The following is a 57,453-nucleotide window of genomic DNA, read 5'->3' on the forward strand; positions in this document are numbered from 1 at the left end:
TCACCCGCAAGGTAGACCCCTTTGCCGGCGCGCCCCATCTGGTCCGCCCTCGGCAGCCATTGCCGCCACTGCTCGTCATAGGTGAAGGTGCACCCGACCAAGTCGGCCAGATGCGTCTCGGCGCGCAGATGCCAGCCCATGCCGATCATGTCGCATGGCGTGAGGCGCTGCCTTCCGCCGGCGTCGCGCCAGCGCATCGCCGTGACACCTTGCCCGTCGGCCTCGATCCGCTCGAGCGTCACGCCCGCATGATAGCGGCCGCCAAGCCTCGCCCGCATAGCCAGGCCGCGCAGTGCGACGATCGGCCGGGCGGCAAGTCTCCGGAAGCTGCGCATCTGCTGGTGCCATGGCGAGGTGTCGAGCACCGCCGCAACGCCGGCTCCAGCCTTGACGAGTTGCGCACCAACCAGAGTAAGCAAAGGCCCGGATCCCATCAGCACGATCCGTGGCCCGAGCGCCACGGCCTGCGCCTTGAGCGCGATCTGCGCTGCGCCGAGGCTGTAGACGCCGGCGTTCTGCCAACCGGGGACCGGAGCGACGCGGTCTGACGCGCCGGTGGCAAGGATCACGCGGTCGTAGCCGATCACCTCGATACCGACCTCCCCCAGCACGTGCAGTCGCCCCTCATGGGCGGCGACGACCGAGCTCGCCGCGCAATGAGTAAGCCGTCCCTCCGCAGCCAGCCGGTCGAAGAGCGCATGCAGCGCGCGCGCTTTGGCCGCGTCCGACCCATAGAGCTGTTCCGGCGTGCGGATGAAGCCAGCAGGCGGGCGGCGGTAGATCTGTCCGCCCGCGCGATTGCCTTCGTCGATCACAACCGGATGGAGCCCGGCATCGACCAGCGTCGCCGCCGCCCTTATGCCGGCGGGGCCGGCGCCGACGATCACGATCCGAGGCGGCGCCGTCTCGCTCATGGCCAGCTCTCCGGCGGCGCCGTCCGCAACCGCAGGCCGTCCACGATAAGGGTAGAGCACGCCCGCAGGCGCGGTCCCTCGTCCTGCCACACCCAGCAATCCTGGCAGGCTCCCATCAGGCAGAACCCGGCGCGCCACTCGGGTCCGAACTCGGATTTTCGCAGCGCGTGGCCTGACGCCAGCATCGCGGTCAGCACGGTGTCGCCCGCCAATGCAGCGCACATCTGCCCGTCGAGATAGAAATGCACCTCTGCCCGGTCGAACTCGGCGAGCCGAACGATGCGGCCGGCGGTGATCATTCCGCGGCCTCTCGCACAAGGCGAGGACGCGGCAGTTCGGGGAAGCGTTCGCAGACGGCACCGAAAGCCGCCTGGACCCCCTCCGGCCCGCAACGGCCTTTCATGCGGCGGAAGATTTCCGTCTTGGCGAAGAAGCGCCAATGGATCGGCAAGGCGTCCAGAACCGCATGAAGCCGGTCATAGGCGTCCGGCGTCCACTGCGCTTCGTAGCCGTCGCGCTCCGGACCGAAATGGAAATGGCCGGCGGCCGGCTCCTGCCGCGCACGCAGTTGCCCCGTTGCCTGCTCATCGACCTCGCCGCCGCGGATGACGACGCCATAGTCGTGCTCGGCAGCTGTCGTCGAGACGTAGCCGCGTCGCACATCCTGCGCGACCCGCCAGGGCTCGCGCTGACGCGGATCGCCGCGCCCGCCGCCTCCGGCGGAGCGGATATCGAGCACGTCGCCAGGCTGCAGGACCGCCGTGTCGATGTTGCCGAGCCGTCGCTCGTGCTCGGTCCCCGGATTGACGACCATGTCCGACAGGCCGGCCGCCTTGCCGCCCAGCACACCCCAGGGACGGAAGAAGCTGCGGTCGCGGTTGCGGGCCGTGATCCTGGAATCGGGGGCAAAGACGCGGAAGGCCATCTCAGTCGCCAGCCCGCCGCGCCATCGCCCCGCGCCACCGCTGTCCTTGGCGAGCCCGTATTTCACGAATTCGACCGGGGTCTCCGTCTCGGTGATCTCGATCGGCGTGTTCTTGAGATAGGCGGCATCGGCGCCCGATCCGTTGGTCCCATCGCGATGCGGCATCGCGCCGCCGCCGCCGACCACGGGGTTCACCGCCGTGATGACGGTCCGGCTGGTGCGCTCGTCCGTGGTCATGACGTTGACGATACAGTTGTTGCCGGCTGGCGCCGCGGGCAGGCGTTCGGGCATCGCTTGCGAGAAGGCACCGAAGATGACCGACCGCAGTCGGGCGCAGGTGAGCGAGCGCATGCCCACGGCGGCGGGGTGAAGCGGGTTCAGCACCGAACCTTGAGGCGTAATGCAGGTGAACGGCCGGGTCAGGCCGGTGTTGAGCAAGATCTTCGGGTTGAGCGTATAGAGCACGTAGTAGACACCCACCAGCAGCATGGTGTGTCGCGGGTCGCCGCCCGAAGGCACGTTGAGCGAGGAGCCGAGCTGTGGATCGGAGCCAGTGAAGTCGAGCACCGCCGCATCGCCCTTGATCGTCAGCGTCAGCTTCAGCCGGCACGGATTGGCCTCGACGGAATCCTCGTCGGCATAGTCGCAGAATTCCCATGTGCCGTCGGGCATGGCGCGCAGCACGTCGCGCGCCTGCGCCTCCGCATGGTCGAGAAGAGCGGCAACGCCTTCGATGAAGCCGGCCTTGCCGAACTTCCGCACCATCGCCTGGATCTTGCGCTCGCCTGTGTTGAGCGCGCCGACCAGCGCCTTGATGTCGCCGATGTTGAGATCGGGCTTGCGCACATTGGTGCTCATGATCCGCAGGATCATCTCGTCGAAGACGCTCTCCCTCACCAGCTTCATGGGCGGAAAGCGGATGCCTTCCTGATGGATTTCGGTCAGCGCCCGGCTGAGCGAAGCCGGCACCGCACCGCCCATATCGGTGTTGTGGATATGCCCTCCGGTCCAGGCGACGATGTCGCCGTCGACGAAGACCGGCTTCCATAGATGCGTATCGGGCGCGTGCGTGGCGACGTGGCCCGAATAGGGATCGTTGGTGAAAGCAACGTCGCCCGGCCGGTAGTCTTCGACCATCGCGATCGCGCGGTGATACGAAAGCCCCGGATACCAGGTGGCGCCGAGTTCCATCGGCACCGCGAAGGTCGCGCCTGAACGATCCATCAGCATCACGGTAAAATCCTGCGTCTCCTTGACGAAGGCGGAGTGCGCGGTGCGGTGCAGCGTGTGGGCCATATTCTCGGCCGCCGCGCGGGCATGGTTCGCCAGAACCTGCAGGTTTGTCCGGTCAAACATGGCGTCACTCCGGGAAGGTCAGCAGAAGGTTGAGATGGCGGTCGACCCGTGCCTGCGCTCCCGCGGGGATCGCAAATGTGGTGTCTTCCTGAACGACCACGGCAGGCCCATGGAACGTGCTGCCCGGCATGAGGGTCTGCCGGTCGTGCAGGTCGACCGTCTCGACGCTCGCGCCGGTGTAGACGGGAAGACGGCGCGCCGGGATGGCCGGAGCGTCGATCTCGTCGGTCTCCGGGAGGGAGAGTTTCGGCCCGGCGCCGATGGCGGACAGCCGGACGTTCACAAGCTCGATCTCGCCATCCGGATCGTGGAAATCGTAGAGCTGCTGATGGGTGAGATGGAAGGCCTGCGCGATGGCGGCCGCATTGCCCTCCGTCAGCCATTCCGGCGAGAGAACGACCTCGATCTCGTAACTTTGCCCAACACAGCGCATGTCGCAGGAGAGACTGAGTTCCGCCGCTGCATCGTGCCCCTGCGCCGCAAGCCAGTCGCGCCCCTCTTGCGCCAGTGCCTCGAAGGCCTCGCGAATTCCGGCGAGCGACACGGCCGAGAGCGGGGTGAAGATGGTGCGAATGAAGTCCCCGCGCAAATCCGCCACCAGTCCGCCGAGCGCCGACACCACGCCGGGGCGGCGAGGCGCCATCACACGCTTCATGCCGAGCTCACGGGCAAGAAAGGCACCGAGCATCGGGCCGCCGCCGCCAAAGGGCATCAATGTGAATTCGCGCAAGTCGACGCCCGCGCGCGAGGCGAGCTTCTCGACCTCGACGAACATTTCCGATACCGCGATATCGAGGATCGTCTGTGCCGTCTGCTCGACAGGGCGGCCGAGCCGGGCGGCAAGGTCGCCAACCGCGCGATGCGCCAGTTGAGTATCGATCCGCAGCTGGCCATAGGCCATATCGCTGTGACCGAGCCATCCGCACACCACCATGGCGTCGGTCACTGTCGCGCGCTCGCCGCCACGGCCGTAGCAGGCCGGTCCCGGCGTCGAACCGGCCGATTCCGGTCCGACCCGCAGCACCCCCTGCGCATCGACACTGGCGATCGAGCCGCCGCCGACACCGATCGAGCTGACCGACACGGAGGGGATATGCAGCGGAAATTCGCCGATCAGTTCGCCGGTGCCGAACTGCGCCTCGCCGCCAATGATCAGGGCGAAGTCTGCCGAAGTGCCGCCGATGTCGAGGGTAAGCACCTTGTCTTGGCCTGCCTGACGCGCCAGCCACGAGGCGCCGATGACGCCGGAGGCCGTTCCCGACAAAAGCATGTTGACGCAGGCGCGCTTGCCCTCGGCGGCGTTCATCAGCCCGCCATTCGACTTGGTCAGCATCGGCCGGGCCGGCACGCCGCGGCCCTTCAGCCGCTCCTCCAGCGCCGTCAGATAGCCCGAGACGCGCGGATGGACATAGCCGTTGAGGATGGCGGTCGAGCTGCGCTCGTATTCGCGGATGACGGGCCACACCTCAGCCGAGGAGAAGACGAAGAGATCGGGAGCAAGACGGGCGATCTCCGCCTGCACGGAGGCTTCCTGCGCGGCGTTGCGCCAAGAATGGAGGAAGGACACGACGATACCCTGGGCTCCACAGGCTTTCGCCGCCACGATTGCTTTCTCCACCGCCGCCATATCCGGCGCCTTGGACTCACTCCCATCGGCACGCATGCGCGCGGGAATGCCGAACACCATGTCGCGCGAGATCAGCGGATCCGGTCGCGTGCAGAACAGCGAATACATGTCCGGCATGCGAAGCCGCGCGAGTTCGATGACGTCCTCGAAGCCGGCATTGGTGAACAGCGCGAGCGACGCGCCCTTGCGCTGGATGATGGTGTTGATACCGACGGTCGTACCGTGCACGAAGCGCGTCACACGGGCAGGATCAAAGTCTTCGCGTTCGGCCAGAAGCGTGAGCCCCGTCATCAGCTCGGCGCCCGGATCCTCCGGCGTCGTCAGCACTTTCAGCGAGGCGACGCGTCCGGAATTTGCTTCGAGCGCGCAGAAATCGATGAATGTCCCGCCGATGTCGACGCCGACCTTCCAGTCAGCTTCGCTCCGCGCCTCGTTCGCCGCGATGGCACCATCCATGATGCGTCCCTTCCTGTCTGCCTGCAGGAAGCTGGCACGGCTGGATGGTCCGCGTCCAAGATGGATGATGCGGAACGATATAAGTCTTGCTTATGCCTTTGTCTCGTCACTGCCCAGCACGACGGAACAGGCCGCGCGGATCTGGTCGCGCATCATTTCATCGGCCCGCGAGAGAGCCCGTGTGCGCGAGGTGAGCAGCGCGATCGGAAATTCCGGCCCGTTCGCGAGCGGCCTGATGGCAAGCCCGGCAAACTGGTGCCAGGGCAGCAGCGCGTCGACCAGGGCGATACCCAGGCCGGCTTGGACGAAGCCGACCGCCGAGATGGAGACGTCGATCTCGAGCGATGGCGAAAGCGTCACGCCCTGCGCGCGAGCCGCGTGGGCCAGTTCGTCAGCGGGACGGGTGTTTCCGCGATAGGATATCAACTCCTCCCCGGCGAGATCGGCGAGTCTCAACTCGGTTTTCCCGGCCAGTGCATGCCCGGCGGGCAGCAGGCAAGCGAAGCCGACGCTGCCGATCACCTCCGCATCGATATCGGGAGGCAACCGGTCGTCCAACGCCACGCCGAGGCTGGCATCGCCAGCGCGCAGCATGTCGACGATCGCGGCGATCGGCGCCATATGGGACCGCAGCAGAATATCGGGATGCTGCGCCCGGAATTTGGTGAACGCGCGCGGTAAGATCGCCATGGCCGGCGGCGGCGAGGCCGCGACCCGCACCAGCCCCGTCCGGCCCAAACGCAGGTCGGTGGTCTTGCGGCGCAGGCCCTCCAGCCCCGCCGACAGCCTCTCGGCATCGGCGAAGATCTCGAGCGCCTCCGGGGTCGGCCGCAGGCGGCCCTTCACCCGCTCGAACAGCGTGAAGCCGAGTTCGTCCTCGGTGTGGAGCAGGATCTGGCTGAGCGCTGGCTGGGAAATGTTCAGCATCCGCGCCGCGGCGGTCACTGTGCCCGCGCGCATGACGGCAATGAACACTTCGAGCTGACGGGCCCGCATTGCCACTCCATAGGTTAAGCTTATGGCTGTTATCCAAACCCATCTTTGACGCAATGAAGCGGTGCCGACAAGATCGGCGTCGTCAGGGATCATCCGCTCCACGCTAGATGAGGACGACATTTGGTCGAATAGCCATCATCTAGCTCTTTGTTGGAGCATGATCTTTCCGAAAACCGGTTCCCACTTTTCGGGATCATGCTCTAGGGAGTAACCATGGATGTGATCGTGCTGGGCGGTGGACTGATGGGGACGGCTTGCGCCTATTTCCTGGCCAGGCGCGGCGCGGGCGTGACGCTGATCGAGCGCAATCGGGTCGGCACCGGAGCGACAGTCGCCTCCTTCGGCAACATCCGGCGCACGGGACGCCATCTGTCCCAGCTTCCACTGGCCCACCGTTCGCTCCGACTGTGGGGCGACACCGAAAAGATGCTTGGCCGCGACGTCGAGTTCCGCGCCACCGGTCACATCCGGCTGATCTTCGATGAAGAAAGCCTTGCCGACATGCGGGCCTATGCCCAAGCCGCGCGGCCCTGGGGCCTCGAGCTGGAGGAACTTGGCCCACGCGAGATCCGTGCTGGCTTTCCCGGCCTCGGTCCCGAAGCGATCGCGGCATCGTTCTCGCCGCAAGACGGCAGTGGCAACCCCAGGCTGATCGCGCCGGCCTTTGCCGAGGCTGCCCGCAAGCTCGGCGCGGAAATCGTCGAAGACGCTGAAGTCGACACGATCAGGCACTCGGGTTCCGGCTTCTTTGTTGCCACTTCGAAAGGCGCATTCGCCGCCGAGTGCCTGCTCAACACCGCCGGCGCCTGGGGCGCGCGCATCGCCGCTGAATTCGGCGAGGAGGTCCCACTGGACGCCCGCGGCCCGCAAATGGGCGTGACCGAGCCGCTGCCGCATCGGATCCTGCCGGTGGTCGGCATCTGGACGCGCGACAAGGACCATGGCGCCTATCTGCGCCAGGTCGAGCGAGGCAACATCGTCTTCGGCGGCGCGGCCGAAAGGGTCGCGGTGGACCTCGATCCGGGCCACGCGGCCGCCAACCCCATGCGGCTGCCGATGCAATTGCGCGCGGTCGCGCGGCTGCTGCCAGCAATCACAGAGGTCGCGGTCATCCGCACCTGGTCCGGCTGCGAGGGTTATGTGCGGGACATGCTGCCGGTCATCGGACGCTCGGCGACAACGCCGGGCTTGTTCCACGCCTTCGGTTTCAGCGGACATGGCTTCCAGCTCGGTCCGGGCGTCGGCGACGCCATGGCCGAACTCATAATGACAGGCGGTTGCGAAACGCCGCTGGACGATTTCAGGATCGACCGCTTCAACCGCGCCGCCCTGAAGGGGCAGCTGACTATATCCGCAGGGTGATGGCTCGCGGCCGCGAGCAGTTGGCTGGCTAGCGCGAGGGGCGATGGTCGGCATCGTCTCCGATGCGTCACGGAACAGCAGCGCTCCTTTAGCGGGCCAAGAAAACCAGCGGCCGAATGATATAGGTGATTACTTTTTAAAAAATATTATACCACAAACTGATAGAATTTTAAACAAATTATTCAATTAATACATTGGTAAGGCAATAACTCTGAAAGCTTCTTTGAAACATTTCGGATAATTATTCGCCAGATTTGTCAATTACGTCTGCCGCCTATGCGCGCAAGATGAGTGCTTGTTATATGGCCGCAACCGCTGAACTTATGTATAAACATAGTTCAGCCTTCAACTCGATGTGTCTTATCGCGCTTTAGCTTAATACTGACGGTAAAAGCCGATTTAGAAGCTGATCGACGGCACTTTGGAGAGCGCAAATCTCCACTCTGCCCGCGATGAATGCTGAACCGTAGTCGCTTGCTCAAAATCTTGTTCAGGAGGCAATGGACATGACCGATCGCATCACTTCCAGGACTTCCTCTGAAGTCGAGATCTTTTCGTCATTGTCTTCAGCAGCAGTAACTAACGAGGGCGGGAAAGGACCTGCGATTTTGGCGAAAATGTCGAGGATCCAGGAGGTTGAAAAGATGGCGGACACCTTGAATTTTGGATGTCTAAACGACTTGACCGGCTTTCACCTCGCGTTGGCGCAAATCGCCGTTTATCGAGATTTTTGCCGATCGCTTGCGCCGCTTGAGATCACGCAGAAGCAGTTCGCGGTCCTTGAGATGATATTCCAAAACTCCGATGTTTCGCAGATCGACATTGCACAGGCGCTCGGCACCGATCGCGCGACGATGATGGCTCTGGTCGATCGACTGGATCAGAGGGGTTTTATCGAGCGGCGTCAGTCGCCCCATGACAAGAGGCGGCAAGAACTCAGGCTGACTCCGGCAGGCATTGAAATTCGTAATATTGCAAAAGATCTAATCCACGAACACGAAAAGGCATTGTTCTCTCCCCTGTCCGTGAAGGAAATGGTAGCGCTTGTCGGAAGCTTAAGGAAGATTTATTCCACGTGAGAAGACAGATCACTTCGCCTCGGCATAGATTGAACTGCGCCTAGGCTCTTTCGATGAAACCCCGATGGCATCAGCCACTTCTCTGCGCGGCTGGAGCTTTGGCCAGCCTTCCAATTTTCCGACATAGATCTGGCCCGGCGGTGGATGACCATTCCCAGCGTCGACATAACCGTAGCGCAGGCGCGAATTTCACCCCATTGAACAAGCGTTTGGTCTGTTCGGGCGTCCTGCCTTCCTTCAGCGTGAGCCATGCCAGCAGCCGGGTGCCGGGGCATATCCTCGCGCCCATGCTTGACCAGCCACCAGCCAAGCCGTCCTTTATGCCGGAGCGCATAGAGCGACTCTAAAATCTGACCGTGGTCCCTGTCGCCGATATAGCGTCGGGCGCGAAACCAGGCCGAGACGGCTGCATCCGCGGGACGCGCGACGCTATCGACTTCGTGCATAAGATCGAGGGTGGCTTGCAGACGTGCGGCAGAGATCACGGAACGACGATCAGGCTGAAAACGCCTATAAAGGCGACAGGGCTGCTCCTGACAATTGTTCGCGTGTGTCGGCCTGCCGCCAGTGAGCGATTATCGCGAGGCGACAACCCACATTTGGATCGCGGTCACAACATTTAGGATGTGGCCTGGCCATTTTTTTGCGCCCTGCAGGCTGCTTGCGGCGAGGCATAGAGCTGTGACGGCGCAGCCCAAGCCTCGTCCCCTTCCCTACGTTCGCCGGTGACCAGGGTGCGCATCTGCGATAGATAGGTCTCTATGAAAAAGGCGGTCTGCGACTCCAGCGGCGTATAAGGCCCGGGGCGATAGGCGCGCGAGGCAATCCCTTCGGCGTTGTCTTCCGTGATCTTCTTGTCCTGGACGGTCGTCACGTCCCACATCCAAGAAATCTTGTCGGCGTCCACGGCCGGATCGGCATCCTTGTCGACGAGCCAGGTCAGGATCACGTCGGTTTCGTTGGCGTTGCGCGGAATCATCTGGAACATCGTCAGATAGTCGTTGGGCGCGCTCAGGAACGAAAGCCGGCCGATCCGGAACCCATTCTCGCCGCCGTCATACTTGCCGCGCCCGCCCATCAGGCACGAGACCGGCTGGCCATCGTCGGAAAGCGTGAGGCGGCCCGAGCCGATCGGCTTGCGATGCATGGCATAGGGCATCGTGTACAGGTCGCCTGGCTCCCATACGCCCTTGTGGAACTCGGCGTCGCCGATGACGCTGTGCCAGGCGTCGATCTCCTGCCTCCATTCGGCGGCGTTGTAGTCGTCGCGCATGGCGGTCACCTTCACATGGCCGTTGACGCGGAAATATTCGGGGTGGGCCGGGCGGCAGTGGTAGCATTCGAGGAAATTCTCCAGCACCAGTTTCCAGTTCGCCTTGGTCAGGTAATTCTTGCGCGCGACGATGCGCGCGTTGGCGACCCCGTTCTCGCGCAGAAGATCCGTCAGCCCGGCCGCCGCCGGTTCGATGTCAGGCAGGCTGGAGGCATCGAGGCCGCATATCACCAGACCACCCATCACCTTCGTCGGCACCTTGTGCAGTCCGAGGCTGTCGCCATCGACGCCTTCGGGCAGGTCGCGCCGGGTCTGCAACTCACCGGTCAGCCGGAAGGACCAGGCATGATAGGGACAGACCAGCAGCTTGCCGCGGCCATCCTTGACGCACAGGCGCGAGCCGCGATGGGTGCAGACATTGTAGTAGGCGGCAATATCATCCTCGCCATCGCCATGACGGGCGACGATGATCTCCTCGTCGAACAATTGACGGATGACGTAACTGCCCTTCTCCGGCACTTCGCTCAAATGGGCGACGATGACCCATTGGCGAGGGAACCACAATTCGCGCTCGAGCGCGAAAATGTCCGGGTCGAGGTAGAAGGCCTGCTGCAGCGACCAGTCCTTGCGATGCTCGTCAATCAGCCTGACCACGCGCGCGCGATCGAGGCCGGACAACATCTTGTCGTTTGCATACATGGCGGGCTCCCCGGCTGGCTAATGCCTTTTGATCAGGGTTGCAGCGAATTGCGGCACTCATCAACCATGGATTTGGCAGGCTTCCATCTCAAAAAGTCATGGAATACTCTTATCCTCGATGAAGACGCTCAAAGCCTCGCTCCCCTTGCTCAACGCGATGGTCGCATTTGAAGCGACCGCGCGACGCGGCAACCTGACGACCGCCGCCGAGGAGCTTGCCATCGCGCAATCGGCCGTGTCGCGCCACATCGCCAATCTGGAAAAGCGGCTCGCGCTGGACCTTTTGGCCCGCAAGGGCAATCGCGTCTCGCTGACCGAAAACGGCGCCGCGCTGGCCGAGGCGATACGAGACGGGCTGGGCACGATCCGCGACGCCGTCGCGCGCCTGCAGGAGGCCGATCGCGATTCCCTCGTCATCGCCAGCGGCTACGACCTCGTCCAGGCTTGGCTGATGCCGCGCTTCGACCTTGTGACCTCGCTCGTCACGCATGGCCGTGTCACGCTGCTGACCTCAAGCAATCCCGACGATTTCGGCCGGCCGGAAGTCGGGATTTCGATACGCTTCGGACGCCCCGAGCTTTGGCCTGGCCTCGCCGCCCGCAAGCTGTTCGACGGGGAGTGGTTTCCCGTCTGCTCGCCGGGCTTCCTCGAACGGCACCCTGCTCTGGCCTCGGAGGATCCGGCATCCTTCCTCGACGTGCCGCTGCTGCATCTCGCAGCTCCCGAAGATGCGATCGACAATTGGAGATCCTGGATCGGCACTACGCGGAGCCTGCCCGGTCCGACATTCTCCAGCTATCTGTCGATGATGCATGAGGCGATAGCCGGCCGCGGCGCGGCGCTCGCCTGGGCCGGCTTCGTCGAAGAGCAGCTCAGGCTCGGGCAATTGGTGCGGTTGACCAGGACTCCGCGCCGCCATGCCGATGCGTTCTACATCGTCACCCGCAGGAAGACGACGCCGACCGAACAGATGGTGGCGCAAGCCCTGCTCGACAGCGCGACGACCCGCTGACCTGCCGCCGGTCTCATTCCGCGGCGGTGGCGAAACGCCTGGCGCCGTGGCGCGCGCTCCATGCGGGCATCGAGGCCTCGACATCTTCCTCGCTCGGGAAGGCATCGCGCGCGTAGCGGTCGACCCTGAAGCGCGCCGGATCGACCAAGCGAGGCGTGTCCAGCAGGATCTCGGTGGCCAGCCTGCCGAGGCCCGGTCCATGGCTGACGCCGGTCTCGTTGTCGCCACCCGCGACGACGATGTTCGCGTGGCCCGGCACATGCCCGACCATCAAGCCAACGTCCGGCGTGTAGCAGGGGATGCCCTGCGACCAGTTCGCGACCTGCGAGCCGCGGAGCGGCGGGAAGACTTCCTGCAGCTTGCCCATCTGGTGATCGACCATGGACTGCATCAGCTCGCGATTATGCGGCTGGCCGGGTTCGAGGTCGCTCTCCTCCAGGCGATGCATCGGCGTGTAGTGGCTGCCCGTGCCCCACATGATCGCGCCAAAGGTTTCGCGCAGCCAAAGCCGCAACTCGCGGCACTGGATGGTCGGCAGCGTCGAGGGCAGGCCTCGATCGTCGGTGACCACGCGCGTGGCCAGCACCCGCAGCAGCGGCAGGTGCCAGTCGAGGCTGGCGAGGACCTCGTTGTTCCAGGCGCCCGCCGCCACGACCACGCCATCGGCCTCGATGCTATCGCGGTCGGTTTCCAGCGTGACCTTGCCGCCGGCGTCCTCGATCTTCAGGACCCTGGTCCTGTCGCGCACGACGCCGCCGAGCTTCTTGATCTCGTTGACCAGCACGCCGAGCGCGAGCTTGGTGTCGAGCTGGATGCCATGCGGGTTGTAGGCGCCGGAATGAACTTTCGCCGGATCGACCAGCCCGCCCATCTTCTCGCCGATCTGCGCGGCGTTCAGATCCTGCATCTCCTTCGGCGCATAGGGTGAGCGGAGCACCGGCATGACGAAATCCTCGCGCCCCTGCGGCGTGAGCGCCATGATCAGCGTGCCGTTCGGCCGGTAGCCGATCTCGGTACCCAGTTCATGCAGCATGCGGTAGAAGTCGAGGCCGTATTGCTGCAGGCGAAGGCCTTCTTCGCCGGCCGGGATCATGCCGGCCGACCAATGCGAGACGAAGCCAGCGCCGGCGCTGGTCGTTGCCGCGCCCGGCTCGGTTGCCTCCACGAGCGTCACGTTCTTCACACCCGACTTCAGCAGATGGTAGGCGGTGGAGCAGCCGATGATGCCGCCGCCCACGACCACGATATGCTTGCTGTTGCTTGCTGCCGGCATTTCTCTTCCTCCTTAGATCTTCGCGGTCGAAGAACCGCCAACATAGGTGTCAAGCCACCAGACGATGCGGGCGGCGGTGTCGATATATTCCGGATAGCCGCGCAGGCTATGGCCGGCGCTCGGATAGGTCGCGAGCGCGCTTGGCGAACCCGAGCGCAAGGCCGCGAAATGGCACTCCAGCGCCTGGCCGGGCGGCGTGCTCTTGTCGATGCCGCCGGCCATGACCAGCGTCGGGACCTTGCTGAGCTGCCGGTAAAAGGCGGGGCTGCGGGTAAAATAGGCGCCGCCTTCTTCCCATGGCGAGGATTCCAGCATCAGCGCGTCGAATTCCGGTATCTGCGTCGTGCGATGCTGGCTGTACCAGTCGCCGACGGGCGAGATCGGAATGGCGGCGGCGAAGCGGCCGCTGCGCGTCGGCAGCCATGCGGACATGAAGCCGCCATAGCTGGTGCCGGTGACGGCGACGCGATCCGGGTCGACCAGGCCTTTCTCCACCAGGGCATCTATGCCGCTCAAAATGTCGTCGGCATCGGCGCCGCCCATGTCGCCCTGCACGGCGCGGGCGAAGGCTTCCCCGCGTCCCGTGCTGCCCCTGGGGTTGGGAAAGAAAATCGTCCAGCCGCGCGAGACGAGCAGTGGAGCGGAACGCGTTCGCGCCATCCAGCGGTTGCGATGGGACGAGATCGGCCCGCCATGGATATCGACCAGCAGCGGCGTCGGCCCGGCTGCCGCCAGCGGGCGGACAAGCCAGCCCTGGATTTCGAGTCCGTCGCGGGCACGCCAGGAAAACGGCTCGGCCTTGCCGCGGCCGGCCATTGCGGATTGCGCATCAGACGCCATGAGCGACGCGATTTCGCGCAGTCCGCCGTCGGCGACTTCGGCCAGGAATGGAGCCCGGTCATAAGCCTCCGCGATGAAGAGTGAGCCCGCGGCCCCGACCGGCACGCTGGAGGGCGCCCACTCGCCGCAGGTCAATTCGGTCGACGACCAGCGTTCGGTCACCCCTGCGCTGGAGACATCGCAATCGGCCAGCACCGTCTCGTGGCCGCGGATGCCTGCCATATGCAAGCTGGACGCGGAGCGCCATTCGATCGAGGTGACGTCGATCGAATTGGTCGGCACGACTGCAACCTCGCCGCCGAACGGATCTAGGATCGACAGCTGCCCGGCAACAAGGCCGCGATCGCTGCAGAAGGCCTGGATGAAGGCGATACGGGCGCCGTCGGGCGAGCCGCGAGGAACGCCGATCTGGTCGCGCGGCGTGTGAAGAAGGGTGGCCGATCCCGACTTCGCGTCGATCAGCGAAAGCTTCGCCGCATACCAGCTGCCCTCGCCATGGTCATCGCTGGTCACGGCGGCGATCTTGTCGGCGCCGCACCAGCTCGCTTCCCATACATTGACCGGCGCCGATGTGAGCGGCGCGGGTTTGGCCTTCATATCCCAGATCCAAACCCGGCGCCAAAGGTCCTCGCCTTCGCCCCAACCCACTTCGGGCAGCCATGCGGGCGCATCCGTCTTCTGCTTCTGCGCGTAGCCGCCGTGAATTCCAGCCAGATCCGCGCCGACGCCGGCAACGACGAGCAGCAACCTTTGGCCATCGGGCGCCCAGTCCATCAGCTCGATCCGGCCGGGCACATCCGCCACCGCGGTGCCTTCGCCGCCAGACCAGATCTCGATGCGGTCGATGCCCGCCTCTCCACCGGCGTAGGCGACCGCCAAGCTCTCTCCGTCTGGCGCAAGACTGATTTGCCTGGTCTCCGCATCATTGAGCCGTTGAGGCGATTCACCGCCGCGCCGCATTTGGTAGAGACGGCTGACCGGCGCGCCATCGAGGCCGCCCTCGAAGCTCTGGCCGATGAAAAACATCGCATCGCTGGAGGCGTGACCGCAAAGAGAGCGAGCCGCGAAGACGTGCCCGTCCAGCCCGAAGAGAGCGGCATACAAACCCGCTGCCTCGGCGAATTCCGCGGCGGAGCGGAAATCCCCCGACATCCGGCCGGCAATCGGCGCGATCATCGATCCGGAGTTCCGCACGCTGCTCATCTCGACTTCCCAACACCGCGCTCAACCTGGCGCTATCGCCACGGCAAGCTCACGCACCCAACCATAACGACAGTCGGAGCATTGTCTAGACACCGGTGTACATTAGATTGGGCCAGCGGCCTTGACGGCACGATGGGCGGTTGACCCGCCATGATTGGAACGCGCAGATTTCGAAGCGACGTAACAACCGGACAAAGACGCGATGAACCTTGACGACAAAGTCCAGTCGATCCTGAAGAGCGAAGTCATCTGGGATGCGCATTCCGGCTTCATGCCCGACCCAGCCGCGGACCTGAACAATCTGCGGATCTGGCGCGACGCAGGCGTCGACTATCTTTCCATCGATGTCGGCTTCGATCTCCTGCCCTGGGAAAAGACAGTCGCCACGCTTGCCTGTTTCCGGCACTGGATCCTGGCGCGTCCGGCCGACTACGCGCTCGTCTCGTCGGCCGACGAAGTCCTCGCCGCGAAGGCGCAAGGCAAGCTGGCGGTCACTTTCGACATCGAAGGCATGAATGCGCTGAACGGCCGGGTCGAAATGGTCGAGTTCTACCATCGCCTCGGCGTGCGACAGATGCTGTTCGCCTACAACCGCAACAATCTCGCCGGCGGCGGGTGCCACGACGAGGACACAGGTCTGACCGCATTCGGCCGGCAGGTGATCGACGAAATGAACCGCCTCGGCATGTTCGTGGACGTGACCCATACGGGCTATCGCACCACGATGGACGTGATGGAATATACGGACCGGCCGGTGATCTTCTCGCACTCCAACCCGAAGGCGCTCTGCGCTCACGGGCGCAACATCACCGATGACCAGATCAAGGCTTGCGCCCGTACCGGCGGCATCATCGGCGTCGTGGGCCTCAACCGCTTCCTCGGCGAGGGCCGCACCGATTCCGAGCGGCTGGCCGACCACGTCGAATATCTGATCGACCTTGCCGGCCCGCGCCATGTCGGCATCGGGCTCGACTATGCTTTCCCGGTCGAGGTCGAAGGCATCGAGGACATCATCTCCAGCAATCCGCATTTCTGGCCGAAGAACGAATATCCCGAAGGCAAGACGACCTATTCGAGCCCGGGCCAGACGAAGGAGCTTATCGAGGTGCTGCTGCGCCGCGGCCATCCGGAACGCACCGTTCGCGACGTCATGGGCGGCAACTTCATGCGGCTGGCGCGCGAGATCTGGAAATAGCCGATCGAAATGGCAATCGCGTCGGTCGCGGATAAAAGGCGTCCGGTCCGACGGCACAGGATGCATTTTTTTCACTAGACATATGTGTATAGCCGGGGCAGGCTGATCGAAACGGGGGCCTTTGGAAGGATCTCCCGAAGCCCGGCCGATGCCGGCGGACAATATAAACAAGAGGGGCAGAGCATGATCAAAACCGCAAACATCAACATGACGCGCCGCGGCGTGCTGGCCGGCGCCGGCGCGCTCAGCCTTGCCTCGCTGATCTATTCGACGAAACGCTCGCAAGCGGCGGGTTCCATCCTCAAGGTGCGCTCGTACGGCGATATCCAGACGCTGGATCCGGCCTTTCGCCTGGCCGCGCCCGAAGGCGACATCACCAACGTCATTTTCGCCGGCCTGGTTGTCGCCACGCCCGGTGACAGCTGGGGCTGGAAGCCGATGGCTGTGGAGAAGATCGACCAGCTCGACCCACTCACGATCGCCTTCAAGCTGCGCGACAATATCGGCTTCACCGACGGTTTCGGTCAGCTGACCGCAGAGGACGTGAAGTTCTCGATCGAGCGCATCGCCGATCCCGCCAACAAGTCCCCTTATGCGGGCGACTGGGCGACGCTCAAGGAAGTCGAGGTCAAGGACAAGCTTTCGGGCATCATCCATCTGAACAAGGCGTTCGCGCCGTTGTGGACCTCGACCTTGCCGACGCCGTCGAGCACGATCCTGTCCAAGCGCGCCGTGACCGAGGCTGGCGGCAAGCTCGGTGTGAAACCCGTGGCGCAGTCAGGCCCCTATCTGCTCAAGGAATGGACGCCCAAGCAGCGCACCGTGCTCGTGCGCAACCCGGACTGGAAATACGAGCAGGGCGGCTACGACGAGATCCACGTCCATCCGATCGAGGACGAAAAGACCGCCGAGCTTGGCTATGAGGCAGGCGACCTCGACTACACCTGGACGGCCGTGTCCTCGATCAAGCGGCTGAAGGAAACGCCGCCGGCGGACACCGTCGTGGTCGAGAAGCCGTCGCTGGCCTTCGTCTGGCTCGGCATGAACCAGATCGCGGCGCCCTTCGACAATCCGGATCTGCGCCGCGCCGTGCAATATGGCGTCGACCGCAAGGCCGTGGTGGACGCGGCCTATTTCGGCGCCGCCGCCACCTCCACCGGCATCATCGCGCCCGGCCTGGTCGGCCATCGCGAGAAGAACCTCTACGAATACGATCCCGACAAGGCTCGCGAGCTGGTCAACAAGGCCGGCGCCAGCGGAGTCACCGTCACGCTCGACATCCTCAACAAGGCGGAACGCCTGTCGGCGGCGCAGGTCGTGCAGGCGAACCTGCAGGACATCGGCATCAACGTCGAAATCAAGCAGAATGACAGCGGCACGTTCTGGACGCTGGGATCGAAGCAAAACCCTTATTACAAGAAGCTCCAGATGGTGCTGTCGCGCTTCTCGATGCAGCCTGATCCGAGCTGGGCGACGGAGTGGTACACGACCAGCCAGATAGGTGAGTGGAATTGGGAGCAGTTCAGCAACGCTGAATTCGACAAGCTGGTCACCGAAGGCAAGATCGAACTCGACCCGGCCAAGCGCGACGTCATGTACAAGAAGATGCAGGACCTGATGGAGGAGAGCGGCTGCTACGTCTTCCTCACCCATGAAGTCACCGGCGTGATGTACCGCAAGAGCGTTGCCGCTGGGCTCAAGCCGAATGGCGAGCCTTGCTTCGCGGACTTCAAACCTGCCTGACGTGATGGAAGACAACGGCACGGCGCGGGGCGGAATGGCCGGCTCCTGAGATGCTCCGCTATGCGCTGAAACGGCTGGGCCTGGGCATCATCATCGTGAGCGTCGCGATGGTGATGCTGTTCGCCATGATCTATGTGATCCCGGGCGACCCGGCATCCGTGGCCCTCGGACCGCGCGCCACGCCCGAGATGGTCCAGGCGTTGCGCAGCCGCATGGGGCTGGACCAGCCGATCTGGATCCAGTTCCTCCGGTTCTATTTGTCCGCGTTGCGCGGCGACCTCGGCACCGAGGTGCTGTCCGGGCGACCGGTGCTGGACGTCGTGTTCGAGCAGTTGCCGTACACCCTGGCGCTGATCGCGGGCGCGATCTCATGGTCGGTGCTGCTCGGCATTCCGCTGGGCTGCATCGCGGCGGTGCGGCGCGGCGGCTTCGTCGACCGCGTCATCGGCATCCTGTCGGTCGCGGTCATCGCGGTGCCATCCTTCGTCATCGCGATCTATTCCCTGCTGATCTTTGCCGTCGCCCTGCAGTGGCTGCCGGCCATCGGCGCCGGCGAGCCCGGCAATCTCGCCAGCCAGCTGAAGCATCTTGCCCTGCCCTCGCTCGCAATCGGCGTCGGCTGGGTCGGCTACATCGCGCGCATGGTGCGCGCTTCCATGCTGGAAACGCTGGAAGCCAGCCACATCCGCACCGCGCGCGCTTTCGGCCTGACGGATCGGCGCATCACCTATTCCTATGCCTTGCGTATCGCCATCCTGCCGACCGTCACGCTGCTCGGCGTCGGCATCGGCAATATGGTGTCTTCGGCCGTCTTCGCCGAGATCGTCTTCGCCCGCCCCGGCATCGGCAAGCTGGTCTACGAGGCGATCTCGGTACGCAATTATCCGGTCGTCACCGGCGCCGTTCTGGTGACGACCGTTTTCTTCGTCGTCGTGAACGCTCTCGCCGACATCCTCATTGGTGCGTTGGACCCTCGTGTCAGAACAAGTCTTAATTGACCGGCCATCACGGCAGCGCGTCGCCAAGATCGGCCGCGTGCTTCGGCGCATCGTTCGCGAGCCGCTCGGCGCGTTCGGTCTCACCCTGGTCGTGATCGTCGTTCTCTCGGCTCTCTTCGCCGACGTGCTCAGCAGCTACCCACCGACGAAACTCGCCCCGGCCGAGCGCTTCGCGCCCGCAAGCCTGCATCACCTGCTCGGCACGGACCATCTGGGGCGCGATCTGTTCTCGCGTGTGCTCCATGGCGGCCGCATCGCGCTGGCCATTGCGCTTGGCGCGACCGGACTGTCGCTCATCGGCGGCATCGCGCTTGGGCTCATCGCAGGCTACGGGCCGCGCTGGCTCGACAATCTGATGCTCCTGCTCTTCGATGCCATCAAGAGCTTCCCGACCGTGATGCTGGCGCTTACGCTGGTGACGCTGACGGGACCTTCGCTGCTTGCGGTGCTGATCGTGGTCGTCCTGGTCAACGTGCCCGGCTATGCCCGCATCATCAGGACACAGACGCTCGTGCTGAAGTCCGCTGAACATGTGATGGCGGCGCGCTCGATGGGCGCAAGCACCGCGCGTATTCTCACCGTCCACATATTGCCCAACGTCATCGGCCCCATCCTCATCCTCGCGTCGATGGACATCCCGGTCGTCGTGGCGATCGAGGCCGGTCTGAGCTTCCTCGGCCTCGGCGTCAGACCGCCTCTGCCAAGCTGGGGCGCGATCCTGAACGACGGCTTCGTCAACATCCGCGATTCATACTGGATCGTGGTCGCGGGCGGCCTGCCGATCATCCTCACAACGCTCGGCTTCACCTTCCTCGGCGAGACCCTGCGCGACGTTTTCGACCCCCGGCTGAAGAGGCGCGGATGACCGTCCTCGACGTCAAGGACCTCAGCGTCGACTTCGCCACCGAAGCCGGCACGCTGCAGGCGCTGCGCAAGGTGAGCCTGGAGGTGCCGACGAACCGGATCGTCGGCGTCGTCGGCGAGTCGGGTTGCGGAAAATCGACATTGATCAACGCCATTCTCGGCCTGCTCGCAGACAACGGCAGGGTCACGTCGGGCCAGATTCTGTTCGAGGGCAAAAGCGATCTCGTCCGTCTCGACGGCACAGGCATGCGGGCGTTGCGCGGCCAGAAGATCGCAACCGTCTTCCAGGACCCGATGGGGGCGCTGAACCCGGTGCTTTCCGTGGGCAAGCAGATGCGCGACATCCAGTACCGCTCCGGACTGTCGCGCAAGGCGAAGGACGCGCTCTCCATCGAGATGCTGCGCAAGGTCCGGATTCCCGATCCTGAGCGCCGGCTGGCGCAGTTTCCGCACGAATTCTCGGGCGGCATGAAGCAGCGCATCGCGATCGCCATGGCGCTGCTGATGCAACCCTCGCTGCTGATCGCCGACGAGCCGACAACGGCTCTCGACGCCACGCTCGAAGTCGCCATCATCGAGTTGCTCAAGGACTTGCAGAAGCAGATCGGCTGCTCCGTGCTGTTCATCTCGCATCATCTCGGCGTCGTCGCGGAACTGTGCGACGAGATGATCGTCATGTATGCCGGCGAAGTGGTCGAACGCGGCTCGACCCGCGACATCTTCCACAACCCGCGACATCCCTACACGAAGAAGCTGCTCTCCTGCGATCCGGCAAGGCTCTCGCGGCGCGAGCCGCGGCTGCCCACCATTCCCGGCACGCTGCCGGACCTGCGTAACCGCCCCAAGGGTTGCGTTTTCCAGGCACGCTGCGAGCTCGCGGACGATGTCTGCTTCGCGATGCCGCCCGATACCGCGCTGAGCGCGTCGCACGTCGCGCGATGCTGGCACACCGATGAGACGGCCGGAGCGGCCGCATGACGACAGAACCTCTGCTTTCCGTTTCCGATCTTCGCGTGCGCTTCCGCGTCGGCGGCATGATGAGCGCGTTGGCCGGCCGGCGGACGGAGATCGAGGCCGTCGCCGGTGTCGGCTTCACGCTGGAGCGCGGCCAGACGCTAGCGCTGGTCGGCGAGTCCGGATCGGGCAAGACCACGCTCGCGCGCGCCGTGAACGGCCTGCAAGCGGCGGCTGGCGGTTCGGTCCGCTTCGAGGGCCGAGAGCTGAACGAGCTAACCAAGGCGGAATGGAAGCCGCTGCGGCGCAAGATGTCGATGATGTTCCAGGACCCGGTCGGCTCGCTGTCGCCGCGCCTCAGCGTCCGTTCGCTGCTGGCGGAGCCGTTCGCCATCCACGGCCTGTCCGGCCGCAGCCTCGAAGCCGAGGTGGAACGCCTGCTCGCCCTGGTCGGGCTTCCGCGCGATTTCGCCGAGCGCTATCCGCACCAGCTCTCCGGCGGCCAGGCGCGCCGGGTCGGCGTCGCAAGGGCCGTCGCGCTCGACCCGGTGCTGATCATCGCCGACGAACCGACAGCCGGGCTCGACGTATCGATCCAGGGCGAGGTGCTCAACCTGCTCAACGACCTGCGCGACCGCATGGGCCTGTCGATGCTCATCATCACGCACAATCTGCATGTCGTGCGCCAGATCGCCGACCGGATGGCGGTGATGTATCTCGGGCGCTTTGTCGAGGAAGGCGAGACCGAGGCGATTTTCCGGGCGCCGCATCATCCCTACACGGCGGCACTGCTGTCCGCGAACCCCGAGCCTGATCCGGACAAGGTGCATAACCGCATCGCGCTGCCGGCCGAAGTGCCGTCACTGCTCGACAGGCCTTTGGGCTGTGAGTTCCACACACGCTGCCCGTTCGCGCAAGACATCTGCACAACGCAGGCGCCTGCCCTGTCCGCGGTCGGCTCGAGCCGGCTCACCTGTCACTTCCCGCTCAATGCCGGCCCGAGCGCCGTCGAGGCAATCGCCGCAAGTTAAAGAAGGTCCGTCCGATGAAAGACATCCGCGTGGTCACCGATTTCCCGCGCAAGGTCCGCGAGATCGAAAACCTGTGGATCCCGATGCCGGACGGCGTGAAGCTCGCCGCACGCATCTGGCTCCCGCAGGACGCCGAAGCCGATCCGGTGCCGGCCATCCTCGAATACCTGCCCTACCGCAAGCGCGACGGGACGGTGGAGCGCGATGCGCTCACCCATCCCTATTTCGCCGGCCACGGCTATGCCGGCGTGCGTGTCGACATGCGCGGCACCGGCGACAGCGAAGGCGTCTGCAAGGGCGAATATCTGAAGCAGGAACAGGACGATTGTCTCGTCGTCATCGAATGGCTGGCGAAGCAGCCCTGGTGCTCGGGCGGGGTCGGCATGATCGGCATCAGCTGGGGCGGCTTCAACGGACTCCAGGTCGCCGCCCGCCGCCCGCCGGCGCTGAAGGCGGTCATCTCGCTCTGCTCCACCGACGACCGTTACAACGATGACGTCCATTATCTCGGCGGCGCGCAAATGTGCGACAATCTGATATGGGGCACCACGGCCTGGGCGATCGCCATGACGCCTCCCGACCCGCTGATCGTCGGCGACCGCTGGCGCGAGATGTGGGAGGGTCGCCTCGACGGCAACGGCATCTGGATGCAGGACTGGTTCGAGCACCAGCGCCGCGACGACTTCTACAAGCACGGCTCGATCTGCGAGGATTATTCCGACGTCGAAATCCCGGTCTACGCCGTCGGCGGTTGGGCGGACGGCTATCCGAACCCGATCTTCCGCATGCTTGAAAACTTGCCGGGTGTCCGCAAGGGACTGATCGGCCCCTGGGGCCACAAATACCCGCACTTCGCCATGCCGGGCCCGCGCATGGGCTTCCTCCAGGAATGCCTGCGCTGGTGGGACCAGTATCTCAAGGGCATCGACACCGGCATCGCCGACGAACCCATGCTGCGCGCCTGGATGCAGGAGCCGGCGCCGCCGGCCGCCATCTATGAGGAGCGCCCAGGCCGCTGGGTTGCCGAGCCGTCATGGCCGGGACCCGGCATCGGCGAGCGCGCGCTCGCCTTGTCACCCGGCCGTCTTGCCGAGGGCGCGGGCAGCGACGACGTGCTGACAATCCGCTCGCCCTCGACGGCGGGGCTCTCGTCCGGCGCGTGGTGCGGCTACGGCGTCCTGCCGACCTTGCCGGTCGACCAGCGCATGGAAGCCGGCAACGCGCTCGTCTTCGAAACCGATCCTCTTGAGGAAGCCGTGGAGATCCTCGGCTTCCCGGAATTCGAGGTGAAGCTCGCCTCGGACAAGCCGGTCGCGCTGATCTCGGCCACGCTGTCGCTCGTGCTTGAAGACGGCGCGGCCTCGCGCGTCAGCTACGGCATCCTCAACCTCACGCATCGGCATGGCGATCTCGAATTGGCACCGATGACGCCAGGCAAGGCCGAAACGGTGCGCTTCAAATTGCGCTGCTGCGGCCAGCGCTTCGAGAAGGGCCAGCGCATCCGGCTTGCCGTTGCAACGGCGCATTGGCCGATCGTCTTTCCGGGACCGGAGAAGGCGACGCTGTCGATCCATTGCGCCGGCAGCAGGCTATTCCTGCCGGTGCGCAAGCCGCAGCCGCTCGACAAGACACTCCCGGAATTCGAGGGACCGGAAAGCGCCACGCCGATGGCGCAGGAAGCGATCAAGGCGGGCGAGCCTTTCCGGCGCGAGGTGACCACGGACCAGATCACCGGCGAGACGAGCTATACGGTCGTCATCGACGCCGGAACGGTGCGCCATCCACCCACCGGCATGACCCTGTCGCAGAGACAGACCGAGATCTTCGTCGTCCATCCGGACGATCCGAACTCGGCGCGCGGGACCGTGACGTGGGACAAGACCTATTCGCGCGGCGACTGGAGCGCCGGCGTTTCGGTCTCCGCCACGGTGCGCGCGCTGCACGATGTCTGGCGCATGGAAACGCATCTCATCGCACGCGCCGGCGACGAGGTCGTGGTCGACCGCGAAGAGGTCAAGGAGTTTCCACGCGATCTGAATTGATGCGATCGTGGATGGCAGGACTGCTCAGCCGGGACGTCTCGGCAGCATCTTTTTGGCGAAGGACTCCACCTCTCCTTCGCGAGGAGCTTCGCCCGTGTGCGTGAGCAGGTAGGCCGGCGTCAGGAAGAGACGGTTGCTTACCGGTTCGACGATCTCGAGCGAGTAATAGCCGATCTGCGTGAAGTACAGCACGCGCGCCCGCACGAACGCTTCGGTGGCTTCATAGCCATGCCGCGAAAACATCGCCCGGATGGCTTCGACGCGCGCGTCGTCCTCCTCGTTCACGACCCGGTGCACGTCGGCCGACTGGCGCGACCAGGCGCGCACGGCGAAGTCCAGTCGCGGATTGAAGAGCGTTTCGTCCAGCCAGCACTCGAAGACATTGAGCACGGCTTGCGTGATCGACGCGGCCGGCCGGCCGGCCTGCTCGACGATGAAACGGGTGTTGTTGTTGCGCCAGTAATCCAGCAGCTGGTCGAGCAGGTCCTGGCGGCTCTTGAAGTACCAGTAGAAACTGGAACGTGAGACGTTGAGCTTCTGCCCGAGCGCCAGCACGCGCACCGCCTCCACGCCCTCGGAGATCAACGTCTCCAGCGCGAGGTTCATCCAGTCCTCGCGCGTCACCTTGGTGTTGCCGATCAGACCGGACCGCCGCACGACTTCATCAGCACTGGAATCGGAGAACATAGCGGACCGGCCAAGTTTGAACGCCGGCTAGATAGACCTGAAACCACCACGCTACAATACTTGCACTTGTCCAAGCCACTCCCAAAGATACGGGGCAAGGCCCCGGTCGACGTGGAGACGCGCCCGATGGGGATTCCCGAACCGGTAGAAGAGAACGCCGACGCCGGCAAAAAGGATCGAAGCCGAGCGGCTTGCCGCTCCGGGATCGAGCGCGGTGCCCCTGGCGATCAGGCGATCCAGGTTCGGCCCCTCGATCTCGAAGACATGCAGTCCGGCATCCATGGCCGTCACCGCGAAACCGGCCGCGTGCCAGCCGGCCGCAATGGGGAACGGCTGCTCCGCGACCGCAAGAACGCGGTCGCGCGCGATCCGCACCATGTATCTGTCGCCACTGGCAATTGCGCCGGCGCCGAAGCCCTCGCCAGCAAGCCCCGAAGCCTTCGACCAGGCGGCGAGGTCGCCGCTGACCAGAAGCTGGTTCAGCCCGCCAAACGTTCGCATGCCGACGCTGCTTTTGCTGAGCGTAGCGGTGGCCCAGTCGGGCGCCGCCGGCCACTTTTCGGCAAGGTTACGCATGGAGCCGGCTCCCTTCCGGATCGAAGGCGCAAGGCGCGACGATCATCGCCTGTCGCACGATACCCAGATGTTGAACGTCGATCGTTTCGCCGTGCCGCGCCGCGCCCCGTTCGATGAGCGCCAGGGCGACAGGACGTCCCAGGGTCGGGCTCTGATAGCTGGAGGTGACGAAACCGATGCTCCTGAGCCGGCCCTCGCGCTTCTCCACGCCATGCGCGCCGGTCGCCAGCGGCGCCTCGCCTTGGCGCAGCGCAAGGCCGACGAGCTGGTTGCGGTCCATGCCGTTGCCGGCTTCGGTGAAAAGCGAGCGCCGGCCGACGAACTCGTTGGCGCGCTTGGTCCGCGGTCCGGCGACGCCCAGATCGTGCGGCATGGTGGTTCCGTCGGTGTCCTTGCCGATGACGATGTATCCCTTCTCGGCGCGCAGGATCATCAGCGATTCAAGTCCCAGCAGAACGGCGTCGAAGGCGCGGCCCTCCTGCTGCATCCTCGCCCACAGCGCCTCCGCCCGGTCGGCGCGGATGGAGATCTCGTAGCTGCGGTCGCCGGTGAAGGAGACCCGGGCGATGCGCACCTCATCGCCGGCAAAGCGGCCGGCGGCGACGGCCATATGCGGCAGGCTGGCATCGTCAAATGCTACGCCCAGATCGAGCGCTTCCACGACCTGGCGCGCGTTCGGACCCGAAACGGTCAAGGTGGCGTAGTGCGCGGTGGCATTGTGGATATAGACCGCGTCGCGGCCGAAGCGGTCCTGCCGCCATTCCTCGAGGCGCGCGTGGACCGCGGCGACATGCGAGGACGAACAGGACACGATGAAGCGATGCTCGTCCAGGCGGACCAGGACGCCGTCATCGAAGACGACGCCATTTTCCGACAGCATGAAGCCGTAGCGGCAATGGCCCGGCTTCAGGGTCGACATAGTGTTGTAATAGATGAAGTCGACAAACTCGGCCGCGCGCGGGCCGATCACCTCGATCTTGCCCAGCGTCGAACCGTCGAAGAGCGCCACGGATTGCCGGGCCCGCCGCGCCTCGTCCTGGATCGAGGCGCCGGCTTCACCGCCGCCATAATAGGCAGGCCTCAGCCAGCCGCCATATTCCTGGAACACCCCACCGGCGGCGCGATGGTTCGCCTCCAGCGGCAGCCGGCGGACCGGAGCGTGCATGCTGCCCCGGCGCGCTCCCGCAAGGCTGGCGAAGGGGACAGGCGTGAATGGCGGCCGGTAGGTCGTGGTGCCGACTTCCGCAATGCCGCGCCCAGTAATGTCAGCCAGCAGCGCAAGACCGTTCAGGTTCGAGGTCTTGCCCTGGTCGGTCGCCATGCCGAGCGTGGTGTAGCGCTTCAGGTGCTCGACGGAGACGAAGTTCTCCCGCGCCGCGAGCTCGACATCCTTTGCGGTGACGTCGCTTTGATAGTCGATCCAGACGCGACCCTTTGCCTTGGGTTTCGGCCACAGGCTGACGACGCCGAGCGATGCTTCCGCCCCCGTGCCGCGAGGCGCCGGCGTCGACGAACCGAAGTCGCCGGGAGCCGCGGCGCCGTTGGCCAAGGCATCCGAAAGCGAGACCGTGCCGGCCACGGCGCCGGCGACGCCAATCCCGTCGACGGCTTCGCCGGGAATGAAGGCCGCAAGTTGGTCGCTCCAGGCGAGCTTGCCTTTCGCCTGCGAGAACAGGTGCACGGTGGGTGTCCAGCCGCCGGAGACGAGAACGCAATCGGCGGCAAGCGTCGTGCCGTCGTCCAGCAGGACTCCCTGGACGGCGTTGCGCCCGCGCGCCGCCGTGATCGTGCGCTCAGCCACGACTCGGATATCGGCTCTTCCTTGCGCGCCGCCATCGCGCCGGCAGTCGACCACCGTCACCGAAGCGCCGGCAGCGGCGAGCGCGGAGGCGGGTTCATAGGCGCTGTCGTTGTTGGTCGCGACCACGATTTCCCGGCCGACAAGCACGCCATGCCGGCGCAGATAGCTGAGCGCCGCGTCGGCGGAGAGGATTCCCGGAAGGTCGTTGTTGGCGAACGGCACGGGCCGTTCGATCGCGCCTGTCGCCAGCACGATGCGGCGGAGCCGCACGCGCCAAAGCGTGTCCGGCCTGCCGTCGGAGTGGCGCTGGTTGAGCGCGACCAGATTGTGGTCGTAAAGGCCGAAAGCGGTCGTATCGCTGAGCACGAGCTGGCCATCGCTCTTCAGCCTGGCGACTGTCGCGTCGACCCACGCCTTGCCCTCGACGCCATCGACCTCGCCGGCGCGATGACGCAGCGACCCGCCGGGATGCGTCTTGTCGTCGACCAGGACGACCGAGTGCCCGGCCGCCGCCGCGCTGGCTGCTGCGGCAAGGCCTGCGGGCCCGGCGCCGACCACCAGAACGTCGCAATGATGGTTGACCTGGTCCGAGACCTGACGCGGCTTCCAGTCCGGATCGACGACGCCAAGTCCGGCCATGGCGCGGATGCGCGGCTCGAACAGGTGCCAGTCCGGCCACATGAAGGTCTTGTAGTAGAAGGCGGCGGGCAGGAAGCGGGCGAAGCGATCCAGAACGGCGTTGCGGTCGGTCTCGGCCGTCGGCGAAGCGTTGACGCTCTTGACCTTGATGCCGTCGACGGCCTGCACGGTCGTCGCGCGCGCATTCGGCACGCGGCCGACGGCGCTCTCGACATCGACCAATGCGTTGGGCTCCTCGACGCCGGAGCCCCAGATGCCGCGCGGCCTATGGTATTTGAAGCTGCGGCCGACCACGGCCTGGCCGCTCGCGAGCAAGGCGGAGGCGATCGTGTCGCCTACAAAACCCTCGACGCGCCTGCCGTCGAAGGTGAAGCTCAACGGGCGGTCGCGGTCGATGTCCCTGCCGTCGGTGGTGAGACGGGAAGCGCTCATGCGCCGTGCTCCGCTTCGCCGAGCACGGAAGAGCCCGACACCTTGTGATTGACGCTGTCGCGGCTCATCGCGAAGAACTCGCCGCATGTCATATGCACCCAGATCTCTCGCGTCGGCCCCTTCGGATTGTCGCGCATGTGGAGATAACCGGCCCAGCGCTCCGCGGTCACGTCGCTGCCGTCGGGCCGGAGATTGCCGGCCTCGCCGCCATAGTGGAATTCGCTTTCTTCGCGCGGCCCGCAGAACGGACAGGGAAAGAGCTGCATCTTTTCTACACCTTCAATGGGCAATGCCGGAGCCGGCCGCTTCGTCGATCAAGCGGCCGCGGGCGAAGCGGTCGAGATCGAAGGGCCGGCTGATGTCGTGATGCCTGCCGGTGGCAAGCAGATGGGCAAGCAGGGTGCCGCCTGCGGGAATAGCCTTGAAGCCGCCCGTGCCCCAGCCGCAATTGAGGAAAAGGCCGGGTAGCGGCGACTCGCCGATGATGGGCGAGGAATCCGGGACGACGTCGACGATGCCGGCCCATTGCCGCATCATCTTCAGCTGGCCGAAGATCGGATACATTTCGAGCATGCCGGCGATCACGCTTTCCAGCACCGGCAGGTTGCCGCGCTGGCCATAGGACGGGATGCGGTCGAGCGCGCCGCCGATCACCAGTTCGCCCTTGTCCGACTGGCTGACATAGACGCCGGTGTCGGGCGAGATCACCACCGTGTCGATGATCGGCTTGACCGGTTCGGACACGCAGGCCTGCAGCGCATAGGAATTGACCGGCAGCCGGAAGCCCGCCTTCGCCGCCAGCACCGACGAATGGCCGGCCACCGCCATGCCTGTACGCTCGGCCCGGATTGCGCCGCGCGAGGTGACAACGCCGCGGCAGCGCCCATTCTCGATGATGAAATCGGAAATCTCGCAATTCTGGATGATGTCGACACCGAGACGGCTCGCCGCGCGGGCGTAGCCCCAGGCGACAGCGTCATGGCGGGCGGTGCCGCCGCTTGGCTGCCAGGTGCCGCCATAGACGGGGAAGCGTGTGTCCGGGCTGAAATTGTAGATCGGCACGACGCGACGCACGTCCTCGACCGAGAACAACTCGCAATCGATGCCATTGACCTGAATGGCGTTGACCGACCGCGCGGCGGTTTCCATTGCGGATTCGCTGTGCGCTAGCGTGAGGATGCCGCGCGCGGAAAACATCACATTGTAGTTCAGGTCTGTCGAAAGGCTTTTGTAGAGGCTATGGGCCAGCCCGTAGATCGCCGCGCTTTCCGGGTAGAAGTAGTTCGAACGCACCACCGTCGTGTTGCGGCCGGTATTGCCGCCTCCGATCCAGCCCTTCTCCAAGAGCGCGATGTTGGTGACGCCGTGATTTTTGGCGAGATAGTAGGCGGTGGCGAGGCCGTGCCCGCCGCCGCCGACTATGATCGCGTCGTAGCGCGGTTTCGGATCAGGAGAGCGCCAGGCCTTTTCCCAACCGGTCTGACCGGCGATGCCCTCCTTGAAGAGCGAAAGCGCCGAGTACTGCCTCGTCATGCGCCCAAACCGCCGTCAGAGGCCAGTGACGTCGCTCCACCGCAAGGGCTTGGTCGCCGGGCCCCCAGCTCGAACATGTGCATCGATCGCCTCTTAAGATACCTGCCGTTGGTGCCAAACACCGCAAAGCAGCGCCAAGCACACACTTAGCGTGAATGTACACCTGTGTCCATTCAAAGCTATGAGCTCGCTTTTCGCGCGTTTCACAGATTTTGGGCATTGGTCCACCGAGACCGATAAGCGCCGAAAGCCTTCGTAAGCAGTGTTCCCTGCAAGCTGGACCGCTTTAACTTGGCGCCCCGACACTCACGGTGCCCTGGATGGTGCGATGCTGCTGGGGAAAGGCGGAGTAGGAAGATTTGCGGTAGAATTCCGCATAATTCTCATACGCTTCCCGCGCGACCTGCAAATCCTCGGCCCTCATGACCGGCCTCCAACGAGCCAAATTCTGCCTCGCAAGTTCGACCTGAAGCGGGTCGGCGTTTCAAGGAAAACTCGCACTGTCCCGCTCACGTTTGTAGCATGAACTTTTCCGGGGATCGCAAGATGCGTTCCCCGGACCGCGCTCTAAGTTTTTGTTTTTATGCATGTCGTTGTCCCAGAACCGCTGCACACTTCTGGGCGACATGCATTAAGGACGAACTTTGCCGGCTCAACGGCTTGGCCCGCTCAGACGAGCGGGTCGGGAGCGGTACTTTCGCCGCGTCCCTGCTGCAGGATCATCCGTCCGCGATCGGAAGAGGCGCGGCGGAATTTCGACGCCGCCTGATAGTCGGTGTCATTGTACCATTTCTGGGCCGTGGCCTCGTCCGGAAATTCGAGGATGACCATCCGATCGGTGAAAGTCTCACCCTCGCATGTGGTCACCGGATCGCCCCGCGTCAGGAACTTCCCGCCATACTTCTTCAACGTGGCAGGGGTGAGCGCGGTGTACTTCTTGTAGGTTTCGGGGTCGTGGACCCTCATCGTGCAGATCATATAAGCGGCCATGGCCTCTTCCTTATTTTCGATCGAGCTTATCGCTTTATCGAAGCGCATTCACGATAAATTTCGTTTGTCATCGCCAACTTTTCGCGCATAATCACCAAGATTGGCGGAAATTTTAGCTGAAAGCGTCATGATCGAACTGGACGGCATCGACCATCGCATCCTGCGCGAGTTGCGGCAGGACGGCCGCATCTCGACGGTGGAGCTGGCCGAGCGCGTCGGCCTTTCGCCCACGCCCTGCGCGCGCCGGCTGAAGAGGCTCGAAGAGACGGGCGTGATCCAGGGGTATGCGGCGCGGATCGATCCGGCGGCGCTGGGCCTCGGCGTCTGCGTGATGGTTTCCGTGCGCCTGGGGCAGCAAGGCCCGGAAGGAGCCGGCTTGTTTCTCAACGAAGTGGCGAAACACCCGGAGATTACCGAATGCCTGCTCGTGACGGGAAATATCGACTACCTGCTGCGGGTATGGGTGAAGGACATCACGGCGCTTCGCGAATTCATCAGCAACGTGCTGCAATCGATCCCATCGGTGGCCGAGACGTCGACTATGGTGGTGCTCAACCCCGACGAGACCAATCTCTGATGCATGTCGCCCAGAAGTGTGCAGCGGTTCCCGGATAACGACATGAATCGGAACGAAGTCGGGAAATCCCGATGCCGAAAACCCCTTAGGTGGTCTGGGGCTCACGACGAATTTGTCCGGCAATCGCGAGCGAGTTGTCGGACGGGAATGGAGAGATTGATATGGCGTTCGATATTGTTGGTGCCGCACAAGCGCTGGTGCGCGGCCATCAGGACAACACGCAGTTCGCGACGATCGAGGGATTGTCGGATCTTGTATCCGCCTACAAGGTGCAGGATGCCTATGTCGGGGCGATCATCGGCGACGACCGCATAGCCGGCTACAAGATCGGCTTGACCTCGCACAGCATGCAGAGCATGTGCGGGATCGACCACCCTGTTGCCGGCGCCGTTTTCGGGCGGCGGGTGATGCATAGCGGAGCAAAGCTCTCGCTGAGCGGCTACGGCCATCTCGGCCTGGAATTCGAGATCTGCGCCCGGCTCGGCCGCGATCTCGTGCCGCGCGCCGCGCCCTATACGCGCGACGAGGTCGCCGCGGCGGTCGACGGCGTCTGCCCGGCGGTCGAGGTGGTGGACGATCGCCATGCCGATTATTCTGTGCTGGACGTGCGCTCGCTGGTCGCCGACAATTCCTGGAACGCCGGCGTGGTGCTGGGCAATTTCGTCGCTCCGCCCGCAGCGCTGGAGAAAGTCGAGGCGATCGTCTACCAGGACGGCGCCGAGATCGGCAGAGGGGTCGGCGCCGATGCGCTCGGTCACCCCTATGAGCCGCTGGCCTGGCTGGCCGACCATCTCAGCGCTTCCGGCAGGGGCATGAAGGCGGGCGACATCGTCATGACGGGCAGCATCGTGCGCACGCGTTTCCCCGACAAGGCTTTTTCCTATCGGTTCGACATTGCCGGTCTTGGCAGCGTCGAGGTCAGCGGCGCCTGAGGCGCGGCATTATCGGAGAGGACGGATGGATCTTGGATTGAAGGGCAGGAACGCGCTCGTGCTGGGCGCTTCGAAAGGATTAGGCCGCGCCGTGGCCAAGGAATTGCTGGACGAAGGCGCGCGCGTGGCGATCTGCGCCCGCACCGCGGCGGCGCTGGAGCAGACCGCCCGCGAGATCGGCGCGACGGCGCTCGTCTGCGACCTCGCGAAGCCGGGCGCGGCGACGGAACTTGTAGAGCGGGCCAAGGCGACGCTGGGCGCGCCGGACATCGTGGTGGTCAACACCGGCGGCCCGCCCACCGCGCCCTTCGACGAGATCACGATCGAGCAATGGCGCGCCGCCTTCGACAACCTGTTCATGAGCGCGGTGGAGATCGTGCGGGCGGTGCTGCCTTCGATGCGCGAGAAGAAATGGGGCCGCGTGCTGTTCGTGACCTCCATCGCCGCGAAGGAGCCGATCAACCGCTTCGCGCTCTCCAACTCGCTGCGCGCCGGCATCCACGGGCTGATCAACACGCTGAGCAAGGAAGAGGGAGCCAACGGCATCACCTTCAACGCGCTGATGCCGGGTTATACGCTGACCGAGAGACTGGCGGATGCGAAGCTCGACCTGGAAAAGGTGAGCCAGGCCATACCCGCCAAGCGCATCGGCCGTCCCGAAGAGTTCGCGGCGCTGGCAGCCTTCCTCGCCTCCGACCGCGCCTCCTACATCACCGGCCAGGCCGTCGCCTGCGACGGCGGCGCGCTCTGGTCCATCTGAGGGCGGCTTCACTCACCGTGGAGGCCTATTCGAACGAGTAGGTAAATCCTTCCGGCGACGCGCCGACGGTGACTTTCGCCATCTTCTTGCCCTCGAGCGAGCGGTTGAGCACGCCGCGGCTGAGTTCCGGCAGCAGCGTGTTGGTGAGGATGGCGTCGATCATGCGCCCGCCGGACTCGATCTCGGTGCAGCGCGCCTTGACCAGGTCCATCACGCCGTCGCCGATGACCAGCTCGGCATCATTGGTTGCCTTGAGGCGCTTGGCGATCTTGCCGAACTGGTGCCTGGCGATCGCCTCGATCATCGCATCCGAGAGCGGATAGTAGGGAATGGTCACCACCCGGCCGAGGAAGGCGGCCGGGAAGACCTTCAGCAGCGGGGCGCGCAGCGCGGTGTCGAGATCGTCGATGCCGGTGCGCACCGTGCCGTTCCTGGTGCGGTCCATGATGACGTCGGAGCCGACATTCGAGGTCAGCAGGATCAGCGTGTTCTTGAAGTCGATGCGCCGGCCCTCGCTGTCATCCATCATGCCCTTGTCGAAGACCTGGAAGAAGATCTCGTGCACGTCCGGATGCGCCTTCTCGACCTCGTCGAGCAGGATCACCGAATAGGGTTTCCTGCGCACCGCCTCGGTCAGGATGCCGCCCTTGCCGTAGCCGACGTAGCCGGGCGGCGCGCCCTTCAGCGTCGAGACGGTGTGCGCTTCCTGGAATTCGGACATGTTGATCGAGATCAGGTTCTGCTCGCCGCCGTAAAGCGTCTCGGCCAGCGCCAGCGCGGTTTCGGTCTTGCCGACGCCGGAGGGGCCGCAAAGCAGGAACACGCCGACCGGTTTTTCCGGCGCGCCAAGGCCGGCGCGGCTGGTCTGGACGCGCTTGGCGATCATTTCCATAGCGTGGTCCTGGCCAACCACGCGCTCGGACAGGGTCGCTGCGAGCTTCAGCGCCTTCTCGGTCTGGCTGGATAGCATGCGTCCGGTCGGGATGCCGGTCCAATCCTGGACCACGGCGGCAACCGCATTGCGGTCGACCGACGGCAGGATCAGCGGCGTCTCGCCCTGCGCGTCGGCAAGCTCGGCCATCAGTTCGCGCAGCCGCGCGAGATCGGCGGCGGCTTCATCAGCCGGCTCGGCGGAAGCCGTTTCGGCCTTCGCAACCTTGGCTTTCGAGGACTTTGCCTTCTTCGACTCGGCAGCCTTGCCGTCGCCGGCCTTGCCGTCGCCGGCCTTGCTCTCGCCAGCCTTGCTCTCGCCAGCCTTGCTCTCGGGCGCCTTTTGTTCCGGCGCCTTTGCCGCGCCCTCGACGCTCCCCGTCTCCGCGGCGGCCTCTTCAACCGCAGCCTCGTCGAGCGGCACGCCCTCGCCGCGCAGCTTGGCGCGCAGGTCGAGGATTTCGCTCACCAAAGCCTTCTCCCGGTCCCAGCGCGCCTGGGCAGCGGCCAGACTGGTCTCGGTTTCCGCCAGCCCGGCGTCGACACGAGCCTGCCGGTCGGCGACGTCGATGCCGATCGCCGCCTCGCGGCCGATGATGCCGCTCTCGACCTCGAGCGCCTGGCGGCGGCGCAGGATGTCCTCGACCTCGGCCGGCGTCGCATGTTGTGAGACCGCGACGCGCGCGCAGGCGGTGTCGAGCAGGCTGACCGCCTTGTCCGGCAGTTGCCTGGCCGGGATATAGCGATGCGAAAGCGAGACCGCCGCCTCGATCGCCTCGTCCAAGATCTGCACCTTGTGGTGCTGCTCCAGGACGCCGGCAACGCCGCGCAGCATCAGCACGGCCACGGCTTCCGAGGGCTCGTCGATCTTGACCACCTGGAAACGGCGGGTCAGTGCCGGGTCCTTCTCGATGTGCTGCTTGTATTCGGCCCAGGTCGTGGCCGCGATGGTGCGAAGCTCGCCGCGCGCCAATGCCGGTTTCAACAGATTGGCGGCGTCGCCGGTGCCGGCCGCGCCGCCGGCGCCGATCAGCGTGTGCGCCTCGTCGATGAACAGGATGATCGGCACCTCGGAGGCCTGAACCTCGTCGATGACCGCCTTCAGCCGCTTTTCGAACTCGCCCTTGACGCTGGCGCCCGCCTGCATCAGCCCGACATCGAGCATGCGCACGCTGACGTTCTGCAATGTCGGCGGCACGTCGCCCTGGGCGATGCGCAGTGCAAAACCCTCGACCGCCGCTGTTTTGCCGACGCCCGCCTCGCCGGTCAGGATCGGGTTGTTTTGCCGGCGTCGCATCAGGATATCGACGATCTGCCTGATCTCCGGATCGCGGCCGACGACAGGGTCGATCTTGCCGTCGCGGGCGCGTTGGGTGAGGTCGGTTGCGTATTTCGCCAGCGCCGAATCCCCGCCCGGACCGCGCTTCATCGGCGTCTCGGTAGCGGCCGCGGCGGGCGGTGAGCCGGCTTCGAGAGAGCCTTCGGTGACGTCTGCGAAGCGGGAAACGACACCGTCCGCGTCGATCTTGTCGAATTCGGCGCTGATCTTTGACACCAGGCCTTCCAGCACCGGCGTCTTCAGGCAGGCAAGCAGGATATGGGCGCTGCGCACCTCTTCCACGCCGAACTCCAGCGTCGCCAGGTTCCAGCCTTCCTGGATGGCGTGGAAGATGTGGTCGGAGAATTCCTCCACCGAGGTGGCGCCGTAGGGCAGCTTGTCGATCGCACGGGTCATGTCGGCCGTCAGCCGGCTGGCATCGATACCGGCGTCGGCGACGATCATCTGCACATCCGAGCGCTCGGACAGCACCAGTTGCTGGATGAAATGGACAAGCTCGACATAAGGATTGCCGCGCAGCTTGGCCGTGTCGGCCGCGGCCTTGAAGGCGCGCACCCCCGTGGCGTTGAGCTTGGCAACCAGTTCCTTACGCTTGAAACTCTGCGATGACCGGCGCTGTTCCATCGAACCTGCTCCCGCAACCTGCCGACCGTACCCTGCCATATAAGCTGCTGCTTGACAAAGCCGCGTGGCGGATAAGGTTTTTGAATCTATCCGGGCGGCACCGCCCGGTTACACAAGCCTTGCAAACTCGCTGCAACAAACACCGGATTGCTGCCCGGGCTATGCGAGCCATTTCACATACCGGGTCTGGCAATCGCGCAATGGGTTTGGCCAAAGAAAGAACGGTCGCGTTTAGCTTCCGTTAGTTTTTGCGCAGGTGCTCAATTGTCGTCGCGTGAGGCCGGTGATAACGTTGCGTCACATAGGGGTCTCAGGGCCGCTGGCTGGGGGTTGGTGTGATTGATCTCGCACTCTGGCTGAATCCTCTGAACGGTGAGAATCCGTCGGGAGAGGACTTGCGCAACGACCCGGCCTTTCATGAGCTGGAGCGCTTGACCGAGCCTCAGCTCAAAGTTGTCCATGACGGCAACAGCAAGCCGGCGTCGCAGTCCAGTCCAGTCGACTGGGCGGCGGTGCTCGAAAGGGCCGAAGAGTTGCGCACCCGCGGCCGGGACCTGCGCCTGCTGGTCATCGTCGCGCGGGCCTTGGCCAACGAGGAAGGGCTGGCCGGCCTCGCCCAGGGGCTGACGTTGATTGCGCGAACTTTCGAGCAGTACTGGGACACGATGCACCCGTCGCTGCGGACGGGCGCGCCACGCGAAGCTGCCTTACGCCGCATCAACGCGCTGCTCGATCTGCAAAACGGCCAAGAAGGCTTGCTGGCGAACCTCAGGCAGGTGGCCTTCTTCTCCCCGCGCGCGATCGGGCCGATCAGCGGCCGGGACCTGGAACAGGCTGCGCTCGACGAACGCGTCATGCTCCAGGAAGCAGCCTCTGGCCTCGGGACCGCCGAAAAGGCGGCGCTGACGAGCGCCCACAACCAGCTGTTGAACCGCGTGCGCACCGGATGCGCGGCGCAAATCGATCAAGCAGCCGATGTAATGACGTCGCTGCTGGCCGACGCGCGTGCCGCGATCGCCGCGCTCGAGGCGGTGGACACCGCACTCAACGCCCGCATCGAAGGCCATGGCGCCACCGTCCCGGAATTGAAGAAGTTCCTGCAGCGTTTGCTGACGACGCTGGAGCGGAATTCCAGTGGCGGCGCCACGGCGAACGGCGCCGCGAAGCCCGCTCCGCAGGCGGCGGCGGAATCAGCGATGCCCGCCCGCAACGGTCATGGAGCCGAGACGATGGCAAGTGTGGCAAGCCCTGTGGACGCGAGCGCCGGTCTGCCGGACCGGATCAACTCGCGCGACGAGGTCGTCAAATGCCTCGACCTCGTGGTCGCCTTCTACGACCGCACCGAACCGTCCAGCCCCATCCCGCATCTCGCCCGGCGCGTGCGCCGGATGGTGCACATGGATTTCGTGGAACTGATGGAAGATCTCGCCCCGTCGGGGCTGAAGGAGTTCCGGCAGCTTGCCGGCGTCCCCGATCCCAAGAAGCCGGCCCAGAAGGATGAAAGGTAGAAAAGCATGCCAGCAGAGAGCAAAGCGAAGGTCATCGAAAGAAACCGCGCGCCGCGCGTGCAGATCGCCTACGACGTCGAAACCTACGGCAGCCCGACGACGATCGAACTGCCGTTCGTCATGGCCGTGATGGCCGACCTTTCGGGCGCTTCGCAGACCAAGGAAGCGTCGAAGTCGGTGCTTGACCGCAACTTCGTCGAAACCGACGCCAACCGCTTCCCGAAATTCATGGAAGCGATGGGGCCGCGGGTGAAGGCGCGGGTGAAGAACACCCTGCCGCAGGCCGAGGGCCAAGAGCGGGATGAAGAGCTCATGGTCGATCTCACCTTCTCCAAGATGGGCGACTTCGCGCCGGACAAGGTCGCCGAGCAGGTTCCGCAACTGGCCGAAATCCTGAAGATGCGCCGTCAGCTCGAGGAATTGCTTGGCTTCATGGACGGCCGCGTCGACGCGGAAAAGCGCATAGCGCAGCTTCTGAACAACGAGCCGCTGCTGAGCAAGATCGCCAGCCAGGCGATGGATGACGGCAAGGGCGAGGAGTAAGTCATGGCCGAACAGCAAAAGACCGCACCCGCCACCGCCGAGGCGGAAGCCATCGATCTTGGCGAATTCAGCGGCCTCCTTGAAAAGGATTTCAAGGTCAAGAAGGACGACAGCGAGAAGCTGCAGCAATTGGTGCGCAACCTGGCGCTTGCCGCGCAATCGCGCTCCGAGAGCACGACCATCTCGTCCAATGCGATCAAGTCGATCAAGTCGCTGATCGCCGGCATCGACAAGATGCTGACGACGCAGGTCAACGAGATCCTGCACGCGCCGGAAGTGCGCGAGATGGAAGGCACGTGGCGCGGCCTCTGGTACCTGATCAACAACACCGAGACGGACACCAAGCTGAAGATCCGGGTGATGAACATCTCCAAGGAGCAGCTGGCCGACACGCTCGAAGATTATGAAGGCCAGATGTGGGACCAGAGCCCGATCTTCAAGAAGGTCTACACGGACGAGTATTCGATGCTGGGCGGCGAGCCGATCGGCTGCATCATCGGCGCCTATGAATTCTCCAACCATCCGCGTGACGTCGGGCTGCTGCGCAACATTTCCGGCGTCTGCGCCTCGGCGCATACGCCGTTCATCGCTGCCGCCTCGCCACGGCTGTTCCGCATGGACAGCTGGCAGGAACTGCCGAACCCGCAGGACCTGCAGATGATCGTGAACAACCCGGCTTATGCCTCATGGCAATCGCTACGCGAAAGCGAGGATGCCCGCTACATCGGCCTTACCATGCCGCGGGTTCTGGCGCGCCTGCCCTATGGCTCCGAGACGGTTCCGGTGAAGGGCTTCACCTTCGAGGAGGAGGTGGGCGGCGACCACAACAAATATGTCTGGATGAATGCCGCCTTCCCGATGGGCGTGAACATCAACCGCAGCCACAAGCTCTATGGCTGGGGAACGCAGATCCGCGGCGTCGAGAACGGCGGCACGGTGCTCAACCTGCCGGTGCACGCCTTCCCGACCGACGACGGGTCGATCGCGATGAAATGCCCGACGGAAGTCGCCATAGACGACCGGCGCGAGGCGGAACTGGCGAAGCTCGGCCTGATGCCGATCCTGCACCGCAAGAACACCGATCTCGCGGCCTTCATCGGCGCGCATTCGCTGCAGGACGACGAGACGCGCGCCGGGCGTCTGGTCGACCCCGACGCCCAGTCGAACGAACGGCTGAGCGCCAACCTGCCCTACCTCTTCCCGGTCTCGCGCTTCGCGCACTACCTCAAGGCGATCGCGCGCGACAAGATCGGCTCGTTCAAGGAACGCACCGACATGGAGACCTGGTTGACCGAATGGATCAACCGGTACGTGCTGGCCAACCCTGCCTTTGCCGACGACAAGGCGCGCGCCAAGCGCCCGCTTGCCGCGGCCGAGGTCCAGGTCGACAGCGTCGAAGGCCGGCCCGGTTACTACAATGCCCGTTTCTATCTGCGTCCGCACTACCAGCTGGAAGGCATCAACGCCTCGCTCCGGCTGGTCTCGGAACTGCCGTCAGTGAAGGGCTGAAATCGCAGTCATCTTGTTTCGTTTGAAAGCGGTGGAGAAAGACAATGCCTGATAGAGCCGATGCGCCTTCGATGAAGATCGACGGCTTCCTGAAAGTCCCGGATATCAAGGGCCCGAGCAAGCGCGACGGCCATGAGGACGAGATCGAGATCCATGGCGTCGATTACAAGATGATCGCGCCTTACGATCCCAATTCGCTGTCGCGGCGCGGCCGCGTGTCGATGGGAATGATCAAATTCTTCAAGCACTACGACAAGTCGTCGCCCTACCTGAAGAAGGCGCTGTTCGAGAACAAGGCGCTGGACGAAGTGGTGTTCTCGGCCCGCCGCACCATTGACGGCGAGACCAGCGACTATCTGGTCGTGACGCTCACCGACGCCTCCGTCATGGAATACGACATGCGGCAGGCCCACGACGAGGCGGACCTGATCGAGGAAGAAGTCAGCTTCGCCTACAAGAAGATCAAGTTCGTCTACGACAAGGACGACGAGATCGAAATGGACGTCTATGTCGGCAAGTGAGGCCAAGCGGCCTGGCGCGAAAGCGCAGCTTGCCGGCAGTTCGCGGGCAAAGCGCGAGGCGGTCCAACCCTCCCTCTGGGACCGCCTCGTCAACGACTTGCCCGGGCTGACGTCGGAGATCGACGGGCTGCGCCGTCTGCTGGAAGAAGAACTCGGCGCCGAGCGCGTCGAGGCTCTTCTTGCCGGCAGCGCGCGCGTCATCGATGCCGATGCCGAACTGACATCCGAGCAGAAACGACGATTGCACAGACTGGTCTTCCAGACCGAGCATCGCACCGAGATCGAAAGCCGCGGCGTGGTGGTGTCGGCGCGGGTGCTCAGGGAAGCGGTGCGGCGCGACATCGAGGCCCTGTTCAACACCGAGCGTTTCGAGTCCGTACCGATGCTCTCCGACGCCGAGCACGAACAGCCTTTGGATGAGCTGCCGCCGCTCGCCGACTTTCCGGAGGTGCGCCGCAGCGTCGTCAACTATGGCGTGCCGTCGTTTTCCGGCCGCTCGTCGCGGGATTTCGACCGCGACACGCTGGCGCGCGAGATCCGCGCGGTGCTCGCCACTTTCGAGCCGCGCCTCAAGGAAAGCGCTACGACCGTCAACGTCACGCTTGGCGACAAGACCGTCGGCCTCAAGATCGAGATCGACGCCGTGCTGATCATGACGCCGACGCCGGAACGCATGCGGCTGCGCACCACGATCAATCTCGACAACGGCCTGGCGCGAACCGAATTCCGGGAGACCTGAGATGGATCGGGTCTTCGTGGAGTATTACGAAGAGGAACTGACCCATATCCGCGCGCTGGCCGCGGAATTTGCCGACATGCATCCGGCGGTCGCCCGCAACCTTTCCCTCGACACCGTTCCCTGCCCCGATCCCTATGTCGAACGGCTGCTCGACGGCGTCGCCTTTCTTGCCGCGCGCACGCGGCTGAAGGTCGACGCCGAGCGCTCGCGCTTTTCGCGCGCCGTGCTCGACGTGCTCTATCCGGACCTGGTAACGCCGGCGCCGGCGACGGCGATGGCCGTGCTGAAACCCGGACAGCAGGTGCAGTCGATGATCGCCGGCCATGCCGTGGCGCGCGGCACGCGGCTGGTTTCCGGCCTGCATCCCGGGCTCTCGACGCGCTCGACCTTCACCACCGCGCAAGAGGTCACGCTGTGGCCGATCACGATCAATTCGGTCAGCTATTTCCAGGACCGCAGCGCGCTGGCCGCCGCCGGCATCGCGCCGGTCGGCGGCGTGCGCGGCGAAGCGGCATTCCGCATCGCGCTTACCCGGACCGGGAAGGGCAAGCTCAGCGAATTGTCGCTCGACCGGCTCGATCTCCACTTCGCCGGGCGCACCAAGGCGCCGCTCATCTTCGACGCGATCTTCGGCGCCTGCTCGGCCGTCGGCGCGCGGGCGGAAGGCAAGACCAATCCGCTCACGGCGCTGCCCGAGCCCGAAATGATCGGCATAAGCGACGATGAAGCGCTGATGCCGCGCACCCGCCCTACCTTTGAGGGATACCGGCTGCTGCGCGAATATTTCCTGATCCCCGAGCGCTTCCACTATGTGCGCGTCGCCGGCCTGCAGCCTGTGGTGCGCAAGTGCGATGGGGCAATAGAGATCATCTTCCTGTTCCGGCGTCCGGTGCCGGAACTCGCCGATGTGGCGGTGGCCGATTTCGAGCTGTTCGCAACGCCGATCATCAATCTCTTCGAACGCGAGTGCAACGTCATCGAGATCGACCCGCGCCGGACGCGCCAGGTGCTGCATGCCGACCGCACCCGGGCACGGGATTTCGAGATTTTCCGGGTCACCCGGGTGGAAGACGCCGACGCTGAAGGCAGCGAGGCGATAATCCCGGAATTGTTCAGCCTGGGGCAGAACCGCGGCAGCGGCTGGGTCTATTCGACGGAGCGGCGCCCCCGCCGAGCCACGGAGGACGAGCGGCGCGACGGCCTGACCCGCACCTCCTACACGGGCGACGACGTGTTCCTCGCCGTCTCGCGTCCAGCCGGAAGCCAGCCCAACCGGCCGCTGAAGCGGCTCGACGTGATGGCGCTCTGCACCAACCGCGACCTGCCGATCCTGGACGATACGCCGGCGCTGACGCTGGAGACCGCCGATCCGGTGGAAGCGGTGCGGCTGCTCGGCGCGCTGCGGCCGCCGCAGCCGGCGATCCCGGCGGCGCTGCCGGCCGGCGCCGAAGGCGAATCCCGCGCCGACAATCTCGCCTGGCGGCTGGTGGCGCAGCTCTCGCTCAACTTCCTCAGTCTCGCCAAGGAAGGTCGCGGTGTCGATCCGCTGCATGCCTTGCTCGACCTCTACGCCGATCGCGGCGATCCGAGCCTTGCCCGCAACGTGCATTCGATCACCCGCATCGACTCGCGGCCGGTGATCGAGCGGCTCAAGATCGACGGGCCGATGTGTTTCGGCCGCGGCACCGAGGTGACGCTGCATGTCGACCAGTCGGTGCTGGCGGGCCAGAGCACGCTGCTGCTTTCGGCCCTGCTTGCGCGGTTGTTCGCTCGCCACGCCGGGATAAATGGTTTCGTGCGGACGCGTACGCGGTTGCTGCAGAAGCAGGAGGATGTGCCATGGCCGATGACGCCCGGCAATCGCTACCTGATCTAACGCGGCTGGCCCCAACCGAAGCGGAGCCGCTGTCGGAGGGGTACGATTTCTTCGAGCTGCTGCGCCGCCTGGAGCAGCGGCGTGGCTTGTTCGGGCATTCCGGAACCGCGGACCGTGAGCCGGCAAGGATCGGCCAGCATGTGCGCCTGAGCTTCTCGGCGCGGGACGTGATCAAATTCCAGGATGTGGGCGAAAAGGCTCCGGCGCGGGTTACCGTCGCCAATCTCGGCCTGCTCGGGCCGGAAGGGCCGATGCCGCTGCATCTGACACGCTGGGTGCTCGACCGGCTGTCGCAGCGCTGGTTCACCGGCGCCGATGCCGAGCAGACTAGCGACACGACCTTCGTCGACTTCGTCAACATCCTGCAGCATCGCATGATCGCGCTCTATTACCGCGCATGGGCGGACGCGCATCCGGCGGTTCAGGTCGAACGTTCGGTCGGCGGGCGCGTCCGCGCCATGCTGGAAGCCATGGCCGGGATCGGCCTTCCCGGCACGCAGGATCCCGAGCTCGACACGGTGCGGCTGCGCCAGGCCGGATCGCTTGCAAACCAGGTCGACGGCGCGGAGCGGCTGACGCTGTTTCTCGCCACCGCCTTCAAGGTGCCGGTGCAGATCAAGGAATTCGTCGCCGCCTGGATCACCATTCCGGCGGCGCTGCAGAGCCGTGTCGGCAAGGCCTATGCGACGCTCGGCGGCGGCGCGACGATCGGGCCGCGCGTCTTCAGCCGGCAGAGCCGGATCGAATTGCGCGTCGGACCGCTGAGTCTCGACGATTTCAGGTCCTTCCTGCCCGGAGAACGGCGCCTTGCCCTGTTCAAGAAGGCAGTGCGCGACATGATCGGCGAAGCGCTCGATGTCGATCTGCGCATCGTGCTCGCGCGTGAAGCCGTGCCTTCGCCGAAGATGGGAACCATCCAGCTTGGCCGAACCTCCTGGCTTTCGCGGCCCGCCGAAAAGGGGGACGCCGACGATCTCAGGTTGCGCACCATCGTCGGCTGGCGACCGGAAATGGCGGAGGCAGCCGCATGAGCCTGCTGCTGACGATGGAACAAGGCCCGCGCTCGCAGGCGGTCAGGCAGACCCGGCTGGACGAGGGCGAACTGGTGATCGGCCGCAGCGCCGATGCCGGCTGGCAGATCGACGATCCGGACATGTTCGTTTCACGCGCCCACTGCAAGATCAGCGGCGGCCGCGACGGCTATTACGTCACCGACACGTCGAGCAGCGGATTGTTCATCGACGATTCCGACAGCCCGCTCGGCACCGGCAGGTCGACGCGCCTGCAAAGCGGCATGCGGCTGCGCCTGGGCGACTATGTGCTGCATGTCGAGGTTCAACCCAGCGCTGGCCACACCTCGATCGGTCAGGCGCCGATCGCCAACGCCGCGCCGGCATGGTCGCCGCCGCAATCGCGGACGCCACCCAGCATCGGCGGCGACGACTTCTTCTCGGCCAAGGTCGAGGAGGAGCCGCAGCGGCCGCGCCCGGCAGGGCTGCCAGATCCGTTCGAGCAGCCTGTGCCCGGGGCTTACGATCGCGCCTCGAGCCAACGCAGCTCGCCCGCTTTCGACGATCCGTTCAGCCTCGATCCGGTGGCGACGCCGGCCTCGAGCGAAGAGCCTGACGCCGCCCGGGCGGACCCCTTCGGCTTCGGCGAGATGCCATCGCGCAACGATATGCCCGAGCCCGCGCCGAAACCGTCCGGCTTCGACGATTTCAGCTTCGGACCAGCCGCGACGCCCGCTTCCGGCAGCAGCGCCGACGCAACCGGTCGCAACGAGCGGCCCGCCGAGAAGCCGAAGGCCGCCCGTCCATGGGAGATACCGGCGCAGGCGGCCGACCCCTCAGCGCCACCACCTCGCCCTGTTCCCGTGCCCAAGCCATCGCGTCCGGCGCAACCGGCGTCCAGCGACATGGCGTTGCGCGCCGCGTTCCTGCGCGGCATGGGCGTCGAGGAGGCCGATTTTCCCGGGCGCGATGCGGTTGCCGAAATGGAAAAGTTCGGGCGGGAATACCGGCTGATGCTCGATGGCCTGATGCAGCTCCTGCGCAAGCGCGCCGAAGAGAAGGGAAGCGCGCGTGTCGCCCAGACCATGGTCGGCGCCTCCGAGGTCAACCCGCTCAAATTCCTGCCGACGGTCGAGGATGTCATCGTCACCATCATCGCGGAACGCAGCCCCGGCTTTCTCTCCGGCGAGGCGGCAATCGGCGACGCGGTCAAGGATCTCGCGCAGCATCACGTGCGCGCCTGGCGCGGCGTGCAGGCGGCGCTGCGGCGCATGATCGACCGTTTCGATCCGGCCGCGATCGAAGAAGAGCTCAAGTCCAATTCCGCGATCGGCAATCTGCTCGCCGGCGGGCGCAATGCCAAGCTGTGGGAACTTTACCAGAAACGCCATCGCGACATCGCACAGAGCGCGGAATCGAGCTTCCTGGGCGAGATCGGCGCAGACTTCAGGGATGCATATGAAGAGGAGTAGGGACATGATCGACAGACGCGAATTCATCATTGCCATCGGCGCCACGGGGCTGCTTGCGGCTTGCCAGAGCGGCCCGCCGAAACCATCGGTCATCTCCGTCAACGTGACTGGCGGCGCCGGCATGAATCCGGGACCGGGCGGCGGCGACCGACCGGTGACGGTGCTGGTGATGCGGCTTGCCAGCACCGGCAAGTTCAACTCGGCGGATTATTTCGCGCTGCAGGGCGATGCCGGCTCGGCGCTCGGCGCCGACCTCATCGGCTCGGACGCGATCTCGGTTGCTCCGGGCAAGACGGCGGCAAAAACCATCACGGTCGAACCGAACGCCACCGCGCTCGGCTTCGTGGCGCTGATCCGCGAGCCTGGCGGACGCAACTGGCGCACGACCAAGTCGGTGTCGCCGGGCTCGAAATTCACCATCAACGTCAGCCTCGGCAAGGGCGGCATCTCCGCTTAGCAACGTGGCAACCAGGCGGCAGGGCAGTGCAGAGAGTAATGGCATGAGCGACGCAAACAGGGTGCTGTGGTCGGAGGGCCTGTTTCTCAGGACCCAGCATTTCCAGCAGCAGGACCGGTTCTTCGAGGGGATGGTGCGCGGCGCCTTGCAGGCCGGCCAGTTCCATACGTTCGGCTTCCAGCAGCTGACGCTCGACCAGTCGCTGCTCGATGCCGGCCAGGTCTCGATCGTGTCCGCCCGGGGCATCTTCCCGGACGGCACGCCCTTCTCCATCCCGGAACTGATGGACGCGCCGAAGCCGCTGCCGGTCACGGCCGACACCGGCGCCGGGCCGGTGCTGGTGGCGTTGCCGCTCGAGCCGCCCGGCGGCGTCGGATTCGATCCGGCGCATGCCGCATCGACGGGCGCGCGCTACCACGGCAAGATCGTCGCGGTGCGCGATGCCGTGCAGGGCGGCGCCGATCCCGAGGAAATCGAAATCGCCCGACCGCAAGCGGTGCTGCTGGCGCCCGGCAAATCGGTCGGCGGCTACACCGCGCTGCCGGTCGCCGACATCACGGGCGTGCGCGCCGATGGCGGCGTCTCGCTCGACCAGTCCTTCCTGCCGCCGACGCTGATCACCGGCGCCGTCCACTGGTATCGGCAATTGCTGCAGGAGGTCGTCACCGGCCTCGACCAGATCGCCGAGGCGCATGGCAAGATGGTGATGGGCGGGGCCGGGCGCAGCGTCGAGGACCTTTTGATGCTGCACCTCGCCAACGCCGCGCGGCCACGCCTTGCCCATATGCTGGCCCAGGATGTCTTCCATCCGGCCGAGCTTTATCTTGAGCTTGCCGGCCTCGCCGGCGAGATGGCCACCTACGGCTCGAGCTCCAGGCGGCTCGGCGAACTGCCGGCCTACGATCACATGGCGCCCGGCCCCGCCTATATGGCGCTGGCCGACGCCTTGCGTTCGCTCATCCTCAGCCTGCGCTACATCGAGCCGAAATCGCGCGCGCTGCCGGTCATGCGGCACGCGACCAATGTCTGGAAGGTGCGCATCGACAACCCGAAGCTTTTGGTCGCCAGCCGTATCGTCATCCGCGTCGGCTCCGAGCTTTCGGAAGACGCGCTGCGCAAGATCTTCGTCAACCAGGCGACGGTCGGCTCGGCGGATCAGTTCGAAGGGCTGTGGAAGTCGCGCCTGCCTGGCATTCCGCTGAAACCGCTTCATTCGCAGCCGCGCGAGATCCCTTATGACGGCGACCGGCTGTGCCTGGAGCTCGACCAGAAGAGCGAGCATTGGGCCTCGCTGCTCGACGCCCCCGGCTTCGTCATCGGCGTTTCCGGTGTGCTGCCGAGCGAGCCGCAGGTCGACTGCTATTCGGTGAACAGGTGAGGCCATGAGCCGGGATGATCCTTTCGGACTGTCGGAGGATCGCGAGCGCACCCGCATCCGGCTGACCGGCGCGGCGCCCCGGCCGATGGCGCCGCTGGCGCCGGGCGCGCCGGTCAAACGGGCGCGCTCCCATCCCAATACGCTGATCAACATCTTCGCGCCGCTGCTCGAATTCGCGCCCGAGCTCGAAAGCGCGCTGGCGCCGGAGAACCCGGAAGTCATGCGCACGCGCCTGCTCGACGAGTTGGTGCGGGCCCGCGACGCGGCGGTTGCGGCCGGTTCATCGCTGGAGCGCGCCGACCAGGCCGCATGGGCGGTGGCGGCGCTGCTCGACGATCTCGCGCTCAACACGCCATGGGGCGGCGCCAGCGCTTGGCCGCGCCAACCGCTTGTGGTCATGCTGCGCGGCGACGTCGATGCCGGTACCCAGTTCTTCACGCGGCTCGACGAGCTGGAGCGCCATCCCAACCGCGACCGGGAAATGTTGGAGCTGCAATATTATTGCCTCGCGCTCGGCTTCCGCGGCAAGTATCGCGTGCCCGGCCGCGCCGGCGACCGTTCGCTCAATGCCGTGCGCGTGGCGGCGGCGCGCTTCCTCCGCAACGCGGACGCGGAGGACGCGCCGCTGTCGCCGAACTGGAAAGGCGTGATCGCCTCCGACGAGCCGCAGCGCTTCATCGTTCCGATCTGGGTGATGGCGCTTGCGGCGATCGTCGTCGCCGCGGCTGCCTATATCGGCCTGTCGATGGGCCTGAGCAGCCAGGCGGTCGAGCTCTCGGCGCTGGTGCGCACGCTGCCGCCGGCCTCGCGCGGCGACGTCACCCGCGCCGCGCCACAGCAAGATGCGCCCGAACCGCCGCAGCCCGTCGATTTCGCGCTGCTGCCCGAATTCAAGGCCGAAGCGCCGGACAACCTCAAGGGGGCGCTGAGCGGCACCGAAAGCGTCTCGCTGGCCAAGCTGATCGTCCAGTCCTCCAATCCGGAGCTGTTCCAGTCTTCGCGGCCGACGCTGACGGAAGGGTACGAGCCGCTGATCGCAGCGATCGCCAAGGTGATCCTGGACAACAAGGAGCTGATCGGGAAAATCACCGTCGTCGGCCATACCGACAATGTGCGCCTGCAAAAGTCCAATCCGTTTGCCAGCAATCAGCGTCTGTCGGAAGCGCGCGCCGAAACCATAGCCAAGCTTCTGGTGCAGGCCGGCGTGCCGCAAGAGAGCATCTCTTCCGAGGGTCGCGCCGAAACCGATCCGGTGGCCGACAACTCGACGCGCGAAGGCCGCGCGCTCAACCGCCGCGTCGAGGTTCTGGTCGAGAAGAGGCTCTGAGATGTTCATCCTGCGCTTCCTCTGGGCCGTCATCACCTCGCGATTCCTATGGACGCTGATCGGCATCGCGCTGCTTTCGCTGTTGATCTGGGTATTCGGCCCGATCGTGCAGGTCGGCCCTTACGCGCCGTTCGAATCCGACAATGTGCGCATCGCCATCATCGCCGGGCTGATCATCCTGTGGCTGATCTGGCTGATCGTCGCGCAACGCCGCGCGATCCGCGCCAACCGCATGTTCGTCGCCGAGATCGCGGCGCCGGTGGCCGAAAAGCAGCTCACACCCGGCGAGGAGAGCGTCGCGGCCGTCGGCGCCAAGTTCGGCGAGGTGATGGCCGAGCTCAAGCGGCGCAGGCTCGGCGGCAGAAAATTCCTGCGCGAGATGCCCTGGTATGTGATCGTCGGGCCGCCGGCGACGGGCAAAACAACGGCATTGCGCCAGTCCGGCCTCAATTTCCCGATCGACCTCACCGACGATCTGCAGGGCGTCGGCGGGACGCGCAATTGCGACTGGTTCTTCTCGGAGAACGCGGTGCTGATCGACACAGCAGGCCGCTACGTCCAGCAGGAAAGCCAGCCGGATGTCGATGCGACGGAATGGCTGGGCTTCCTCGATCTGCTCAAGAAGCACCGGGGCCGGCGTGCGCTCAACGGCGTCATCGTCGCGCTGTCGATCGACGCGCTGTCGGAGGGCGACGAGGCGATCAAGGCGCATGGCAGAAAAATCCGCCGGCGGCTGGCGGAGCTCAACGATCGGCTGGAGATCCGCCTGCCCGTCTACCTGATGCTGACCAAGGCCGACCTGATCAAAGGCTTCGAAGCCTTTTTCGGCGGCTTGTCGACGACGGCGCGCGAGCAGGTGTGGGGAACCACTTTTCCGCTCGACGCACGTGTCAACGCCGGCACGATCCAGACGGAACTCGCCAGGCTGGCCTCCGAGCTGGAGCGGCGGCTGGTGCCGCGGCTCGAGGACGAGGACAAGCTCGGCCAGCGCGCCGAGATCTTCCGTTTCCCGGCGCAGCTGGCGAGCCTCTCCGAGCCGATCCAGGTGCTGGTCGAGGCGATGTTCGGCGAAAGCCGCTACGAGGAGGCCGCCTGGCTGCGCGGCCTCTATCTGACTTCGGCGACGCAGGAGGGCGCGCCGATCGACCGGCTGACCGCCGCCCTTTCCTCATCCTTCGGACTGCCGCCGCGCCGCGCCATGCCGGCGGCGCGCGTCGAGAAACGCAGCTTCTTCCTCAGGAACCTGCTCACCGAAGTGATTTTCAAGGAAGCCGGCCTCGGCACGTTCGATCCGCTGGCGCAGCGCCGCCGCGCCTGGATCTGGCGCGGAGCCGCCGCCGCCTGCGCGCTCGCCGCCTTGCTCGCTGGCGGACTGTTCACCTGGTCCTATCTCGACAACCGCAATGCGATCACCGAGCAGGCCGGCCAGTTCGAGGCGTTGCAGCAGCCCCTGACCGACGTCGCCGCCATGCCGGCCGCGGTCGAGCAGCCGACCATGGACGGCGCGCTGGCGGCGATGGACGCGGTGGCGACGGCCCGCACCGCACCGCCGGACGCGATCCACAACCTGCTCGGCCCGACGGCTTCGGCCGAGCTGGTGCGCGCGCAGACCGATACCTACGACCATGCGCTGCGCAACGTGCTGGAGCCGCATATGGTCGCGCTGCTGGAGGCGACGATGTGGCGGCAGATCCGCGATCCGGATTTCATGCTCGGCGCGCTGAAGACCTACCGGATGATGACAGGCCTGTCGCAGATGGACACCGATTTCGTCCAGAACTGGTGGGTGAACAGCCTGCCGCAATTCGCGCCTGCCGCCCCCTTCCCAACCGCCGACGCCGAAGAGCACCAGCTTGCCGCGATCCGCCGCATGGCCGTCGACGACAGCTACATCGCGCCGGACAAGGAACTGGTCGCCGAGGCGCTGAAGACGGTGTGCACAATCTCGCTGCCGGAGCGCGCCTATAAGCAGCTCCTGGCCGACCCGGAAGTGGCGGCGGTCAAGGAATGGGTGCCGGCCAATTTCGCCGGGCCGAACGGCGCCAAGGTGTTCGCGCGCCGTTCCGACAAAACGCTGCGTGTGGGTGTGCCGGGCCCCTACACCTATGCCGGCTTCCACGACGCGATCCTCGACCGGGTCGAGGATGTCGCCGGACAGGCGGCGCTCGACCGCGCCGTGTTTGCCGGCGGCTGCTCGGAGAATTCGGAGACGTCGGTCTCGGCGCTGTCGGAAGACATCCTGAAGCTCTATTACGATGACTATATCGCGCAGTGGGATTCGTTCCTGCGCGACATGCGGCTGGCGCCGCTGACCGACCTCAACGTCGCCAGCGAGAACCTCAAGGATCTTTCCAGCGCCGACTCCGCGCTGAAGCGCCTGCTGACCGCGGTGGTGCAGGAGACCGACCTGACCCGTTCGGACGATGCGGCGGCCGACGACAAGAGCGGCGGCGCCGCCAAGACCGGCTCGAAGCTGCTCAGCAAGCTCGGAAAGCTGGGCAAGGTGGTGAAGACCGGCGCGAAATTGCTGCCCCGCGCGGGCTCGGCCGACCAGGTCGACATGACCGGCAGCCTGGTGGCCGAGCATTTCAAGCCGCTCAAGGGCACGATCGCCCAGGTCGACGGCCAGCCGCCGGCGCTCGACGCCGCCGTCGTGGCGCTGACGGCGCTGTCCAATGTGCTGCAGACCGTGACCGCCAACCCCGATCCGCAGGACGCCATCAAGAAGCAGGGCGGACTTGCCGAACTGACAGGCGCGGTTGCGAGACAAGCGCAGATCCTGCCCTCGCCGATCAACGACTGGCTGGGCGGCATCGCCGGCGACACGAGCGGCCTGTCGCAGAAGGCCGTCACCAATGAGCTCAATGCCATCTGGCGGGCGGACATCCTGCCCTTCTGCCAGGCCGCGCTCAACAACCGCTATCCGTTCAGTCCGGAGAGCGCGGTCGACGTCAACGTGCGCGACTTCCAGCGCCTGTTCGGGCCGACCGGGCTGATCGACGCCTTCACCAACGACCACCTGATCAACTACGTCGACACCGCCAGCGAGCCTTGGAAATGGCGCGCCGATTTCGGCCTGGACCCGGCGGCGTTGGCGGCCTTCGAGCAGGCGCGCCACATCCGCGACGATCTCTTCCCCGGCGGCACCGGCCCTGTGATGAATTTTACGCTGGAGCCGAAGGACCTGTCGCCCAACGTAGCCAGGGTGACGCTCAACCTCGATGGCCAGAACCTCGTCTACTACAACAATGCGACCAGGCCGCAGCCGATGACATGGCCCGGCAAGGACGGCACCGGGGTGATCTCGCTGGCCTTCCAGCCGGTCGACGGCTCGCCTGAGATAATGCTCAACGAGACCGGCAGCTGGGCATGGCTGAGAATGCTGCGCGGCGGCCGCTTCAACGCGACCAAGCTCACCGACGTCTACAGCCTGCGGCTCGGCACCAAGGGGATGTGGGCCGATTTCGAGCTCAAGGCGGCCAGCGTCGAGAACCCCTACACGCTCGAAATGTTCAAGAAGTTCACATGTCCACCGCAGATCTGATCCTGCCCGGCTTCTACGGCAAGATTCCGGCGACGGGGGATTTCGTTTCCGCGAATCTGCCGCGAACCTTCATCGACCGCTGGGACCGGTGGATGTCGATGGAACTGCGCGCGCGACCGGACGAAGGAGAGTTGGATTCGCGTGTCTGGCGCTTCATCGTCAAGGGCGGCATTTTCGGCGACCAGCCCTGTGCAGGCGCCTGGCGCATGAGCGAGGATCGCGTCGGCCGCCGTTATCCGTTCGCCATCGTCCGACTGGGGCCACCGCCGGAGCCCAGCGACCCGTGGTACGATGCCGTGGCCTCGCTTCTTCAGAACTGCGTCGATAACTCCTGGGCGCAGGCCCGAGTGGCCGAAAGCCTTCAGATTTTGCCACCTCCGGGCGCCGCCGCCGCGGCCGACAAGATCGCATTCTGGAGCGACGACTGGGAGGTTGCGGAGTTCGGTTTCGTCGACATCCACGACCTTGCCAAAAATGCCCTGCCCGCCATGCGTGCGGGCACGGCCGGAGACGGCGGAGTCCACGGCGATGGGTAACACGGTCTACGCCGAAAAGATGGGCTTCTTCCACCAGGCAAGCGGCGGCAAGGGCGTCGCGCCGGGCGACGTCTGCCTCAGCCCGCCGCCGCCGCCGGCGGGACCGGTGCCGGTTCCATATGTCAACATGCTTTCGGCCAGCGATCTCATCAAAGGCAGCAAGAGCGTCAAGGTGCAGGGAACACCGACGGCGCTCGAGAACTCTTCCGAAGTGGCGCTGAGCACGGGCAACGAAGCGGCCACGCCGGGACTGGGAGCCGGCGTGATCACCCATCGCATCAAGGGCAAGGGCTCGTTCAAGCTCTGGTCGTTCACGGTCAAGGTCGAGGGCAAGGGAGTCTGCCGCCACGGCGATCCGATGGAGCAGAATACCGCGAGCCCGCTGCCGAACACGGTCGATGTGTCCGCCATGGTGGACTTCTCGGTGGTGCTCGGCAAGGATGCGATGAAGGAAGACTGCCCGCGCGACTACAATTACTCGGAGGACTATACCCCCACGACCGAGACCCAGCGCGCCTCCGTGCAGGGGCAGGCCTGCTGGCAGTGCAAGAAGGACCGTGCCAACATCCTTCGTCGGACTCCAGGGCCAGCGAAGGACAAGGCGCTGAAGGCCATCGACGCGAAAATCAAGAAGCAGACCGACGGCAAGGTCACGATGATCGCCGATCACCAGCCGCCGCAGAAGGTCGCATGGGAGATGGGAGCGTGCCATGATGCGGACAACTTCGCCCAGCGGATGCGCGACCTTCCGTGCCAGCCGCATTGTCATGCCCATAGCATGCAGCAGTCCAGGGACATGCGCGAGCTTGATCGCCGCGAACTGTACGACGCGATGAATGCGAACATCAGGGGTCTCAATATATAGAGATACGAAATGATTTCGGGAAAGCATCAAGAAATATACAATCAGTGGACAGCTGAATTGAAGAGTGCCGTTCCACCTTTGCTGAAATGGTGGAATGATCTACACGCACATGAAGTCAGTAAGGGGCTTGTCGACGCTCGCTGGCCGGCAGGACCCGCGAGTCATCCTCGCATCATTGCCCTGTTTCGGAAGTACTACTTCGAAACGACAAGGCTGAACGATTTGCTTTTGCGCGGTGAGCCGCAACAGGGGAACGAGATGTGGGGCTCCGACGCCAAGCAATCATCCGAGGAAAGCGAAGGGGCTGGGCCGGTCCCGCCGGTGACACTGCTGCTCTCCTGGCTCGACGATACCGAGCCCGAGCTGGCGGACTTCATGAGGAGGTTCGACTTCATTCCCGTCGGGGAAGATCCGGAATTCGAGGAGTGCTGAGCGATGGCGCTGCTTGTCAACCACAACATCAAGAACGGTACCTACCGGCTGTTGCGAGCGCCCGGCGACGTCCGAGGCCGTACGAAAGAGACGGCGGCAACGGTCGGCACGGCCGGCCATCGCGACCTGTTCGCCGCCTATCTGCTCGATTTCGTGGACGCGTTCGCCATCGCCTCCGAGACCTGGAACGCGAGTGTCGAGGAGCGCACGGAGACCGGCCTGCCGATCGACGAGGCAATCCTCCGAACGATCGAGGCCAACGGGATTGCCGGCCCCGCCGGCCACCCGAGAGTGGTCTGGCTCGTGCGTAAGTACTGGCTCGCGTGCGACGAGGAAAACCGGCGCTCCGAGTCGAGCGCGGTGCCTCCCGAGGTGTTTCTTCTCGAGTGGCTGATCCAGGGCGGCCACGACGATTATGCGACGCTGCTGACCGCCATGCCCTACTGGCCGATCGGCCTCGACGAACACGGCAATTGGTGCTGAGCGATGGCGTTTGCGGTCGGAATCGAGAATCACACGCCCTTCGCCGCCGCGACACACGTTCAACTCGACGCCGACGGCCAGGAAGTTCTGGTCGTCATGTTCTCGGCAACCTTCGATGCGCTCGACGGCGCACCGGCATTGGACATCTGCGAAGACCAGATGCCGGTCGCGCTCTGGGATATCCCTTTCGGCGATCCGGCCAATTCCTCCATTCGCTACGAAGCCGATATCGCGCCGCATAAGCCGGCCGCCGAAATCCTTATCAACGGTTCGGCGCACGCGCCGAACGGCCGACCGGTGGCGGAGATGCAGGTCGGTTTTCGCGTCGGTGGCTTGCAAAAGGTGCTCAACGTCGTCGGAGACCGCATCTACGGCGCTGGTGGCTACAGCGCGCCGGCTCCGTTCCGAACCATGCCGATCGTTTACGAGCGAGCCTATGGCGGGACGCTGCCAGATGGCCGGCTTGACAGACGCAACCCGGTCGGTGTCGGCTATCACCATGCCTCCTCCGCCGATCCGGCAGTGCGCACACAAGCCCCAAATGTCACCTATCCCGCTGAGCCTTATCTCAGCCCTTCCGATCGACCGAAACCGGCCGGTTTCGGCCCGCTCGGGCGGGGTTGGACGCCGAGACTGCCGCTCGCCGGCACCTATGACCAAGGCTGGATCGACACGCAGTGGCCACTGCCTCCCGGAGATTTCGATCCGCGCTACAATCTCTGCTCCCCGGCGGACCAGCACCTGCCGGCAATCCATGGCGGTGAGACCGTCACGATCATCGGCATGACTCCGAACGGCCGCTGGGATTTCCGCCTGCCTCGCGTCGTTGCGCCTGTGCGGCTGATCTATGACGATCGCGTCGAAGAACGTCCGATTGCCGCGGACACGGTGATTGTCGAGCCGGAACTGTGGCGCGTCACACTGAAAGCGCGCTTTTCACACGTCACAAAACGGAACACACCGGCGCTGCGGGAAATCGTCTTCGGCCATGTCACGCCCGCCCTTCTCGTGGCCCGGCGCAAGCGCAAGACCTATCTCAGCCCGCGCGGCGGCGACGGCACCCTCGACCGCGCTGTGTGGCAGCCATGAAGCGGCCGCTCTACCTCGCCGGCGGCGGCGCCGTCACGCCCGCCGGGTTGAACGCGAGGCAAACGATCGCGGCGATTCGGGCGAGCCTTTCGGCCTTCGACGAAATCACGCTCGCCGAACCGTTCGGGGTACCTCAGATTGTCGCGCGCATACCCGCTCACCGGCATCTGCGCCGCAACGAAGGCGAATGGCTGGTCAACATGGCCGCCCGCGCCATCAACGAAGCACTCGGCACTGACGGGCCGGGTGTCGCGGCGGCAACCGCGCTGCTCATTACAACGCCGGAGAGCTTTCGCAACCATCCGGGGTTCGCGGATATTCCGGCACGCGATTTCCTGGCCGCCGTTGTCGATGCGACGGGCATGAGGTTCCATCACACCTCGCGCGTCGTTGATGGCGGCGCGGCCGCAAGCGTGGGGCTGATCGAAACGGCGCTTGCGCTGATGGAGGAGCAAGGCGTGGCGCAAGTGCTGCTCGGCGGCGTCGACAGCCTTGTCAACCACACCGACCTCGGCCGGCTCAGCCGGGCCGGGCGTTTACAGGGCGCGAACAACGCCCAAGGACTGGTTCCGGGCGAGGCTGCCGTCTTCGTGCGGCTGCTGCGGGAACCCGACCGCGAGCCCGTCGTGGCCGCTATTCATGGTATCGGCATCGCCCAGGAGACAGACAGCGTCCTTTCCGAGCGCTACAGTCAGGGTCGCGCCATGCTCGGCGCGCTGCGCGACGCCGTTTCGGGATCGGGACCATCGGAACCCGACATCGACTTCGTCGTCTCGAACGGCAATGGCGAGCGCTACCACGGCTGGGAGATGCTGATTGCCCGACCGCGCTTCTATCGCACGCACCGCACCCTGATGGCGACGGCCTATCCGGCGATGACGATCGGCGACACCGGCGCGGCCAGCGGCGCGCTGGCGCTGATGCTGGCCGCCGACAGTCTTGTTCAGGATTATGCGCCGGGATCGATTGCCATGTGCGAAGTCGCATCCGAAAACGGATTGCGCGCAGCCGCCGTCGTAGCGCGGATCAACCGCCGATAAATTACAGCCATGCGGGAAACCGCCGCGTCCTTCGCCAGTCGGCCAGCGGCGTATCGGTTGCCGCTATGGCGGCGCGCAACGCGTCGAGCCGCAACCGGCGCATCGAACGGAAAGGCCTGCGACCGCGACCGCCTCGTCCCTCGTCCCACCAGGCAGCAACGCGATCGGCGACGGGCAACGGGCTGTCGTTCAGAGATTCGAACGCCTTTCCCAAATCGGCCGAGTCGATCGTGAAAAGATCAGTGTCGTTGAAATCCACATCGAACAGATCGCGCATCGCCAGCCCGGCGGCAAAGGCAAGTTCCGGCTCGCGCATCTTCTCTATCAGCCAGGGCACCACTGACAGATCGCCAAACAGGCCGATCGAGGCGGTTGCCGCCGCACGCAGCAGGGGCTGGCCGAGACGCGCCTGCAACCAGGCTTTCGCGGCCTTGGGCGGCGTTGTCAGGAGGCGCATCTCGATTGCCGCCTCCGCCTGGTCTGTCTCCGTCAGCACGATCTTGTCGATCACTGGGTGCGCGGACCGCGCCTCGCCAAGCAAGCAAGCAGCGAAGGCGGCCGCAAGACGTTCTTTCGCCGTCTCGCCATCAAGGCCAGCCAGGACTGCCGGAAGCACGTCGCGCCGCCTGAGCCCACCGGCGAGCCGAACGGCGCGCCGGCGCACAGCGGCGTCGGAATGGCTCACCAGATCCTGCAGGCGCGGTCCCGGATCGATGCGATGATGCCAGAGCGCGGCCAGCCCAAGGCAGCGTAGCCGCGCATCGCGTGCGTCCAGCCATTGCGCGACGAGCGGCCGCAGGTTTTCGCGTGGCGTGCGCGCGATCGCGGCGGACAGGCTCGATACACCGGCTTCACCCAGGCTTGCACCGGCGTCGATTGCGAAGGTAACCAGTTTGGCATCGCTCCAACGCATCGCCACAGTGCCAAGCACGAAAAGTTCGCCCGGTTCGGCATAATCGGCAAAGCGCGCTTGAGCAGATTCCCAGCCGGCCTCGCCGGCTGCCATGAGCCCTTCGAGGTTAGCCTCAAGGCGCTGGTCGATACGGCCGATGTCGGTCTCGTCGAGGATTGGACCATCGATCTCCCGACGACGGCGCAGCCAGAGGAAAGCCGCGTCCTCGGAATGCTGGTCCACGATGGCCGCGATGGTCACGATGCGGTGCATCGATTCGCCTCAGTTGAGATGCACAGCCCCGCCGCGAATGCGGTTGGTACCGCTGGCCTGGCTGGTCAACTGGGTGCCACGAATGGTCACGCGGCCATTCTTCTCCAGAATGATCGATGCCAGGCCGCAGCGCAATTCTATGCGCTCATCGCCGGTGATGACGATGCGCTCGCCGTCACGCACAACTTGCAGCTCCCTGTTCTTATGAGCCGGATCAACGATGCGTCCAACGACCAGCGGCCGCGTCGGGTCACCCTCCTCGAACAGAAGGGCTAGTTCCGAACCAATGGCCGCGAC

General features: G+C 65.2%; 48 protein-coding genes (2 of these 48 only partly in view). 31 read left to right on the plus strand and 17 right to left on the minus strand.

Annotated features, from left to right (window positions below; genetic code table 11):
* The 5 genes from FJ418_RS03250 to FJ418_RS03270 all read right to left on the minus strand — a co-directional run.
* Window positions 1–914, minus strand: partial view of an FAD/NAD(P)-binding oxidoreductase gene (locus tag FJ418_RS03250; RefSeq protein ID WP_140863543.1) — the 5' portion only. Its footprint begins 454 nt before the window's first position; the window shows 914 of its 1,368 coding nt (coding positions 1–914); the start codon lies at window positions 912–914; the stop codon falls past the left edge of the window.
* The gene (locus FJ418_RS03255; protein WP_140863545.1) at window positions 911–1,213 is read right to left on the minus strand and encodes a (2Fe-2S)-binding protein; all 303 of its coding nucleotides are present in this window, start codon (window positions 1,211–1,213) and stop codon (window positions 911–913) included. The genes FJ418_RS03250 and FJ418_RS03255 overlap by 4 nt, the downstream gene beginning before the upstream one ends.
* Window positions 1,210–3,195, minus strand: a complete 1,986-nt coding sequence (locus tag FJ418_RS03260; protein WP_140863547.1) for a hydantoinase B/oxoprolinase family protein — start codon at window positions 3,193–3,195, stop codon at window positions 1,210–1,212. The genes FJ418_RS03255 and FJ418_RS03260 overlap by 4 nt, the downstream gene beginning before the upstream one ends.
* A 4-nt stretch (window positions 3,196–3,199) precedes the next feature.
* Window positions 3,200–5,278 (minus strand): hydantoinase/oxoprolinase family protein, encoded by a 2,079-nt coding sequence (locus tag FJ418_RS03265; protein WP_140863550.1) that lies wholly within the window; start codon window positions 5,276–5,278, stop codon window positions 3,200–3,202.
* A 90-nt stretch (window positions 5,279–5,368) separates the two neighbouring features.
* Complete coding sequence (locus FJ418_RS03270; RefSeq protein WP_140863552.1) at window positions 5,369–6,274, minus strand: LysR family transcriptional regulator; 906 nt, start codon at window positions 6,272–6,274, stop codon at window positions 5,369–5,371.
* 213 nt (window positions 6,275–6,487) lie between these two features.
* Here FJ418_RS03270 and FJ418_RS03275 point away from each other — a divergent pair, with 213 nt between their 5' ends.
* Window positions 6,488–7,636, plus strand: coding sequence for an FAD-binding oxidoreductase (locus FJ418_RS03275; RefSeq protein ID WP_140863554.1), 1,149 nt, complete (start codon window positions 6,488–6,490; stop codon window positions 7,634–7,636).
* A gap of 506 nt (window positions 7,637–8,142) precedes the next feature.
* Window positions 8,143–8,715, plus strand: a complete 573-nt coding sequence (locus FJ418_RS03280; protein ID WP_348643077.1) for a MarR family transcriptional regulator — start codon at window positions 8,143–8,145, stop codon at window positions 8,713–8,715.
* A gap of 619 nt (window positions 8,716–9,334) precedes the next feature.
* On the opposite strand, the gene FJ418_RS03290 is transcribed toward FJ418_RS03280, so the two are convergent.
* Window positions 9,335–10,687 (minus strand): aromatic ring-hydroxylating dioxygenase subunit alpha, encoded by a 1,353-nt coding sequence (locus FJ418_RS03290; RefSeq protein ID WP_140863556.1) that lies wholly within the window; start codon window positions 10,685–10,687, stop codon window positions 9,335–9,337.
* A gap of 118 nt (window positions 10,688–10,805) precedes the next feature.
* Here FJ418_RS03290 and FJ418_RS03295 point away from each other — a divergent pair, with 118 nt between their 5' ends.
* Window positions 10,806–11,699, plus strand: coding sequence for a LysR family transcriptional regulator (locus FJ418_RS03295; RefSeq protein ID WP_140659188.1), 894 nt, complete (start codon window positions 10,806–10,808; stop codon window positions 11,697–11,699).
* Between the two features lie 13 nt (window positions 11,700–11,712).
* Here the strand turns inward: FJ418_RS03295 and FJ418_RS03300 are convergent, their stop codons facing one another.
* On the minus strand, window positions 11,713–12,972 hold the full coding sequence (locus tag FJ418_RS03300; protein WP_140659187.1) for an FAD-binding oxidoreductase: 1,260 nt from the start codon (window positions 12,970–12,972) through the stop codon (window positions 11,713–11,715).
* Between the two features lie 12 nt (window positions 12,973–12,984).
* Window positions 12,985–15,015: a prolyl oligopeptidase family serine peptidase gene (locus tag FJ418_RS03305; RefSeq protein WP_140863558.1), complete on the minus strand. Its 2,031-nt coding sequence runs from the start codon at window positions 15,013–15,015 to the stop codon at window positions 12,985–12,987.
* A 202-nt stretch (window positions 15,016–15,217) separates the two neighbouring features.
* Here FJ418_RS03305 and FJ418_RS03310 point away from each other — a divergent pair, with 202 nt between their 5' ends.
* The 7 genes from FJ418_RS03310 (at window position 15,218) to FJ418_RS03340 (ending at window position 23,842) form a co-directional block, all read left to right on the plus strand.
* Complete coding sequence (locus tag FJ418_RS03310) at window positions 15,218–16,210, plus strand: membrane dipeptidase (protein WP_140659185.1); 993 nt, start codon at window positions 15,218–15,220, stop codon at window positions 16,208–16,210.
* A 183-nt stretch (window positions 16,211–16,393) separates the two neighbouring features.
* Window positions 16,394–17,953: an ABC transporter substrate-binding protein gene (locus tag FJ418_RS03315; protein ID WP_140863560.1), complete on the plus strand. Its 1,560-nt coding sequence runs from the start codon at window positions 16,394–16,396 to the stop codon at window positions 17,951–17,953.
* A 50-nt stretch (window positions 17,954–18,003) separates the two neighbouring features.
* Window positions 18,004–18,951 carry an ABC transporter permease gene (locus FJ418_RS03320; RefSeq protein WP_140643122.1) on the plus strand — a complete coding sequence of 316 codons (948 nt, stop codon included), beginning with the start codon at window positions 18,004–18,006 and terminating at the stop codon, window positions 18,949–18,951.
* A gap of 37 nt (window positions 18,952–18,988) precedes the next feature.
* Window positions 18,989–19,816 carry an ABC transporter permease gene (locus FJ418_RS03325; RefSeq protein ID WP_226892000.1) on the plus strand — a complete coding sequence of 276 codons (828 nt, stop codon included), beginning with the start codon at window positions 18,989–18,991 and terminating at the stop codon, window positions 19,814–19,816.
* Window positions 19,813–20,793: an ABC transporter ATP-binding protein gene (locus tag FJ418_RS03330; RefSeq protein WP_140863562.1), complete on the plus strand. Its 981-nt coding sequence runs from the start codon at window positions 19,813–19,815 to the stop codon at window positions 20,791–20,793. Before FJ418_RS03325 ends, FJ418_RS03330 begins: the two co-directional genes overlap by 4 nt.
* Window positions 20,790–21,800: an ABC transporter ATP-binding protein gene (locus FJ418_RS03335; RefSeq protein ID WP_140863564.1), complete on the plus strand. Its 1,011-nt coding sequence runs from the start codon at window positions 20,790–20,792 to the stop codon at window positions 21,798–21,800. Before FJ418_RS03330 ends, FJ418_RS03335 begins: the two co-directional genes overlap by 4 nt.
* A 14-nt stretch (window positions 21,801–21,814) precedes the next feature.
* Window positions 21,815–23,842 (plus strand): CocE/NonD family hydrolase, encoded by a 2,028-nt coding sequence (locus FJ418_RS03340; protein ID WP_140863566.1) that lies wholly within the window; start codon window positions 21,815–21,817, stop codon window positions 23,840–23,842.
* A gap of 24 nt (window positions 23,843–23,866) precedes the next feature.
* Here the strand turns inward: FJ418_RS03340 and FJ418_RS03345 are convergent, their stop codons facing one another.
* From FJ418_RS03345 to FJ418_RS03370, 6 genes are all read right to left on the minus strand, one after another.
* Entirely contained in the window at window positions 23,867–24,529 is a 663-nt protein-coding gene (locus FJ418_RS03345; protein ID WP_140863568.1) for a TetR/AcrR family transcriptional regulator, read from the minus strand.
* Window positions 24,530–24,580: 51 nt separating this feature from the next.
* Window positions 24,581–25,105: a hypothetical protein gene (locus FJ418_RS03350; protein ID WP_140863571.1), complete on the minus strand. Its 525-nt coding sequence runs from the start codon at window positions 25,103–25,105 to the stop codon at window positions 24,581–24,583.
* Entirely contained in the window at window positions 25,098–27,977 is a 2,880-nt protein-coding gene (locus FJ418_RS03355; RefSeq protein WP_140863573.1) for a sarcosine oxidase subunit alpha family protein, read from the minus strand. Before FJ418_RS03355 ends, FJ418_RS03350 begins: the two co-directional genes overlap by 8 nt.
* Entirely contained in the window at window positions 27,974–28,243 is a 270-nt protein-coding gene (locus FJ418_RS03360) for a sarcosine oxidase subunit delta (RefSeq protein ID WP_140706143.1), read from the minus strand. The genes FJ418_RS03355 and FJ418_RS03360 overlap by 4 nt, the downstream gene beginning before the upstream one ends.
* 13 nt (window positions 28,244–28,256) lie before the next feature.
* On the minus strand, window positions 28,257–29,510 hold the full coding sequence (locus FJ418_RS03365) for a sarcosine oxidase subunit beta family protein (RefSeq protein ID WP_140659176.1): 1,254 nt from the start codon (window positions 29,508–29,510) through the stop codon (window positions 28,257–28,259).
* A gap of 669 nt (window positions 29,511–30,179) precedes the next feature.
* The gene (locus tag FJ418_RS03370) at window positions 30,180–30,500 is read right to left on the minus strand and encodes a DUF1330 domain-containing protein (RefSeq protein WP_181166822.1); all 321 of its coding nucleotides are present in this window, start codon (window positions 30,498–30,500) and stop codon (window positions 30,180–30,182) included.
* 127 nt (window positions 30,501–30,627) lie between these two features.
* Between FJ418_RS03370 and FJ418_RS03375 the strand changes: the two genes are divergently transcribed.
* The 3 genes from FJ418_RS03375 to FJ418_RS03385 all read left to right on the plus strand — a co-directional run bounded on the left by FJ418_RS03375 (window position 30,628) and on the right by FJ418_RS03385 (window position 32,769).
* Complete coding sequence (locus tag FJ418_RS03375; protein ID WP_140863577.1) at window positions 30,628–31,077, plus strand: Lrp/AsnC family transcriptional regulator; 450 nt, start codon at window positions 30,628–30,630, stop codon at window positions 31,075–31,077.
* A gap of 161 nt (window positions 31,078–31,238) precedes the next feature.
* On the plus strand, window positions 31,239–32,009 hold the full coding sequence (locus FJ418_RS03380) for a fumarylacetoacetate hydrolase family protein (RefSeq protein ID WP_140863579.1): 771 nt from the start codon (window positions 31,239–31,241) through the stop codon (window positions 32,007–32,009).
* A gap of 25 nt (window positions 32,010–32,034) precedes the next feature.
* Complete coding sequence (locus FJ418_RS03385) at window positions 32,035–32,769, plus strand: SDR family oxidoreductase (protein ID WP_140643150.1); 735 nt, start codon at window positions 32,035–32,037, stop codon at window positions 32,767–32,769.
* Between the two features lie 25 nt (window positions 32,770–32,794).
* Here FJ418_RS03385 and tssH read toward each other — a convergent pair whose 3' ends face one another.
* Window positions 32,795–35,662, minus strand: coding sequence for a type VI secretion system ATPase TssH (gene tssH, locus FJ418_RS03390; protein WP_140863581.1), 2,868 nt, complete (start codon window positions 35,660–35,662; stop codon window positions 32,795–32,797).
* Window positions 35,663–35,997: 335 nt separating this feature from the next.
* On the opposite strand from tssH, the gene tssA reads away from it, so the two are divergent.
* The 18 genes from tssA to FJ418_RS03480 all read left to right on the plus strand — a co-directional run bounded on the left by tssA (window position 35,998) and on the right by FJ418_RS03480 (window position 55,991).
* Window positions 35,998–37,170, plus strand: coding sequence for a type VI secretion system protein TssA (tssA, locus tag FJ418_RS03395; RefSeq protein ID WP_140643154.1), 1,173 nt, complete (start codon window positions 35,998–36,000; stop codon window positions 37,168–37,170).
* A gap of 6 nt (window positions 37,171–37,176) precedes the next feature.
* Window positions 37,177–37,713 carry a type VI secretion system contractile sheath small subunit gene (tssB, locus tag FJ418_RS03400; protein WP_140643156.1) on the plus strand — a complete coding sequence of 179 codons (537 nt, stop codon included), beginning with the start codon at window positions 37,177–37,179 and terminating at the stop codon, window positions 37,711–37,713.
* 3 nt (window positions 37,714–37,716) lie between these two features.
* On the plus strand, window positions 37,717–39,222 hold the full coding sequence (gene tssC / locus FJ418_RS03405) for a type VI secretion system contractile sheath large subunit (protein ID WP_140706157.1): 1,506 nt from the start codon (window positions 37,717–37,719) through the stop codon (window positions 39,220–39,222).
* A gap of 71 nt (window positions 39,223–39,293) precedes the next feature.
* The gene (locus FJ418_RS03410; RefSeq protein WP_181166839.1) at window positions 39,294–39,743 is read left to right on the plus strand and encodes an Hcp family type VI secretion system effector; all 450 of its coding nucleotides are present in this window, start codon (window positions 39,294–39,296) and stop codon (window positions 39,741–39,743) included.
* Entirely contained in the window at window positions 39,730–40,482 is a 753-nt protein-coding gene (gene tssE, locus FJ418_RS03415; RefSeq protein WP_140706159.1) for a type VI secretion system baseplate subunit TssE, read from the plus strand. Before FJ418_RS03410 ends, tssE begins: the two co-directional genes overlap by 14 nt.
* 1 nt (window position 40,483) lies before the next feature.
* Window positions 40,484–42,358, plus strand: coding sequence for a type VI secretion system baseplate subunit TssF (gene tssF, locus FJ418_RS03420; RefSeq protein ID WP_140863583.1), 1,875 nt, complete (start codon window positions 40,484–40,486; stop codon window positions 42,356–42,358).
* The gene (tssG, locus tag FJ418_RS03425) at window positions 42,322–43,389 is read left to right on the plus strand and encodes a type VI secretion system baseplate subunit TssG (RefSeq protein ID WP_140863585.1); all 1,068 of its coding nucleotides are present in this window, start codon (window positions 42,322–42,324) and stop codon (window positions 43,387–43,389) included. Before tssF ends, tssG begins: the two co-directional genes overlap by 37 nt.
* Window positions 43,386–44,840, plus strand: a complete 1,455-nt coding sequence (tagH, locus tag FJ418_RS03430; RefSeq protein WP_140863587.1) for a type VI secretion system-associated FHA domain protein TagH — start codon at window positions 43,386–43,388, stop codon at window positions 44,838–44,840. Before tssG ends, tagH begins: the two co-directional genes overlap by 4 nt.
* 4 nt (window positions 44,841–44,844) lie before the next feature.
* On the plus strand, window positions 44,845–45,297 hold the full coding sequence (gene tssJ, locus FJ418_RS03435) for a type VI secretion system lipoprotein TssJ (protein ID WP_140643168.1): 453 nt from the start codon (window positions 44,845–44,847) through the stop codon (window positions 45,295–45,297).
* A gap of 43 nt (window positions 45,298–45,340) precedes the next feature.
* Window positions 45,341–46,675 carry a type VI secretion system baseplate subunit TssK gene (tssK, locus tag FJ418_RS03440; protein ID WP_140863590.1) on the plus strand — a complete coding sequence of 445 codons (1,335 nt, stop codon included), beginning with the start codon at window positions 45,341–45,343 and terminating at the stop codon, window positions 46,673–46,675.
* Between the two features lie 4 nt (window positions 46,676–46,679).
* A complete protein-coding gene (tssL, locus tag FJ418_RS03445; RefSeq protein ID WP_140782104.1) occupies window positions 46,680–48,002 on the plus strand; it encodes a type VI secretion system protein TssL, long form in 1,323 nt (440 codons plus the stop codon).
* Between the two features lies 1 nt (window position 48,003).
* On the plus strand, window positions 48,004–51,546 hold the full coding sequence (tssM, locus tag FJ418_RS03450) for a type VI secretion system membrane subunit TssM (RefSeq protein ID WP_140863592.1): 3,543 nt from the start codon (window positions 48,004–48,006) through the stop codon (window positions 51,544–51,546).
* Window positions 51,528–52,082, plus strand: a complete 555-nt coding sequence (gene tagF / locus FJ418_RS03455) for a type VI secretion system-associated protein TagF (RefSeq protein WP_140863594.1) — start codon at window positions 51,528–51,530, stop codon at window positions 52,080–52,082. The genes tssM and tagF overlap by 19 nt, the downstream gene beginning before the upstream one ends.
* Window positions 52,083–52,101: 19 nt before the next feature.
* Entirely contained in the window at window positions 52,102–52,947 is an 846-nt protein-coding gene (locus FJ418_RS03460; RefSeq protein WP_210243141.1) for a DUF4150 domain-containing protein, read from the plus strand.
* 9 nt (window positions 52,948–52,956) lie between these two features.
* Window positions 52,957–53,379 (plus strand): hypothetical protein, encoded by a 423-nt coding sequence (locus FJ418_RS03465; RefSeq protein ID WP_140643174.1) that lies wholly within the window; start codon window positions 52,957–52,959, stop codon window positions 53,377–53,379.
* Between the two features lie 3 nt (window positions 53,380–53,382).
* Complete coding sequence (locus tag FJ418_RS03470; RefSeq protein ID WP_140863598.1) at window positions 53,383–53,862, plus strand: hypothetical protein; 480 nt, start codon at window positions 53,383–53,385, stop codon at window positions 53,860–53,862.
* Window positions 53,863–53,865: 3 nt separating this feature from the next.
* Entirely contained in the window at window positions 53,866–54,951 is a 1,086-nt protein-coding gene (locus FJ418_RS03475; RefSeq protein ID WP_140863600.1) for a DUF2169 domain-containing protein, read from the plus strand.
* Complete coding sequence (locus tag FJ418_RS03480; protein ID WP_140863602.1) at window positions 54,948–55,991, plus strand: hypothetical protein; 1,044 nt, start codon at window positions 54,948–54,950, stop codon at window positions 55,989–55,991. Before FJ418_RS03475 ends, FJ418_RS03480 begins: the two co-directional genes overlap by 4 nt.
* A 1-nt stretch (window position 55,992) precedes the next feature.
* Here FJ418_RS03480 and FJ418_RS03485 read toward each other — a convergent pair whose 3' ends face one another.
* Window positions 55,993–57,156: a hypothetical protein gene (locus tag FJ418_RS03485; protein ID WP_140863604.1), complete on the minus strand. Its 1,164-nt coding sequence runs from the start codon at window positions 57,154–57,156 to the stop codon at window positions 55,993–55,995.
* A gap of 9 nt (window positions 57,157–57,165) precedes the next feature.
* A protein-coding gene (locus tag FJ418_RS03490) for a DUF6484 domain-containing protein (protein ID WP_140863606.1) crosses the window boundary here: on the minus strand, window positions 57,166–57,453 show its 3' portion. 138 nt of this gene lie beyond the right edge of the window; only the last 288 of its 426 coding nucleotides appear in the window; its start codon lies off the right edge, out of view; its stop codon occupies window positions 57,166–57,168.

Origin of the sequence: Mesorhizobium sp. B2-8-3 (assembly GCF_006440815.1) — a bacterium.
In the GTDB taxonomy this organism is placed as follows: Bacteria; Pseudomonadota; Alphaproteobacteria; order Rhizobiales; family Rhizobiaceae; genus Mesorhizobium.

What these genes read in the sequence shown, in the direction of transcription:
- FJ418_RS03255 (WP_140863545.1), bottom strand. Translation starts at nt 1,213, where the DNA reads ATGATCACCGCCGGCCGCATCGTTCGGCTCGCCGAGTTCGACCGGGCA.
- FJ418_RS03260 (WP_140863547.1), bottom strand. Translation starts at nt 3,195, where the DNA reads ATGTTTGACCGGACAAACCTGCAGGTTCTGGCGAACCATGCCCGCGCG.
- FJ418_RS03265 (WP_140863550.1), bottom strand. Translation starts at nt 5,278, where the DNA reads ATGGATGGTGCCATCGCGGCGAACGAGGCGCGGAGCGAAGCTGACTGG.
- FJ418_RS03270 (WP_140863552.1), bottom strand. Translation starts at nt 6,274, where the DNA reads ATGCGGGCCCGTCAGCTCGAAGTGTTCATTGCCGTCATGCGCGCGGGC.
- FJ418_RS03275 (WP_140863554.1), top strand. Translation starts at nt 6,488, where the DNA reads ATGGATGTGATCGTGCTGGGCGGTGGACTGATGGGGACGGCTTGCGCC.
- FJ418_RS03280 (WP_348643077.1), top strand. Translation starts at nt 8,143, where the DNA reads ATGACCGATCGCATCACTTCCAGGACTTCCTCTGAAGTCGAGATCTTT.
- FJ418_RS03290 (WP_140863556.1), bottom strand. Translation starts at nt 10,687, where the DNA reads ATGTATGCAAACGACAAGATGTTGTCCGGCCTCGATCGCGCGCGCGTG.
- FJ418_RS03295 (WP_140659188.1), top strand. Translation starts at nt 10,806, where the DNA reads ATGAAGACGCTCAAAGCCTCGCTCCCCTTGCTCAACGCGATGGTCGCA.
- FJ418_RS03300 (WP_140659187.1), bottom strand. Translation starts at nt 12,972, where the DNA reads ATGCCGGCAGCAAGCAACAGCAAGCATATCGTGGTCGTGGGCGGCGGC.
- FJ418_RS03305 (WP_140863558.1), bottom strand. Translation starts at nt 15,015, where the DNA reads ATGAGCAGCGTGCGGAACTCCGGATCGATGATCGCGCCGATTGCCGGC.
- FJ418_RS03310 (WP_140659185.1), top strand. Translation starts at nt 15,218, where the DNA reads ATGAACCTTGACGACAAAGTCCAGTCGATCCTGAAGAGCGAAGTCATC.
- FJ418_RS03315 (WP_140863560.1), top strand. Translation starts at nt 16,394, where the DNA reads ATGATCAAAACCGCAAACATCAACATGACGCGCCGCGGCGTGCTGGCC.
- FJ418_RS03320 (WP_140643122.1), top strand. Translation starts at nt 18,004, where the DNA reads ATGCTCCGCTATGCGCTGAAACGGCTGGGCCTGGGCATCATCATCGTG.
- FJ418_RS03330 (WP_140863562.1), top strand. Translation starts at nt 19,813, where the DNA reads ATGACCGTCCTCGACGTCAAGGACCTCAGCGTCGACTTCGCCACCGAA.
- FJ418_RS03335 (WP_140863564.1), top strand. Translation starts at nt 20,790, where the DNA reads ATGACGACAGAACCTCTGCTTTCCGTTTCCGATCTTCGCGTGCGCTTC.
- FJ418_RS03340 (WP_140863566.1), top strand. Translation starts at nt 21,815, where the DNA reads ATGAAAGACATCCGCGTGGTCACCGATTTCCCGCGCAAGGTCCGCGAG.
- FJ418_RS03345 (WP_140863568.1), bottom strand. Translation starts at nt 24,529, where the DNA reads ATGTTCTCCGATTCCAGTGCTGATGAAGTCGTGCGGCGGTCCGGTCTG.
- FJ418_RS03350 (WP_140863571.1), bottom strand. Translation starts at nt 25,105, where the DNA reads ATGCGTAACCTTGCCGAAAAGTGGCCGGCGGCGCCCGACTGGGCCACC.
- FJ418_RS03355 (WP_140863573.1), bottom strand. Translation starts at nt 27,977, where the DNA reads ATGAGCGCTTCCCGTCTCACCACCGACGGCAGGGACATCGACCGCGAC.
- FJ418_RS03360 (WP_140706143.1), bottom strand. Translation starts at nt 28,243, where the DNA reads ATGCAGCTCTTTCCCTGTCCGTTCTGCGGGCCGCGCGAAGAAAGCGAA.
- FJ418_RS03365 (WP_140659176.1), bottom strand. Translation starts at nt 29,510, where the DNA reads ATGACGAGGCAGTACTCGGCGCTTTCGCTCTTCAAGGAGGGCATCGCC.
- FJ418_RS03370 (WP_181166822.1), bottom strand. Translation starts at nt 30,500, where the DNA reads ATGGCCGCTTATATGATCTGCACGATGAGGGTCCACGACCCCGAAACC.
- FJ418_RS03375 (WP_140863577.1), top strand. Translation starts at nt 30,628, where the DNA reads ATGATCGAACTGGACGGCATCGACCATCGCATCCTGCGCGAGTTGCGG.
- FJ418_RS03380 (WP_140863579.1), top strand. Translation starts at nt 31,239, where the DNA reads ATGGCGTTCGATATTGTTGGTGCCGCACAAGCGCTGGTGCGCGGCCAT.
- FJ418_RS03385 (WP_140643150.1), top strand. Translation starts at nt 32,035, where the DNA reads ATGGATCTTGGATTGAAGGGCAGGAACGCGCTCGTGCTGGGCGCTTCG.
- tssH (WP_140863581.1), bottom strand. Translation starts at nt 35,662, where the DNA reads ATGGAACAGCGCCGGTCATCGCAGAGTTTCAAGCGTAAGGAACTGGTT.
- tssB (WP_140643156.1), top strand. Translation starts at nt 37,177, where the DNA reads ATGCCAGCAGAGAGCAAAGCGAAGGTCATCGAAAGAAACCGCGCGCCG.
- tssC (WP_140706157.1), top strand. Translation starts at nt 37,717, where the DNA reads ATGGCCGAACAGCAAAAGACCGCACCCGCCACCGCCGAGGCGGAAGCC.
- FJ418_RS03410 (WP_181166839.1), top strand. Translation starts at nt 39,294, where the DNA reads ATGAAGATCGACGGCTTCCTGAAAGTCCCGGATATCAAGGGCCCGAGC.
- tssE (WP_140706159.1), top strand. Translation starts at nt 39,730, where the DNA reads ATGTCGGCAAGTGAGGCCAAGCGGCCTGGCGCGAAAGCGCAGCTTGCC.
- tssF (WP_140863583.1), top strand. Translation starts at nt 40,484, where the DNA reads ATGGATCGGGTCTTCGTGGAGTATTACGAAGAGGAACTGACCCATATC.
- tssG (WP_140863585.1), top strand. Translation starts at nt 42,322, where the DNA reads ATGGCCGATGACGCCCGGCAATCGCTACCTGATCTAACGCGGCTGGCC.
- tagH (WP_140863587.1), top strand. Translation starts at nt 43,386, where the DNA reads ATGAGCCTGCTGCTGACGATGGAACAAGGCCCGCGCTCGCAGGCGGTC.
- tssJ (WP_140643168.1), top strand. Translation starts at nt 44,845, where the DNA reads ATGATCGACAGACGCGAATTCATCATTGCCATCGGCGCCACGGGGCTG.
- tssK (WP_140863590.1), top strand. Translation starts at nt 45,341, where the DNA reads ATGAGCGACGCAAACAGGGTGCTGTGGTCGGAGGGCCTGTTTCTCAGG.
- tssL (WP_140782104.1), top strand. Translation starts at nt 46,680, where the DNA reads ATGAGCCGGGATGATCCTTTCGGACTGTCGGAGGATCGCGAGCGCACC.
- tssM (WP_140863592.1), top strand. Translation starts at nt 48,004, where the DNA reads ATGTTCATCCTGCGCTTCCTCTGGGCCGTCATCACCTCGCGATTCCTA.
- tagF (WP_140863594.1), top strand. Translation starts at nt 51,528, where the DNA reads ATGTCCACCGCAGATCTGATCCTGCCCGGCTTCTACGGCAAGATTCCG.
- FJ418_RS03460 (WP_210243141.1), top strand. Translation starts at nt 52,102, where the DNA reads ATGGGCTTCTTCCACCAGGCAAGCGGCGGCAAGGGCGTCGCGCCGGGC.
- FJ418_RS03465 (WP_140643174.1), top strand. Translation starts at nt 52,957, where the DNA reads ATGATTTCGGGAAAGCATCAAGAAATATACAATCAGTGGACAGCTGAA.
- FJ418_RS03470 (WP_140863598.1), top strand. Translation starts at nt 53,383, where the DNA reads ATGGCGCTGCTTGTCAACCACAACATCAAGAACGGTACCTACCGGCTG.
- FJ418_RS03475 (WP_140863600.1), top strand. Translation starts at nt 53,866, where the DNA reads ATGGCGTTTGCGGTCGGAATCGAGAATCACACGCCCTTCGCCGCCGCG.
- FJ418_RS03480 (WP_140863602.1), top strand. Translation starts at nt 54,948, where the DNA reads ATGAAGCGGCCGCTCTACCTCGCCGGCGGCGGCGCCGTCACGCCCGCC.
- FJ418_RS03485 (WP_140863604.1), bottom strand. Translation starts at nt 57,156, where the DNA reads ATGCACCGCATCGTGACCATCGCGGCCATCGTGGACCAGCATTCCGAG.